The 57,671-nt window shown below is 33.3% G+C and carries 44 protein-coding genes, 1 tRNA gene and 1 pseudogene (2 of these 46 cut by a window edge); 14 read left to right on the top strand and 32 right to left on the bottom strand.

Annotation, left to right across the window (positions count from 1 at the left end; all coding sequences use genetic code 11):
- From moaA to AAFU52_RS06130, 9 genes are all read right to left on the bottom strand, one after another.
- A protein-coding gene (gene moaA, locus AAFU52_RS06170) for a GTP 3',8-cyclase MoaA (RefSeq protein WP_438425867.1) crosses the window boundary here: on the bottom strand, positions 1–903 show its 5' portion. 102 nt of this gene lie to the left of the window's left edge; the window shows 903 of its 1,005 coding nt (coding positions 1–903); its start codon is at positions 901–903; its stop codon lies beyond the left edge, outside the window.
- Positions 896–1,807, bottom strand: a complete 912-nt coding sequence (gene moaCB, locus AAFU52_RS06165) for a bifunctional molybdenum cofactor biosynthesis protein MoaC/MoaB (RefSeq protein ID WP_438425866.1) — start codon at positions 1,805–1,807, stop codon at positions 896–898. Before moaCB ends, moaA begins: the two co-directional genes overlap by 8 nt.
- A gap of 32 nt (positions 1,808–1,839) precedes the next feature.
- Complete coding sequence (locus AAFU52_RS06160; RefSeq protein ID WP_024768116.1) at positions 1,840–2,283, bottom strand: molybdenum cofactor biosynthesis protein MoaE; 444 nt, start codon at positions 2,281–2,283, stop codon at positions 1,840–1,842.
- A gap of 2 nt (positions 2,284–2,285) precedes the next feature.
- The gene (gene moeB, locus AAFU52_RS06155; protein ID WP_438425865.1) at positions 2,286–3,389 is read right to left on the bottom strand and encodes a molybdopterin-synthase adenylyltransferase MoeB; all 1,104 of its coding nucleotides are present in this window, start codon (positions 3,387–3,389) and stop codon (positions 2,286–2,288) included.
- Positions 3,390–3,412: 23 nt separating this feature from the next.
- Positions 3,413–3,649 (bottom strand): MoaD/ThiS family protein, encoded by a 237-nt coding sequence (locus AAFU52_RS06150; protein WP_024768114.1) that lies wholly within the window; start codon positions 3,647–3,649, stop codon positions 3,413–3,415.
- The gene (gene mobA / locus AAFU52_RS06145) at positions 3,633–4,217 is read right to left on the bottom strand and encodes a molybdenum cofactor guanylyltransferase (RefSeq protein WP_438425864.1); all 585 of its coding nucleotides are present in this window, start codon (positions 4,215–4,217) and stop codon (positions 3,633–3,635) included. The genes AAFU52_RS06150 and mobA overlap by 17 nt, the downstream gene beginning before the upstream one ends.
- A gap of 16 nt (positions 4,218–4,233) precedes the next feature.
- Positions 4,234–4,569, bottom strand: a complete 336-nt coding sequence (locus AAFU52_RS06140; protein ID WP_438425863.1) for a winged helix-turn-helix domain-containing protein — start codon at positions 4,567–4,569, stop codon at positions 4,234–4,236.
- A 582-nt stretch (positions 4,570–5,151) separates the two neighbouring features.
- Positions 5,152–6,327 (bottom strand): molybdopterin molybdotransferase MoeA, encoded by a 1,176-nt coding sequence (locus tag AAFU52_RS06135; protein WP_438425862.1) that lies wholly within the window; start codon positions 6,325–6,327, stop codon positions 5,152–5,154.
- Positions 6,328–6,795: 468 nt separating this feature from the next.
- Positions 6,796–7,344, bottom strand: a complete 549-nt coding sequence (locus AAFU52_RS06130) for a hypothetical protein (protein ID WP_152538420.1) — start codon at positions 7,342–7,344, stop codon at positions 6,796–6,798.
- A gap of 335 nt (positions 7,345–7,679) precedes the next feature.
- Between AAFU52_RS06130 and AAFU52_RS06125 the strand changes: the two genes are divergently transcribed.
- The 5 genes from AAFU52_RS06125 to AAFU52_RS06105 all read left to right on the top strand — a co-directional run bounded on the left by AAFU52_RS06125 (position 7,680) and on the right by AAFU52_RS06105 (position 14,829).
- Positions 7,680–7,844, top strand: coding sequence for a hypothetical protein (locus AAFU52_RS06125; protein ID WP_438425861.1), 165 nt, complete (start codon positions 7,680–7,682; stop codon positions 7,842–7,844).
- A gap of 89 nt (positions 7,845–7,933) precedes the next feature.
- On the top strand, positions 7,934–9,889 hold the full coding sequence (locus AAFU52_RS06120) for a tetratricopeptide repeat-containing sensor histidine kinase (RefSeq protein ID WP_438425860.1): 1,956 nt from the start codon (positions 7,934–7,936) through the stop codon (positions 9,887–9,889).
- A 16-nt stretch (positions 9,890–9,905) separates the two neighbouring features.
- Positions 9,906–10,574: a response regulator gene (locus AAFU52_RS06115; RefSeq protein ID WP_438425859.1), complete on the top strand. Its 669-nt coding sequence runs from the start codon at positions 9,906–9,908 to the stop codon at positions 10,572–10,574.
- Positions 10,575–12,107: 1,533 nt separating this feature from the next.
- Positions 12,108–14,192, top strand: a complete 2,085-nt coding sequence (locus AAFU52_RS06110; RefSeq protein ID WP_438425858.1) for a TonB-dependent receptor plug domain-containing protein — start codon at positions 12,108–12,110, stop codon at positions 14,190–14,192.
- Positions 14,193–14,211: 19 nt separating this feature from the next.
- On the top strand, positions 14,212–14,829 hold the full coding sequence (locus AAFU52_RS06105; RefSeq protein WP_438425857.1) for an HmuY family protein: 618 nt from the start codon (positions 14,212–14,214) through the stop codon (positions 14,827–14,829).
- 112 nt (positions 14,830–14,941) lie between these two features.
- Here the strand turns inward: AAFU52_RS06105 and AAFU52_RS06100 are convergent, their stop codons facing one another.
- The 3 genes from AAFU52_RS06100 to AAFU52_RS06090 are packed head-to-tail and all read right to left on the bottom strand — an operon-like array spanning position 14,942 to position 18,969.
- Positions 14,942–17,500 carry a TonB-dependent receptor gene (locus AAFU52_RS06100; RefSeq protein ID WP_438425856.1) on the bottom strand — a complete coding sequence of 853 codons (2,559 nt, stop codon included), beginning with the start codon at positions 17,498–17,500 and terminating at the stop codon, positions 14,942–14,944.
- Positions 17,501–18,409: a FecR family protein gene (locus tag AAFU52_RS06095; RefSeq protein WP_438425855.1), complete on the bottom strand. Its 909-nt coding sequence runs from the start codon at positions 18,407–18,409 to the stop codon at positions 17,501–17,503. It abuts the gene before it with no gap.
- A gap of 14 nt (positions 18,410–18,423) precedes the next feature.
- Positions 18,424–18,969 (bottom strand): RNA polymerase sigma factor, encoded by a 546-nt coding sequence (locus tag AAFU52_RS06090; RefSeq protein WP_241461376.1) that lies wholly within the window; start codon positions 18,967–18,969, stop codon positions 18,424–18,426.
- 241 nt (positions 18,970–19,210) lie between these two features.
- Here AAFU52_RS06090 and AAFU52_RS06085 point away from each other — a divergent pair, with 241 nt between their 5' ends.
- Both AAFU52_RS06085 and AAFU52_RS06080 read left to right on the top strand, forming a co-directional pair.
- The gene (locus tag AAFU52_RS06085; protein WP_438425854.1) at positions 19,211–20,203 is read left to right on the top strand and encodes a hypothetical protein; all 993 of its coding nucleotides are present in this window, start codon (positions 19,211–19,213) and stop codon (positions 20,201–20,203) included.
- A gap of 64 nt (positions 20,204–20,267) precedes the next feature.
- Positions 20,268–20,723 carry a DUF6438 domain-containing protein gene (locus AAFU52_RS06080; RefSeq protein WP_152538419.1) on the top strand — a complete coding sequence of 152 codons (456 nt, stop codon included), beginning with the start codon at positions 20,268–20,270 and terminating at the stop codon, positions 20,721–20,723.
- Positions 20,724–20,903: 180 nt separating this feature from the next.
- On the opposite strand, the gene AAFU52_RS06075 is transcribed toward AAFU52_RS06080, so the two are convergent.
- The 9 genes and pseudogenes from AAFU52_RS06075 to AAFU52_RS06035 form a co-directional block, all read right to left on the bottom strand.
- On the bottom strand, positions 20,904–23,105 hold the full coding sequence (locus AAFU52_RS06075; protein ID WP_438425853.1) for a PepSY domain-containing protein: 2,202 nt from the start codon (positions 23,103–23,105) through the stop codon (positions 20,904–20,906).
- Positions 23,106–23,117: 12 nt separating this feature from the next.
- Complete coding sequence (locus tag AAFU52_RS06070) at positions 23,118–23,612, bottom strand: DUF2271 domain-containing protein (protein ID WP_438425852.1); 495 nt, start codon at positions 23,610–23,612, stop codon at positions 23,118–23,120.
- A gap of 1 nt (position 23,613) precedes the next feature.
- Positions 23,614–25,107: an ankyrin repeat domain-containing protein gene (locus AAFU52_RS06065; protein WP_438425851.1), complete on the bottom strand. Its 1,494-nt coding sequence runs from the start codon at positions 25,105–25,107 to the stop codon at positions 23,614–23,616.
- Between the two features lie 10 nt (positions 25,108–25,117).
- Positions 25,118–27,571: a TonB-dependent siderophore receptor gene (locus tag AAFU52_RS06060; RefSeq protein WP_438425850.1), complete on the bottom strand. Its 2,454-nt coding sequence runs from the start codon at positions 27,569–27,571 to the stop codon at positions 25,118–25,120.
- 30 nt (positions 27,572–27,601) lie between these two features.
- The gene (locus AAFU52_RS06055; protein ID WP_024768095.1) at positions 27,602–28,507 is read right to left on the bottom strand and encodes a DUF6607 family protein; all 906 of its coding nucleotides are present in this window, start codon (positions 28,505–28,507) and stop codon (positions 27,602–27,604) included.
- Between the two features lie 702 nt (positions 28,508–29,209).
- Positions 29,210–29,557: a hypothetical protein gene (locus tag AAFU52_RS06050; RefSeq protein ID WP_024768094.1), complete on the bottom strand. Its 348-nt coding sequence runs from the start codon at positions 29,555–29,557 to the stop codon at positions 29,210–29,212.
- A 174-nt stretch (positions 29,558–29,731) separates the two neighbouring features.
- A pseudogene (locus AAFU52_RS06045) lies at positions 29,732–29,857 on the bottom strand (IS3 family transposase); the annotation flags it as partial.
- Between the two features lie 88 nt (positions 29,858–29,945).
- Positions 29,946–30,027 (bottom strand) — tRNA-Leu (locus AAFU52_RS06040).
- Between the two features lie 171 nt (positions 30,028–30,198).
- Entirely contained in the window at positions 30,199–30,891 is a 693-nt protein-coding gene (locus AAFU52_RS06035) for an aspartyl/asparaginyl beta-hydroxylase domain-containing protein (RefSeq protein WP_438425849.1), read from the bottom strand.
- Positions 30,892–30,966: 75 nt separating this feature from the next.
- Here AAFU52_RS06035 and AAFU52_RS06030 point away from each other — a divergent pair, with 75 nt between their 5' ends.
- The 3 genes from AAFU52_RS06030 to AAFU52_RS06020 all read left to right on the top strand — a co-directional run bounded on the left by AAFU52_RS06030 (position 30,967) and on the right by AAFU52_RS06020 (position 37,842).
- Positions 30,967–32,355 (top strand): dipeptidase, encoded by a 1,389-nt coding sequence (locus AAFU52_RS06030; protein ID WP_438425848.1) that lies wholly within the window; start codon positions 30,967–30,969, stop codon positions 32,353–32,355.
- Positions 32,356–32,774: 419 nt separating this feature from the next.
- A complete protein-coding gene (locus AAFU52_RS06025) occupies positions 32,775–34,421 on the top strand; it encodes a hypothetical protein (RefSeq protein WP_438425847.1) in 1,647 nt (548 codons plus the stop codon).
- A gap of 265 nt (positions 34,422–34,686) precedes the next feature.
- Positions 34,687–37,842 (top strand): M43 family zinc metalloprotease, encoded by a 3,156-nt coding sequence (locus AAFU52_RS06020; RefSeq protein WP_438425846.1) that lies wholly within the window; start codon positions 34,687–34,689, stop codon positions 37,840–37,842.
- Positions 37,843–37,932: 90 nt separating this feature from the next.
- Here the strand turns inward: AAFU52_RS06020 and AAFU52_RS06015 are convergent, their stop codons facing one another.
- The 4 genes from AAFU52_RS06015 to AAFU52_RS06000 are packed head-to-tail and all read right to left on the bottom strand — an operon-like array spanning position 37,933 to position 42,414.
- A complete protein-coding gene (locus AAFU52_RS06015) occupies positions 37,933–39,609 on the bottom strand; it encodes a 3-coathanger stack domain-containing protein (RefSeq protein WP_024772523.1) in 1,677 nt (558 codons plus the stop codon).
- 3 nt (positions 39,610–39,612) lie between these two features.
- Complete coding sequence (locus tag AAFU52_RS06010; RefSeq protein WP_438425845.1) at positions 39,613–40,536, bottom strand: hypothetical protein; 924 nt, start codon at positions 40,534–40,536, stop codon at positions 39,613–39,615.
- Positions 40,537–40,561: 25 nt separating this feature from the next.
- A complete protein-coding gene (locus tag AAFU52_RS06005) occupies positions 40,562–41,362 on the bottom strand; it encodes a hypothetical protein (protein ID WP_024772521.1) in 801 nt (266 codons plus the stop codon).
- A gap of 32 nt (positions 41,363–41,394) precedes the next feature.
- Positions 41,395–42,414, bottom strand: a complete 1,020-nt coding sequence (locus AAFU52_RS06000; protein WP_024772520.1) for a hypothetical protein — start codon at positions 42,412–42,414, stop codon at positions 41,395–41,397.
- 214 nt (positions 42,415–42,628) lie between these two features.
- On the opposite strand from AAFU52_RS06000, the gene AAFU52_RS05995 reads away from it, so the two are divergent.
- From AAFU52_RS05995 to AAFU52_RS05985, 3 genes are all read left to right on the top strand, one after another.
- Positions 42,629–43,000 carry a BlaI/MecI/CopY family transcriptional regulator gene (locus AAFU52_RS05995; RefSeq protein ID WP_024772519.1) on the top strand — a complete coding sequence of 124 codons (372 nt, stop codon included), beginning with the start codon at positions 42,629–42,631 and terminating at the stop codon, positions 42,998–43,000.
- A complete protein-coding gene (locus AAFU52_RS05990; protein ID WP_438425844.1) occupies positions 42,997–44,901 on the top strand; it encodes a M56 family metallopeptidase in 1,905 nt (634 codons plus the stop codon). Before AAFU52_RS05995 ends, AAFU52_RS05990 begins: the two co-directional genes overlap by 4 nt.
- 114 nt (positions 44,902–45,015) lie before the next feature.
- Positions 45,016–46,116, top strand: coding sequence for a DUF4407 domain-containing protein (locus AAFU52_RS05985; RefSeq protein ID WP_438426621.1), 1,101 nt, complete (start codon positions 45,016–45,018; stop codon positions 46,114–46,116).
- 242 nt (positions 46,117–46,358) lie between these two features.
- Here AAFU52_RS05985 and AAFU52_RS05980 read toward each other — a convergent pair whose 3' ends face one another.
- From AAFU52_RS05980 to AAFU52_RS05955, 6 genes are all read right to left on the bottom strand, one after another.
- Positions 46,359–48,245, bottom strand: coding sequence for a leucine-rich repeat domain-containing protein (locus AAFU52_RS05980; RefSeq protein WP_438425843.1), 1,887 nt, complete (start codon positions 48,243–48,245; stop codon positions 46,359–46,361).
- A 569-nt stretch (positions 48,246–48,814) separates the two neighbouring features.
- Positions 48,815–50,062 carry an NAD(P)/FAD-dependent oxidoreductase gene (locus AAFU52_RS05975; RefSeq protein WP_024772514.1) on the bottom strand — a complete coding sequence of 416 codons (1,248 nt, stop codon included), beginning with the start codon at positions 50,060–50,062 and terminating at the stop codon, positions 48,815–48,817.
- Positions 50,063–50,142: 80 nt separating this feature from the next.
- Positions 50,143–51,153: a 4-hydroxyproline epimerase gene (locus AAFU52_RS05970; RefSeq protein ID WP_438425842.1), complete on the bottom strand. Its 1,011-nt coding sequence runs from the start codon at positions 51,151–51,153 to the stop codon at positions 50,143–50,145.
- The gene (locus AAFU52_RS05965; RefSeq protein WP_438425841.1) at positions 51,146–52,882 is read right to left on the bottom strand and encodes a DUF885 domain-containing protein; all 1,737 of its coding nucleotides are present in this window, start codon (positions 52,880–52,882) and stop codon (positions 51,146–51,148) included. Before AAFU52_RS05965 ends, AAFU52_RS05970 begins: the two co-directional genes overlap by 8 nt.
- Positions 52,883–52,922: 40 nt before the next feature.
- On the bottom strand, positions 52,923–54,506 hold the full coding sequence (locus AAFU52_RS05960) for an aldehyde dehydrogenase (NADP(+)) (RefSeq protein ID WP_438425840.1): 1,584 nt from the start codon (positions 54,504–54,506) through the stop codon (positions 52,923–52,925).
- Positions 54,507–54,596: 90 nt separating this feature from the next.
- The gene (locus tag AAFU52_RS05955; protein ID WP_024772510.1) at positions 54,597–55,523 is read right to left on the bottom strand and encodes a dihydrodipicolinate synthase family protein; all 927 of its coding nucleotides are present in this window, start codon (positions 55,521–55,523) and stop codon (positions 54,597–54,599) included.
- 137 nt (positions 55,524–55,660) lie between these two features.
- Here AAFU52_RS05955 and AAFU52_RS05950 point away from each other — a divergent pair, with 137 nt between their 5' ends.
- Positions 55,661–56,521 (top strand): AraC family transcriptional regulator, encoded by an 861-nt coding sequence (locus AAFU52_RS05950; protein ID WP_024772509.1) that lies wholly within the window; start codon positions 55,661–55,663, stop codon positions 56,519–56,521.
- Positions 56,522–56,533: 12 nt separating this feature from the next.
- Here AAFU52_RS05950 and AAFU52_RS05945 read toward each other — a convergent pair whose 3' ends face one another.
- Positions 56,534–57,671 carry the 3' portion of a phytanoyl-CoA dioxygenase family protein gene (locus AAFU52_RS05945; protein ID WP_438425839.1) on the bottom strand. 95 nt of this gene lie beyond the right edge of the window, so 1,138 of the gene's 1,233 nt are visible here — the last part of the coding sequence; its start codon lies off the right edge, out of view; its stop codon occupies positions 56,534–56,536.

Here is a 57,671-nt window from a genome sequence, read left to right as displayed (position 1 = left end):
TACTGCTTTTTGAATGATAGGAATTATTGATTCTCCTGCTCTTAGTGTGGTTAAAAGATCTGATTCTTTTGAAGAGAATAAACAGTTTTTTATCTGCCCGTTTGCAGTTAGACGTATTCTATTACAACCATCACAAAATGGATTGGTCACAGAACTTATAATAGCAAAAGTGCCTTGATACCCTTTTATTTGATAACTTTTTGTAGTGTCATTAGGGGCGTCTTGGAGTTTTATAACCTCATTCTCTTTAAAATTAGAATGTACTTTAGTGAGAATCTCTTGTAAAGAAACGAGTCTCTCCATATTCCATTGATTCCCGTCAAAGGGCATAAATTCGATAAACCTAACATGTACAGGTAAGTTTTTACTCAAATTAATAAAATCAATGACCTCATCATCATTAAAATCTTTCATCAAAACACAATTCACTTTTACCTGAAAACCTTCTTTGACTAATAAAATGATATTCTGATATACTTTTTCGAAGTATGATCTACGGGTAATTTCTTTATTTTTTTTGGTATCCAGAGAATCCAGGCTAACATTAAGGGTTTTGATACCACATTTTTTGAAGTGATCAATAAATCTATCCACAATCACACCATTGGTAGTTAATGTTAATTGAACAGGAAGTGAGGAGAGTTTTTCCATAATAAGAGCAGCATCTTTGCGTATCAAAGGTTCTCCTCCCGTTAATCGAATTTTGGTAACTCCCATGCTTACAAATTCTTTGGCGATGGTATAAATTTCCTCATAAGTCATAAGGTGATCTTTGGGAGATAATTGAATACCATCTGCTGGCATACAGTAGGTACATCGAAGATTACATCGCTCTGTGAGTGAAATACGCAGGTAATTGTGTTTTCTGCCAAAGGTATCGGTAAGTATGTTTGACTTAGTCATGTCTCGCTCCTTTTAAAATTCTAAACACATGTAATACTTCAGGGAAAATTGCATCCATAGATTCTTTTGCTCCATTAGTAGATCCTGGTAATGCCAATACCAAGGTGTTTTTAATTGTTCCTGCTACACTTCTGGATAACATAGAGTAGGGCATACGATCTTGTCCATATTTACGTACGGCCTCTTCGATACCAGGAATGGTTCGATCTAAAAGTGGTTTTAATGCATCTGGGGTGACATCTCGTTTAGAGAGGCCGGTACCCCCGGTATAAATAATGAGATCCGCTCCTTGTTGTTGATACTGTTTTGCATTTTCCTGTATGATTTCGGTTTCATCGGGGATGATTACATAATCTAAAATATCAACTTCGCATTTTTCTAATTTTGCGATGATGGCTTTACCAGCTTTATCTTCTTTCTTTCCTTCAGAAATAGTATCAGAACAAACAATAACAGCAGCTTTAAGATCTCTTCTAAATTTATCCTTATAATCAGATTTCCCTCCTTTTTTATTCAGTAATTTAATATGATGAATCTCGACACCCTTATCGATAGGTTTCAGCATATCATACATATTTAGAGCAACAACACTTGCTCCATGCATTGCTTCTACCTCTACACCGGTTTTATAAATTGTTTTTATAGTAACCAAAACTGTAATTTCTAGTCCTTCAATGGTATACTCAATTCCGGTATATTCTATAGGTAATGGGTGGCAATCAGGTAGTAAATCGGGAGTTTTCTTCACACCAAGTAACCCTGCAGCTTTGCTCATTGCAAATACGTCCCCTTTAGGAACGATACCTTGTTCTATAGCCTCTATAGTTTCGGGTTTACTAACCTTTACAATTGCTTGGGCTGTTGCAATTCTCAGTGTAGATGTTTTATGAGTGATGTCTACCATATTTTTTTAAATAATAAATTTCAAAAACAGGACTAACTATTCTGTTTCCATTGATGTGTTTGATCTTCAAAAATCTCTTTTCCAAAAACGGGAACGTCTGCTTTAATAGCTTCAACCACATATTCCAGGGCTTTAAACACTACTTTTCTTCTTGGGGAAGACACAAACACAAAAAGACAAATCTCCCCGGCATTTACCGTTCCTAAACTATGATAAATATGCATACAGGTAAGGTCAAATTTTTCAAAAGTGGCTTCTCGTATTTCATGGAACTTTTGATTTGCCATTTCTTCATAAGCAGTATAGTCAATAGCACTTACCACCTTACCATCAATTTGATCTGCGCGAACCTGTCCCAAAAAAATGTTATGAGCTCCTATACTGGTTTTAGTTTGATGTTTTGCAATAGATGTCCCTATAAATTCTGACGAAATTGCACCTTGCACAAATACATTTTTTGGTTTCTTTTTTTCCATAGTTATTTTTTTAGATCTATTAGATCTGGTATAATTTCATGTAAAGCAATAGCCCCACCTTTTATATGAGATATGTTTTCGAATCCGTTCTGAAGTAAAATCTCTAAAGCTTTTTTACTTCGAATACCAGATTGACAAAAGACTATCGTTTCTTTTTCTTTGGGAATAGTATCTAATTCTTGTTTGAGAATACCTAATGGGATACAAATAGGATGTAAACTTTCAATTTTTGGTTGCTCATGAGTTTCACGAACATCTATAAATTGGGCATTTTTTACTAAAAAAGCTTCCTTGGCCGTAATTTCTGAAATTTGCTTCACACCACAAAAAAGGTCGTAGTCTGTAGTTTCAAAACGATTTGCAGAATCGAGTATTTTGGATACTTCAGAAGGAACTCGATTAATAGTGAAAAATGAGAATTGTGTGGTTAGGCAATTGTACATTAATAATTTTCCGTTAAGGACATCACCCAGATCTAAAATAATTTTAAGAACCTCGTTTGCTTGCATACTGCCAATAATACCTGGTAATACTCCCAGAACACCTATCTCAGAACAGGAAGGAACGCTTCCTGCTTTTGGAGGCTCAGGGAATAAGCATCGATAAGAGGGGCCGTTTTGATAATTAAATACAGATACTTGCCCTTCAAACTTAAAAATAGCACCATATACCAGAGGTTTATCGGTGATAATACAGGCATCATTAACTAGATATCGGGTAGAGAAATTGTCGGTCCCATCAACGATAATATCATACTCAGAAAAAAGAGATATGGCATTTTTTGGAGTTAGTTTTTCTGTATATGTATTAATAGTTAGTGTGGGGTTAAGATCTGTAAGACGCTGTTTTGCAGCTACAGCCTTATTTGTTCCTAAAGAATCAGTCCCATATAAAATCTGACGGTGTAAATTGGAGATATCTACGGTATCAAAATCAACAATACCAATTGTACCTACCCCTGCTGCAGTAAGATATTGTAATACAGGGCAACCCAGTCCACCTGCTCCTATAACTAATACTTTAGAGGCATCTAGTTTTTCCTGGCCAGCGGTGCCGATTTCAGGAAGAATAACTTGTCTATGGTATCTGGGATTAAAAGAATTCATTATCTATGTTTTGAATAATTAAATTATCCACCAGCAAATGGCGGCAACAAAGCTACTTCTACTTCTGAATTAATAATATGACTTTGGTCAACTAATTGTTGGTTAATAGCTACTTTAAAATCAGCATTATCTAATTTTGGATATTGATTTTTTAGCTTTTTTATTAATTGAGAAACCGAACAAACCTCAGTTTGCAAGTGTTCTTCATTAATTGTTGTGGCCTCGGCCAGCATACCAAAATATTTAATGGTCAATTGCATTTGTAATTGTTTTTAAATCCTCAACGGTATTCATATTGGTTACCAAAACAAGCTCTTTGTCAAGTACTGTAATGGTTTTTGTTTTTACTGCTGAAACGAGTTTGCGTAAACGTCGCTCTCCATTAGCAAGTAATTCCTGACACTGATCTGCACATCGTTTTTTATATAATGCGATTAGTGGAGTACTTTTTCCTTCGGCTTCAAATTGAACGATATCGTAATCTTCTTTTTTATAGTACAGTAGTTTTTTTAAAAATTCAGTTGTAATTAAAGGGACATCACAGCTTATGACCAAATTATGTTCTGTTTTACTGTGCATTAATCCAGAATGCAACCCAGCTAACGGCCCAGATTCAACAATGATATCTTCGACTCTATCCACTTCAAAAACGTCATAATCAGAATTACTACTAACGATGATTATTGTATTGACCAACGGTTGTAATGCATCAATACCATGTTGAATAAAAGGTTTGCCGTCGAGTAGGATCAATCCTTTCTCTCTTCCCATTCTAGAGCTCTTTCCTCCGGCAAGAATAATTCCTGTTATATTTTTTGGATCAATCATATAAACGTTAAAATGGTTAAAGCGAGATTTGTTTTAGCTCTTTATCCAGAAATTCCCAGCATTTTTGATTGATATTATCAAATGTTTTAATGACTTTCTCACCATATGGGGTGAGATTGGCACCACCACCACCTTTACCACCGGTAGAAGTAATCACCAAAGGTTCTTTGGTAGATTTGTTCATACTGTCTAATAAGTTCCAGGCTTTTTTATATGACATGCTTAAATCACTGGCGGCCTTGCTCAATGAGCCTGTTTGAGCGATTGCTTTTAATAATTTTACTCTTCCTTCACCCAGAAAAACACCATGCTCAGATTCTATCCAAATTCTACTTTTTATTACGTAATCCATAATACTACCGTTAGGTTTTCAAAGATACAACGATTTTTTTAGAGATGTTTTTCTTTTAGAAGATTTTAATACATAATCTGAATGAGGTTGTCTGAAAAGGTTAATTTCAATGTCAAACAGAGCCCTTTGGTAAACTTAGGACAGGCTATATCGAAGTTTTTATACTGTTGATAATCGATTAGTCTTCGACAGGCTATCATTGATTTATTTTTTGGAGTGTTGATTTTCAATAAGATAACTTTGTTTTGTGCTTAAGCTAAATAGCTTCGATTCTACCTTCTTTTCATTTTCTTTACTCGTCCAAAGAAAACGAAACAAAAGAAAAGGCACTTTTTCAAGGTATTTTTCAGTTGTACTGAAAACCAGATTAGTTTTGCTAAAATCTTTCCAAGGCTTCAAGATTTTCTAACACAAAACAAATCCTATACTGGTGAAAAAGATTTTCAAAGCTCTGCTTTGGAACGCCAATTATTCAATGTATAATTTTTTATTGACTAGCTCAGGCTTACAATTCTGTCCTAGATTTACCTTTTCAGACAGCCTTGTCCATTTTATAAATTTTTTGTTGATGTTTCTATCACTTTATGGCAAATTAATCACCTGCACTGTATCCCCAATATTAACTTCTGTTACATCTTCGGGAAGATAAACCAAGGCATTGGCCATGGCAAAAGATCTTAACATAGAAGATGCTTGTCCATCCAGGATAGTTACTTTGTTCTCTTCAGAATATGCTTTTAAAAACTCGGCTCTTTGGCCTTTTTTCGCATATTTGAGATTAGAAATAGCGGTGGTTCGTTTTAAGTTATACTCTTTATATCCTGATATTTTGAATAATGCAGGCAATACATAGATATAAAAACAACTTAGCGAAGAAGCAGGGTTACCAGGTAGTGCAAATATGGTTGTGCCTTGTTTTTTGGCAAAATAGAGAGGCTTTCCTGGCTTTTGCTTTACTTTATAAAAGATTTCATCGACATCGAGTGCTCTTAATGCTTTACCTACAAAATCATAATCTCCAACTGATATTCCTCCAGAAACTAAAACCGCATCATAATGAGCTATTGTATTTTCTAAAAGAGAAAGGGTAATATCATATTCATCTTCAACCTTAAAATAAGATATATCGGTAAACCCTACTTTGGTTAGAGCAGTTGACAGCATGATCGAATTGCTCTCATAGATTTGTCCATATTTAAGAGTTTGTCCCGGTGGTACTAATTCATTTCCTGTAGCGATGATTGCTATAGATGGTTTTTGATACACATGTACATGAGTGATTCCCAAAGATGCGAGATATCCTATGCCAGCAGCCGTAATCGTGGTTCCTTCAGGAAGTGCGATATCTTCTTTTTTTATTTGCTCACCAAGAGGACGAATATTAGCATTAGGCAGTACAGTCTCTTGTACCAGTACCTGATTATCTTGTATTTCTACTTTTTCTTGCATGATAACAGCCTTTGCTCCTGATGGTACAGGGGCGCCTGTAAAAATTCTAATCGCTTTACCTTGCTCGAGATTAGGGTCGGTATCATCTCCGGCTTTTACTTCACCAATCAGGTCAAATTTTCTTTCTTCGGTAGATCCCAAAGCGTATCCATCCATTGCAGATTGCTGAAAAGGAGGCATATTGATGGGAGACATGATATCCTTTGCCAGTACATATCCCAATGCCTTTGATATAGGTATTGTAGTGACAGCATCTGTTTTTTTGATGCTATTTTGTATTAGTTGAAGGGCTTTTTCTACAGCTATCATAGGTAGTTTCGTTATATACACAAAGATACAGCGAAATTTTATTAGTAAAACTCTATTTTGAAAAGTTTCATCTATTTATTTTTATCGGTCAGATGGAATTCATCTATAATCATTTCGGTTGGTGTTAACCGGGCTAGTATGACTCATTTTATAGGAATGCGTTTAAAATAGACAGTTGAAATAAGGTTAGTAGGATAATTATACGCATCATTAAAAAGACCTCATAGATTTACTGAATCATTTCAGTAAATCTATGAGGTCTTACACTTAGGGGTGAGTATATCCTATTCCTTGAATAAACTCTGTTAAAAAATGTTAGTCTGGGTCTTGTCAATGATTATAAAATCATGTTTTTCCAATTACATTTTGACAGACACCCTATGACTACACTGGTTATTGTTGATTTGTTCGACTTATACTAAACTTGATTTATTATAAGTTTAACGGGTCTTTTTACGGGATTCCTCATCATAAGGATACGATAGTCGTAATCCTAAGCGTGGGATTGATCTGAGAGATAATGGTAATACTCTTATCTGTTTTTTCAATCACCTTAGTCTCAGGAATAATGTCTACAACTTGGTTTTCATTTTTAAGATAGTAGGCATTTTCTTTTTTCTGAAATGACTCACTTAATGTTACTTCATTCTCAGTATTAGATTTTAAATACATAGATAAGGGTCTTGGCTTAAAATCGATAAGCCATGCAATCAATTCTAGATTGGCAGGAGTGGTTGATTTTGTTTCTCCTGTTAAAAAATTGATGATGGGTTTAAACTTATCACCGTTAACACGTTCGATAGCATATGATTTGTTTTCTCCTTCTTCAAATTGAAAAAAACGATTTAAAATACTTTCATCATACTTCTCTTTTCTACGGTTTAACAGCCATAAGCAGGCTTCTTTAATCTGTTTACGGGTTGGTTCCAGGAGATAACAGCTCATCTCTCCACCTTTTTCCCTGTTGTACTTTTCAAGAATTTCATTCTTGTACGTCATACTTGTTTTTGTTCTCATAGGCATGGGTTATTGGAATCTTTCGGATTTCAATGGAATCTTTGGAATCCTTGGAATTGTTTACGGATATAGACTTGGGGTCTTTATAAATTCGCTTCAACAATTAGTTCCAGTTTCATTTTGCTAACATAGTAAATGTATGGATTTAGATGTTACGGAAATCCGTAGCGCGATGGTAAAAGCTCAAAAGGAAAGTGGCTAAACACTACCGCATCGGATTTCAACTTTCCGAAAAAAAAGAGGGAAAATCCCCGAACTATTTGATTGCTATCCCAAATCACTGGTGTAAAACCAGGCGGCAATCCCCATGTTAAATCTTAAAAAAATTAAATATTATGAGAACTTTTTTATACCTACTTATGACCCTATTTATGACTGCAAACCTTGCATCTTGTACTGCAGATAATATTAACGATACAGAAGACATCTCTGCCGAGACAGTTGCTACTGAAGGACATGATGGAACTGTTGATACTAATGAAGATACAGGAGGGAATTAATAATTTCCTATCGAGCGATAATTATTAAATTGGGTGTATGTAGTGGATTTTATGCTACATACACCCAATATATTTAGTATTTTAGGAGGATGAAACTTTGGCGTGTCGATTCCTTCTTTATTATAACTAGTGTATTACTAATTTTATGTAATACTTTCTCTGCATTTAGTCAAACAAAAATACAAACTTCTCTATCTCAAAATAAGTTAGATAGTCTTGCCCAATACTATGACTTGAGTAAAAAAGATTCTTTATCGATATCAGAACGCTTACAGCATGTTAGTTCGTATTTAAAAGGAATATTGTTATCGCAACAGGATTCTTTGATCTATAATGGTTTGATGCAAAAAACATGGTTATTAGGTAGATCCAGACAATATGATAGTGCCATTGTATATACGCATCAATTATACGATATAGCGAAGCAAAATCAGGATACTATGTATATAGTAAATGCTCTTAATAAGTTAGGAATATACTATAAAAATAATAATCAATTGACCGAAGCTTTTAATCATTATAACAAGGCTTTTAAAATATTAAGGATTCATAAAGATACATTAAGAGCTGGGAGAATCTTACTTAGTATGTCAAATATACAGACCTATTTGGGGGATTATTCTGGAAGTAAAACAACGGCTATTGATGCAGTAAAATATTTAGAACGCACTTCAGACTTAAGAAGTCTTTCAGGTTTATATCATATCATTTCAGTAGCGAATAGGGAGCAAAAAAATTATGCAGAAGCTTTCAAGTATAATGAACAAGCCTTGACTCTTGGTAAAGATAGTATGTCAGCAAAAACTATAGGGGTCAAAAACATTTTGATTTTTAAAAATACCAAAGCCTTGATATTAGCAAATCAGAGTTATTATAAGCAAGCGATAGCTATATTAGAAAAACTGGTAACAGATCCGGTAGTTCAACAAGACAAAAGAGAATATGCCCGAGTACTCGATAATTTAGGTTATATACAATGGCTTCAAAATAAAGATAATAGAAGTTCTGAAAAATTATTGTTATCTGCATTAGAAATAAGAAAAGAAACCAATGATATTGGAGGATTGATTGCAAGTTATATTGATTTAACAAAATATTATTTTATAAAGGATAAAACCAAAGCATTAGAGTATGCAGAAGAGGCTTATCAAAATGCAAAAAAGCGCCATAGTTTGATATCAATTCTTAAAGTCTTAGGATTTATATTTGAGTTAAGAGAAGCTACGAATGAAGAAGCTAAAGAGTTTAAAGAAATCCATAATGAATTAGAGGAGGCTAACCAAAGTAACCGGGAGATCTATGCCGTAACCCGCTATGAAAATGATAAACTCACCAACGAGAACCTGATCCTAAAAGCAGAAACGGCCAGAAAAGAACGACAACAAGTTATTTATTTGTTTAGTACGTTGTTTATTTTTTTAATAGGAGGAGTAGTGTTCTATCTATATAGACAACGATTACGCCGAGAAAAAATACGAGAGGTGTATAATGCAGAAGCACGGATCTCTAAAAAACTACATGATGAGCTGGCAAATGATGTATACCAGGTGATGATGCAAATGCAAAATGATCAAAATGATCCTGGGGTGTTAGATAAATTAGAAGAAATTTACAATACCACCCGGGATATCTCTAGAGAGCATAATAGTTTTAAAACAGGCGAGGAATATGCTACCGAACTTAATGGTATGTTAAGTAGTTATAGTACTAATGGTACCAAGATTATTATCAAAGACATAGATGATATTAATTGGCAGGCGATAAATCCAGAAAAAAAGATCATTGTACATCGTACTTTACAAGAATTAATGGTAAATATGAAAAAACATAGCTATGCCGAGCTGGTAGCGATTACATTTAAGAAAACGTCCAAAGGTATAGTAATCACGTATGCTGACACCGGTGTTGGCGTAGCTGCAGAAGAAATAATATATAGTAACGGACTCCAAAATACGGAAAACCGTATAAAAACGATCGGGGGATCATTTATCTTTGATTCAGAGAAAGGAAAAGGCTTTAAAGCGAAGATAAATTTTCCAAATTAATTATAATATAGAGCTTATGTTTAAGAAAGTTTTAGTTACAGAAGATCTTGGTAGTATTAGCCATGGTATCGCACATATTCTTCGAGAAAGAACTGGGATTGATGAAATACAACAAGCACAATATTGTGATGATGCTCTCCTAAAATTTAGAAGAGCAATTAGTGATCATGCCCCTTTTGATCTGTTGATCACAGATCTTTCGTTTAAAGAGAGTCACAGAGAACGAAAATTGGCTTCAGGGATTGAACTTGTAGAAGCCATACGAGAGATCCAACCTAATGTTAAAGTTATTATATATTCTATGGAAGATAGACCCGGTAAAATTAAATCATTTTTTGCAGAACAGAGCATAGATGGCTATGTATGCAAAGGACGCTATGGACTAAACGAATTGGTAAAATCTGTTACCGATGTGTTTAACAATATTCGATATGTATCTCCACAGTTAGAAAGTGCGATGAGTAAGAATAATGTTTTCGAACTCCAGGATTATGATATTTTGTTATTAAAGCATTTATCAGATGGCCTTACCCAGGAAGAAATAGGGCATTATTTTAAGAAAAATCAAATTTCTCCTAATAGTACAAGCTCTATAGAAAAGCGACTTAATAAATTGAAATATAATTTTAAAGCTAAAAATGCCATTCACCTGGTGGCAATGACCAAAGATTTAGGCCTTTTATAGGTAGATCCCTTCGACAGTCTTGTCGAAGGGTAAGTCTCCATCTCAGCACTTTTTGTCATCCCAATATACTTTTTGTCATTCCGCCCCCTCGACTGATCTGCTCTGAGTTTATCGAAGGGCTCAGTATAAACTAATGGCTGGAACCCATAAACGAAAACGCTACTCCAAAGTAGATTCTGGATCAAGTCCAGAATGACAGGCTAATTCATATTAAAAACGCTAGATCACAACTTGTCCCGAATTTGTCTCGGGATCGAGTGTCATGCCCTGGGAGGGTGTATCGAGAAGTATTTATGAAAGTATAACCTGTTCTCAATAACTCAGCAGAGGTACTATCAAAGAACTATGTCGAAATACTTAAGCAGACAGGAAGTATTACCAGATAAAGCAATGAGATGGGTTATGTGTAAAAATCTAAAAATCAGATATTTAAATTTTAACCATACCAGATTCACATTAGTTTAACGCTTTTATTACGGAAATCCATAAGGAATTGTCGTTTATTAGCTTTAAATTTGAAGTAACACTTAAAATAATTGAAATTGTTGGCTTAAAAAAACAGCAATTAGAAATATTGATCAATCGTAAAAGGCTATTAAATAGGTAGCTATAAGACAGAAACAACCCCGCAATTGTAAAACTTTGGCGAGCCAACAAAAGCAGGGTCTGAATAACGATTGATTTAATAAATCAACCATTATAAGGATGTTTTTAGAGTAAATAGCTCAAAAAGGATATGATTTCTGAATGATTTAACCCTAAATCCTTATATATAATTTCTATTCGATAATTTGTGTCCAAAAAATATAAAACGAACTATTTTACCTTTTTTAGTAGTTCTATTTTCCTAAAGCACAATATAGTAAGAAGCTTTCAAATAATTACGGTTTCCCGTAAGATATTTCTTCTTTTTTTTTAATATTTTTCATGCTTTTTCCGTATTAAATACAATAACACTAGTATAAAAATCTAAAATACAGTGATTTATGTTGTGCGTTTTATAGTGTTGATTGTAAGAAGTTACGGTTTAGAAGTAAGTATAAAAGTCGTGTATTGAAACCTGTTTCGAAATTGGTTTCAGGACTGATTTCTCTTATCATTCCGGTGCCCTGTTTACAGTTGTACTGAGTATCTCCAAGTGCTTAGTGTAAATTTCATCTAAAATATCTATAGAAAAAAATACTATTCCAAAGTAGATTCTGGATCAAGTCCAGAATGACAGGTTAATTACCATCATATACATACCTTTTGTTATCTCATTCCTTTGACTCAATTTATGATAAACTAAAAGTTGGGGTAATTATATATTTAAATACATACACCAGCAACAAAAGAGGTTGTCTGAAATGCCCTTTTTTATCTACCTGAGCATCTACTATTGATAGTAATAGTTTTCCTAAAAAGAATATAAAATGTTGTTTTCATGATTTGTAAGTTATTTCTGTAATTTAATGACAAAAATAGTTAAGTTTATTTAGAATAAATAAAAATAAATATATATTTGCAATCTATTAAGAAACATTCTAAATAAAAATGAAGTTTGAGAGTCTGATAATCTGTGTTTTAACAGGTTTAGTTGTCGTAAATGGATATTCGCAAGAAAAAGCTATAGATACTACTTTGGTTAATGAATTACAAGAGGTAGTCCTTACAGCTACCCGAACAAAAAGACAGCTTTCTTCCCTGCCTTTACCGGTTACAATTGTTTCTCAGGAAATAATTAAACAATCGGGAACCATTAGGCTTAATGAAATTCTAAATGAGCAAACAGGAATTATTACTGTTGCTGATGAAAGTGGTTTTGAAGGGGTGCAAATTCAAGGAATTGCTTCAGATTATATTTTGATTCTTATAGATGGTGTTCCTTTGGTAGGTAGAAAAGCCGGAAATTTTGATGTAAACAGGTTAACTGTTGGGAATATAAAACAAGTCGAGGTAGTTAAAGGGCCGTCTAGTAGTCTCTATGGTTCTGATGCTTTGGGTGGTGTAATTAATATCATTACAGAGAAGCCAAAAAGCGATGTGCTATCGGGCAATGCATCATATCGTATTGGTAGTTATACCCAGCAGGATATTAACGTAGATATTAAGCAGCGTATTAAGAAGTTTGGTTATGGGGTTTTTGCAAACCGCTTTTCTAGTGAAGGCTATGATCTTAATCCAGATACAGCCGGCCAGACCGTAAACCCATTTGAGAATTATACATTTAATGGTAGGTTGTATTATGATTTTTCTGATCGATTTTCGTTATTTCTGTCTGGTCGTTTATATACGCAATATCAGGATGCGGGATTCACAGCTAATACTACGAGTCTTGAAGGAGATAGTGAGGAACAGGAATGGAACGGTCACGTACGTCTTGATCACAAATGGAGTGATCATCTAACTACCCAATACGAGTTTTATTATACTAATTATAATGCCAAAGAACAACTGGCAGATTCTGCCTCTGGCGATATAGTAAGTGATAGTGATTTTGATCAGCATTTATTACGTCCCGAGATACGAACTACCTACACATTTAAAGACAGGAGTAAACTTACTGCCGGGATAGGTGTTCAATACGATCAACTAGATCGTACTTTTTTTGATAAACAAGTAGATTTTAATTCTCAATATATGTATGCTCAATATGATGTAAACCTAATTGAGCGATTAAACATCATTGCGGGGGCACGTTTTGATAATCATTCAGAATATAGCAACCAGTTTAGCCCTAAGCTTGCATTACGGTATAAAATAACAGATGTACTGGCCGCCAAAGCCTCTATAGGATATGGTTTTAAAGCTCCGGATTTTAGACAGCTTTATTTTGACTTTACAAACTCTGCAGTGGGATATACCGTATTGGGATATAATGTAGCTTTAGAAAAATTAAATGAGCTACAGGCTCAGGGACAGATTCTTGATGTGGTCGTTCCCGAATCATCGTTACAAGATCCTCTTGAAGCAGAGAGTTCTATAGGATATAATGCAGGGTTAACCTATAAAGAAAAGCGATGGAATGCAGAACTTAATTTCTTTAAAAACGATTTTAAAAACCTTATTGATACTCGTGTTGTCGCCCGTAAAACTAATGGGCAAAATGTGTTTAGTTATTTCAATTTTGATGAAATATACACCACAGGTCTAGAGCTTAATACCAACTACAGAATAACCGATAATGTAAGATTGAGTGCTGGCTATCAGTTACTCTATGCTTTTGATAAACAAAAAGAAAAACAAGTAAAAAATGGCGAAGTATTTGCCCGTGATTCCGAAACTAATCAAACAGTTGTAGTCTCGAGATCAGAATACTTTGGACTTGTGAATCGCTCACGACATAATGCAAACTTTAAGGTTTTTTATGATATCGTTTCCGCGAAAGCGAATATAAACTTGAGGCTATTGTATAGAAGTAAATATGCCTTGTTTGATACAAACGGTAATGATCTTATAGATGATTATGATACCAGCTTTGTTGATGGATATGTAACAGCAAATATTGCTGCCAGTAAAACTTTTTATGAAAACTTTACACTACAAATAGGTGCAAATAATCTTTTTGATTATACCGAAGACAACATTCCCACTTTACCGGGGATACAATTATATGCAAAACTTAACTATCAATTTTAATATTTTAAATGTCATGACAATGAAAAAATTATCAATATTATTTTTAGTACTTAGTACAGTACTTGTTTCGTGTAGTAGCGATGATGATACAACTACTCCAATACCTGTTAAATCTGAAAAGATCTCTAACCTTGAAGCTATACAAACAGGCGGTCAGGGAACTGGAAACCCTGTAGGAGGGGTGTTTACCAAGTTTGATTTTGAAACAGGAAAAATAACAACCAGTGATACAGACTGGGATGTTGCATTTAGAGGTACTAATATAGCAGTTAACGGAGGAACAGTTACTGGTGTAGCAGAAGAACCTGCACGTAATGGTAGCGTAGGAGCAGCAGTAGTTACGGGTACCTTTGCAGGTGTAACCAGTGCAAAGGATGTAACTTTTAGTCAAGATGCAGATACAGCATTTGCTATCCCTACAGGTAGTGATAATGGCTGGTATAATTATGCTGGACCTCCAACCCACTTGATCTCTCCTATCCCTGGAAAAATACTTGTTTTTAAAACCCGTAACGGTAACTATGCCAAGGTAGAAATACTAAGTTATTATCAGGATGAGGATACTTCTAAAAAATCACAATATTATACATTTAACTATGTGTATAACCCTAATAAAGGAGAAACATCTTTTGAGTAATGCCATTAATACAAAAACTTATGAACTAGCTATTTGAACTAATTCTTTATACTCATGATAAAGACTCCTCAGAATTTGAGGAGTTTTTTGTGGTATATAGAGAAATAATGATTTAAAAACTTAGTCTAAACGTAACATTAGGAGTAATATTTAAAGAAGATTTATTGATTTCTCTTAATTCATAAGAAATATTATTTTCACTATCAGTTAATTGATAGAGAGGATAACTTCGATCTAAGATATTTTTTCTCCCATATAGATTTAATAAAGAAAAGCCCAGACGACTCTTTACTCGATCGTTTTTTGATGACCAGTTAAAATCATATACTACAGAAAAATCCAATCTATGATAATCGGGTAGAGATTTAGAGTTTATAGCACCGTATTGAACAATGGGTTGATCATCTACTATTGTAAACCCTAATGCAGGAGTATATGGGGTACCGGTACGATATTTCCATCCCAATGAAAACTGAAATTTCTTCCACTGGTAAGCATGAGACCAAGAAATAGAATGAGTGATATTATTATTTCCTTTAAAAGCTTTACCTTGATTAAGTGTGTTAAATATGAACTCGGTATCAGAAAATGAATAGCCAAGCCAAGTAGAGTACTTACCAGCTTTCTTCTTAATTAATAAATCTATTCCTTTAGAGATACTTTCTCCTTCAGACAAGTCACCAGAAGTAGATTCAAATCCTCTGGTTAGTGAAGTAAGTCCTTTTATCTTTTTATAGTAGGTATCTATCTCAATGTTCCAGTTTTTTTTATGAAAAAGAGTTCCCAGGGTATATTGCTGACTTCTCAACAATGGAATATCATCTTCTTGTGCTGCGACCCATAACTGATTTTCTAGGCCAAAATTAAAAGTGGCAAATTCAATCACCTGGCTAATGGATTGGTTTTTGACCTCTGCAGATCCTTTAACTCTAAAATACTTTCCCATTTTTCGTTCTACATAGAATCTGGGTTCGATAAAAGTAGAGTTTAAACCAGCGTAATAATTTCCTCTTAGTCCAAAACTAATCAACCACGTTTGGGGAGCACTATATTGTAATTGAGAATAAAAACTATGAGTAGGGTTCTCCTGAAAATTTCCGACTTCAGAATCATTTTCTCTTAGATAAAATGCTGTTCGGTTATAGTAGAGCTGATATCCATTAGAAAAAGTGAAATGAGGATTAATATTCCATTCAGAATGAAATAACAGACCATATTCTTCGATAGCATTTTCTTTTTCGATAGTTAGATCTTGATTAACAAAGAGATTCCTTCCCTGGTATTCGAGTACATATTCAGAATATGAAAATTGTGTTTTTGTAGAGAATCGAGAACCCCATTTACTATTCCAGGAAATATTGGTTCCAAAATTTTTAATAGCGAGTTTATCCTGAGACATATCTGCGAATTGAGAATCTTGAAAAGAATAGTCAAGTTTATTTTGAGTAAACAAATTAGAAATAGAGATGTCGTGTTTTTTAGAAAGGTTGGCAATTAATTTTAAGGTTGCATCGGTAAAATAAAATAACTCTTTACTTTCTGAAGATTCGGGATCAAAAATAGACCTGTTATCGGTAATACTTGTATTCTGAAAGGCTCGGTTAGAGTAAGTATTAATTGTTGGAGTATCAATAATGTCGGTAATAGATCTTCTGGCTGATACTAAAACAGCTATTTTTTTAGAAATAGGAAGTTTCAGATATCCATCGGCATGAGTCATATTGATTCCTATACCTCCTTGTGTTTTATCGGGTACAGTTTGATCTGTTTTGATATCAATAACTCCCGAAACGCGATCTCCATAAATGGGTTGAGTTCCACTCTTATATATTGTAATATCTTTGGTGATATAGGGATTAAAAGCAGAAATAAGCCCAAAAAAGTGATCAGAATTGTACATTTTAATACCGTCCCATAGAATTAGGTTTTGATCAGGAGTGCCGCCTCTTATATAAATCCCAGAAGCGGTTTCGAGCGGACTTTCTATCCCAGGAAGCAGTTGAATATTTTGCAGAATATCGGGCTCAGATAATCCCGAAATTATGTTTAAATTATTAGGTTGAATTTTAACCGAACCATCTCTGGTTTTTACGATCCCCGAGGTTAAATATTCCTTTATGATTACTTCATTTAACACAAAATCTTCGGGAGATAGGATATACGTATCACATTTTTTATCAACTACTTTTTTAAGAGGAATAGAAATAGTTTTATATCCAAGGTATGAAATCGTCAAAGTATCTGATAAGTTGTTGTCTTTTAAAGAGAAAAATCCTTTTTCATCAGATGAGGCCCCTGTTTTTTTGACTTCGTTAAGTATAGTAGCTCCCTCAATAGGAGTATGGGTTTCATCTGTTAGATATCCACAAAAAGAAGTTGTTTTAATAAGTTTAACAACATAGTACCGCTCATCGACTTGTGTAAAATGTATAGGGTATTGATCGGATACAATAGCTATAATTTCGTTTAATGATATATCATTTTTATCTATCGTGATCACTATATCTGTGAATGACGAAGTGTTATAAGAAAATTTCACATCAAACAGCCCTTCCATTTCGGTTAGAAAACCGTCTAATGAGAGGTCAAGGTAATGTATGTCTTTCTTTTTTTCTTGAGCATTTGCAGTTAGAGAAAAAAGAAAAATAAGCAATAAAAAGTGGTATTTCATTTATTCTTTAGACAATTCTATAGTATTCTTGTCTATAAAAATAAACTTAATATCCATTGCATCAAAAATAGTATGCAAAGCATTTTGTAAATTATCATGAGCAAACCCGCCACTGTATCGTTGATCGATACCAATATGCTCACTTTTAATAGTAATCTTAAATTGTTTTTCGAGAGCAGATATTACCTGTTGTAGTGGGGTGTTGACAAAACTACTTTCCCCTACTGTCCATGAGGGAGTAGTATCATTTAGTTCCCATTCTTCGAATGATGAATCGACACTTCTTACCGCTTGTCCTTTGGTAATAATTTTTGAAGAAGTACCATTTTCTACTTTAACCTTACCTTCATAACAAATCACTTCAAAAAAATCAGAGGAAGCATTAACGTTAAATTGTGTACCTAATACCGAAACAGCATTGTTATCAGATTTTACGGTAAATGTATTTCCTTTTTTCACCTTGAAAAAGGCTTCTCCATCTAAAAATACGATTCGATCAGTATTTTCCCAGCTTCCTTTTTTATAATACAGCTTGGACTTGGCATTTAAAATAGCTTCAGAACCATCGGGAAGTGTTATTGCTAGCCGTTCTCCAAATCCGGATTGATGCGTAATGTTTTGATTAAAAAATAGAGTATACCCAAGGATTAGTGCAATACTTGCAGCGATTGCATATGCCCATCCAGGAATCAAGGAGACCACTTTTTTCTCTTTAGAGACATCTTCTTGAATACGATCAAAAAGTTTTTCTCTGTCTACTGTAGGGACTTCAAGTAACTTTGTTCCTTCGAGAATAGTTTCGTATAAAGTATAATCCTTAGATTTTTTGAAAGCATTGATTTCCTCTTCGGATAATTCACCGCTGGCCCATTTGGCTAAAAAAACATCTATGTTATCTGACTTTTCCATTTTTTTGCTTTTTGTTAGACCGTGCGCCCTAATTTTTCTCTTAATTCTAATAATGCCAAATGCATTCTTCGCTCTACCGCTTTTTGCGTTAACCCAATAATCTCTGCAATTTCTTTATAGGTTTTCTTGTCTTTTCTACTTAATAGAAAGACTTCTCGTTGTTTTGCCGGGAGTTCAGAAATACTACGTTGTAATTTTACCATAAACTCTTTTTCCTCCATTAAAAACTCCGGGCTATAATCATATTGAATAGAAGAAAAGCTTTGCTGATTATATTTTAAGATTACTTTTTCGTGATTTAATTCATTAAAAAAAGCATTTTGAGCTACTTTCATTAAAAATGACTTTGCTTTAGCAAAAAGTACTTTTTTACAATTTTTCCAAAGTTTTACAAAAGCGTCCTGTGTTATATCTTCTGCCTGTTTCATATCTCCGCATTTATAATAAATGAAATTCAGGATCACTTCAGAATGATTATCAAAAATCATTCTAAAGTTTTTTTCATCACAAACAGACTTTTGTTTTTCTGACATCTTAGAAATACTTAGCTTTTTTTTCAAAACTACGGTATTTAAAGAAAAAGTATAGAAAGATGTTCTTTTTTCTTTCTACTAATGCCTTCTACTTAAGCTTTTATTGTAATGATATCTCCATATACTATAACAACAGTATGTTTTGCTTTTACCCTATTTCTAAAAAATAATATGGAGGATTTGAAAAAAGTAGATAAAAAAAATAGGGTGTTTTAAAAGTTCACTGTTGTGTAAGAAAGGACGTTTAATTTTTAACCCAAAATAAACTATGAAAAACGTAAAAAAATGGAATTGTATACTGGTCATTTTTCTGAGTATTGTAACAATTTCTATCCAATCCTGCAGTAAAGATGATGATGCAGCAGGTCCACAGCCGAATTCGAATACAAATACCGAAGGTAATACAGGTGGTAATACAGGAACTGATAGTGGAACTGAAGGTGATGGAGGAAGTATAACTCTTTATAAAGTTGAAGGTGATAAAATAGTAAAAGAAAAGGATTATAAAGTAACCGGGAAATTATTAGAGTTTCAAAAGGATACTAAAAAGCATGAGGAAATATGGAATTTAGTAAAAAAGATAGTTCCGCCAGATTATAGATCAAGAATGAGTGAGTTTGTAATTTTTGCTGGTGAAAATGATGGAACCGCAGGATATGTAGTAGAAAGAACACAAGATCTCTCAAAATGGCAGATGGGTATTGCGATAGATTTTGCATATCAAGGAGGGTTTAATGCAAGAGGAGAACTGGCATATACTATAGTGCACGAATTTGGGCATATCATTACTTTGGATAAAGTGCAGGTCGATTCTTCTGTATCTCAAGGCGACTGCAAAAATTTCTTTACCGGAGAAGGATGTTCTAGGGGTAATTCTAATATTAATAAACTATATCAAAGTCATTGGGCTGATATCTGGGAAGAATTTGGAAAGGTGAATAATCAGAGTGATGCACAAAAATTTTATGATAAATATAAAGAGCGTTATGTAACTCAGTACGCTTCTACCAATCCTGGAGAAGATATTGCAGAGGTCTTTGCTACGTTTGTGACCAGAGCTGGAGGAGTAAATGGAAACAGTAGAGCAGAAAAAAAGGTACAGATGATGTATGATAATGCCGAAATGATAAAGCTGCGAAATTATATAAGAGGAAATATTGCAAAAAGCAGTAGAAGCTTCCTACCTCTTCCGGGATCATGGAAAAATGCAAATACTTTCGGTAATAAGAATAAAACACACTGTAGTATTCACAAGCATTAAAATGATAAAAATGGTATTAATGGTGTGATTATCCGAACCACTAGTACTTAAAAAAAGATAGCGTATGAAATATGTAATGATAGTATTGATAATGGTGAATTTTTCTTGCCAATCTACCAAGAATACCTCTACAGATACTTCAAAAGATGAAGCACTGGTATATTATTCAAAAGGGTCTTGTATGGGAAAATGCCCGGTGTATGATGTGTGGATATATGAAGACGGTTCGGTTTCTTATTCGGGAATACAACACGTTTCTGCAAAAGGAAATATAAAAACAAAATTAAAAGAACAGGAGTTTAGAGCGTTAAAAACAATATTGAATAAAGGTTTAAATGAAGATTTGGCATTTAAAAAAGTGAGAGATTGGCCAATTACTACATTGCGTTTTAATGGTAAAGAGTATAAATATTATTCTTCCAAGATTGATGGTGCCCTAAAAGAAATTGATATCAAATTAAAAAATGCAATAGATAGTATCACACTGGGTTACGAAGGTGATGAACATAAAGAAGGATAGTTTTTGGGTAGGCCTTGAACTAGATGTCTTTAAAAATAGAAGTAATTAAGGGGTAAATAATAAGTAGTAATGATTTGATTTGTAAAGGTTGCCCTTAATTTAGTGTCTATTTATAAACCTGATGAGTTTAACTTGTCAGGTTTTTTTTGTTTGATTAGAATATGATAAGAGCTTTAAAAGTTAGTAACAGTCCATTTTAAGTTGTCCTTTATTTTGATAATAACTTATTGGCTTATTATTGACTTCTCTGCAAATTTCGTCTAGCACATTGATAACCTCTTTTTGCATAATAATAGATCCACAAATTAGTACAACTCCGTTTTTGTCTAATATTTTTGTAATTGGGTTACTATTTCTTTTTAGCAAATGCTGTACATATATTTTTTCTGGCTGGGCTCTTGAATATGCAGGATAAAAAGTAGTTAAATTATTGTTTTTTAAACTGTCTTGAATTACTGCATTATACAATTCAATAGATTGTTTATTTCTTCCTCCCCAAAATAGATGTGTTTTTATTTTCTTATGATTTTCACTAATCATTCCTAAAAAAGGAGCTATTCCTGTTCCGTTTGCAATCATAACGACCTCTTTTGCGTGAGTTGGAAAATTAAAATGAGGATTTCGTTTTATTGATGCCTTAATGCTATCGTTTTGACTAAGCTTACTAAAATAGGTTGAACATATTCCGAATTCATGCTTTTTAATACTCAAAATAATATCGTCATCAATTTTACCAATAGAGTACAAACGTTCTACAGAATCGTTTTCTGGGTAAAAGGATAACAAGTCTCCTGATTGAAATCTTATTTTTTCTTTTGGATGTAAACGCAGTAAAAATGTGTTGTCAATGTTTAGTGGAGATCTATAAACAACCGAAAATAGCTTGTTTTTTTTAGTTTTTATTGCCTTCTGTGGCTGTTTTAAAGGTATTGATAAATCAACATTTTTGCCCCATTGCGATGACCAATCTTTAAAGGTTTCGAAAGATTGATTGTTAATTTTATGCAGTTCTAGAATTGGTTTAAACATTGAATGTGAACGTAACATGTTATCAATATCTATTGCATATTCACAAAAATCTGGATATGCTAAAGAGCCAAAACCCACAACGGAAAAACAAACTTCTTTTTTTTGATTGATTTTCTTAAAAGATTGCTCAAAACTTTTTGCATTTGTAGGAGGTTCCCCTTTACCATAAGTTGCTGTAAATACAATTAAATGCTCTGCTTTTTTATAGGATGAATATTTGTTTAATTCTGAAATAAAGACCGTTTTTCCCAAATCAATCAAAGCATTATAGAAAAGTTTTGCATAATCAAATGTATTTCCGGTTTCTGAGCCAACCAAAATAATGTATTCAGATTTGTCTTTATGATAAACATTTTTTAGGACTAGACTTTTCTTTCTTCGTTTGAAAGCCATTAAAAAACCTGAATACATAAAGAACAGAATAGAACAGCTAGAAATAAGTAAGACAATAGACCATAAGATGCTTCCTTGCCCTGTATGTAATACCAAGCTCCAATGTGATATTAGTGTATTAAAAGGGTATTTTATTTCACTTAATATTTCGCCTGTAAATTGATTAATATTCAACTCCTTATCAGATAGTTTTATGTGGAAATAATCTTCGCGATCATCAGAAAAAGGGAATTCTACTTTTCTAACATTTTTAAGTTGTGTTTGATTAAAAACTTTAAAATCTTTGATTTGCTGTTTGGGAGCTTCTTTTATATTCTCAAAATCAATTTGATGTTTAATTATATTGGATGGTAATAGTGAAAATTTTTCTAATGACAAATACACACCTGTTAGAGCTATTATGATAATAGGAATCAATGTTAACCTACCTATTTGTATGTGGTAATATTGCTCAAAATTCTCTTTTATAACTTTAGAAAAAAAACGGTGTATACCCTGTTGTCTTTTAATAATTAAAAGGATTCCGGTAGTTGCAATTAAAAATAATATGAAAGAAACTAATCCTACAAAAAAACGACCGGTACTTTTTAGGAATAAAGAACGATGTAGGTTGGTAGCAAACTTAAAAACGGGAGCTTTTTCAATAATGTCACCTACCTTTTTACCAGTTAGAGGATCGACATAAAAAGTTTTATTTTTTCCTTCTTTGGTAATTACCGAGGTTGATACAAAATCATTATTATCGATTTCAATTTCAATTATTTCATCATAATTTTTTTGTAGTACTGTTATCGTTTGCGCAAGAGTAATGTTTTTTACGTTGTATGTAGCATAAGGCTCTAGCTGATTCGATATAGGTTCGAATGCTAAAACAATCCCTGTTAAGGAGGCTATAAGTATAAAAGCAAATGAAGATATAGCCAAAGCAAGGTGGCTATATCTCCAAATTGAAATCGTCATTTAGTCGTATTGTTATTGTGGCATCATACGAATATATCGTATAAACCCTTTTCCTTCAACTTTACTTTTTGTGGTCTCAGATGTTAACTCAAACTCTACATCATCTTTATAATACTCTTGATCTTCTACAGCGGTTTCAAAACGTATTTTATAACCAGAGTCAATCTTATTACTTTCAATTTCAATAATATTGATAGATCGTCCACCACCACTTACAGTTGCTCCTGTAATAGCGTCAATATCTTGACGTTTTTTTCCATAAAATTTCCACCAATCGGTAATATCATGATACCATTCTTCATCATCACCTTGTACAAAAAGTGTTTTTTCGTAGTTCCCATTTGGATCTAGTAAAGAAATAACTATATATGCACCTTCTCCTGTATAATTTGTCATTTGTATCATGCATTTATAGGTATTACTTTCTGTAGTACTTTTAAACCCAAATACAGTAAAAATTGCAAGTGCTATTATTGGAAACACTTTAAATGTTACTATTTTTTTCATTCTATTTTAAAAAATTTATATCTACGTTGTTTGTCTTTAATACTTCATTTTCACTTGCCAGATCAAATACAGATTCTTCAAAATCAGTTTTAATGGCCTTATTAGCTCCTATAGATAATAAATATGCTAAGATTTTATTGTTCTTGGCGGTCATTGCTGCTTTATGTAAGACTGTAATTCCTTCTTTATTCTTAGCATTGATATCGATATTATAATCAGGAATCATTTTTAATAACTCTAGATCGTTTTTCTCTATTGCCAAATGATACAATGTATTTCCATTTTTTTGAGGCTTGGTAATATCAAGTCCTTTTTTAGTCAAGGCGTCTATTTTCTTTTTGAATTGATCTACCTTATTTGGATTATACGATTTTAGTGTGTAGTATCCTAGATCATTCCCTTTAGAATCGATTACATTTACATTGGCTTTTTGACTAATTAAAAAATCAACCACGTCTATTGTATTATTTTTTACTGCATTGGTTAATGCAGAATGTCCTTCTTTATTAGTGATATTTATATCATTTGTATTTTTTGCAAATAATTTTATAACCTCTAATGTATTACTATGAGATGCATTTAGCAATGGAGTATTACCTTTATCATCTTTTTGATTAGTATTAACCCCTTTATTTAAAAAATAATTTAAGACTTTAAAATCGTTATTTCTATACGCTAGATTGTGTAGAGGAGTTACTCCATTTTTGTTTGTAATATTTGGTTCAATACCTAAGTTTTCTAAGTATTGAAAGAAGTCTAAAGAATTATAACCTGTTCTGGTGCCTCTACTGGCAAAAATCATTGCATTGTCACCTTTATCATTAAGTTCTTTATAAGAAACACCTTTTTTGATTAATTGGTCTAGCATTTCTATGTTTCCAGTACGTGCAGTGTAATTAAAAACTCCATTTCCATCATCATCTTTGTCATGAATGTCTAAACCTTTTGAAGTAAAATAATCGATAAGAGTAAAATCTTTTAGGGAAGGAGTTACTAACAATAAAGCGTTTGCTCCGTGTTCATCTTTGTCAGTTTGTACATCAATCCCGTTTTTAATGCATAAGTCATAAATTTCTGTATTTGTTTGGCCGGCCGCTGCTGCAAAAGTCAATACCGAAAAGTAATGAGAATCTTTTAAATCCATCCTTGTTTTTTGAGCAATAAGATGTTTCATTAATTCTACATTATTTTTATAAGCTGCCCAAAACACATAGGTTCTTTTATCATGGGTTAGCTTATTAACATCATTCCCTTTTTTAGAAAGTAAGTGTTTTATTATAGCATTATCTGCGTTTTCCAAAATAGCATATACTACAGCATCAAATCCATTTTTATTTAATGCTATTGCATTATTACCTTCTGTTATTTTCTGATCTATAACTTCTATTGAAGGGTTAGTTTCCCAGAATTCTCTTTCTAAAAAAACATTTTTTGTCTGAGCCTGTAAAATATTTACAAACAAAATAAATGCGGCTAATAATTTTATTGTTTTCATTTTTTTTAATTTAAAATTTATATCGCAATACCGTTCCAAAACTAGCAGGTTGAATCCTGTTAAGATATACTGTACGATATGCATTATATCCAATTTCATTAAAAACATTATTTCCGAAAACATCTAAACTTAATTTACTATTAAATTTGTATGATGCTTGTACGTTTACCGTGGTATATGCTTTTAAATCAAATGGCCTAACCCCAGGAACTACTCCAGTATGTGTGTAATTTCTGGACCATACATTATGAGGACGTTCTCCTAAATAATAAGCTCCTGCACCTAAAGACAATCCTTTTACATATTTTTTGAAGTTATAACGTACCCAAAAATTAGCCGTATGTCTAGGTGTATTTAATGGACTAGAATTAAAATAATATGATGCATGGTCTTTATATTTGGCATCTAAATAAGAATAACCTCCAATTATTTCTAAATTAGGCAATACTCTACCTATTAATTCTATTTCAACACCACTTCTGGTATCTTCTCCTCCTTTTAAATAATATCCTAAGAAATTACCTGCTGGGTCGATTGCTTGTAAGTTTAAATTTTTGCTGTAGGTCGAAAAATATGTTATGTTAAAGCGTAAGGCTTTATTTAACCATACCGATTTAATACCTGTTTCAAATTGATCCCAACGTTCTGTACCTAACTCTTTGCCATTAATGTCTCGGTAAAAAGAAGTCATAGGGTTAGAGCTACTGGCATAAGAGCCAAAAATAATAATATTTTCTGTAGGTTTGATATTTAATCCTATTAAAGGATTAAAGGCATCGTCGCGTTTTGCTCCGGTCAAACTTCTTCCTATAAAATTACCTTTGGTTCTTTCTAAGGAGGTATATCGCAATCCTAAAAAGAGATCTACCCATTTTGTAACAGAAATTTTATCTTGAATGGTAAATCCATATGATTTTGTTTTTGATCCTGTAGCTCTTGCAGGATTTGGTGTTACAGTAACACCATTAGGTAAAATATTATTGATAGGTTGAGTGACATCAATGATATCTATATAAGTAGGAGGATCATTATCGGGGTCATTATCAATATCTGGATAGTTAGCCGTATAAGCAGTATTGTCAAAAGTGGTATTTCTATAATCTATTCCTGCCTGAAATGTATGTGTTAAGAACCCTGTTTTTATATCCTTTCCTACCAAATCTATTTGTAAAACACTATTTTTATCACTTCTTCCCTGTGCGTAGTACTCTCGATATCTTTGTGTATTTAATAACTCTGGTAATCCAGATCTTCCACCTCCCTGAAAAGCATAAGAAGTCTCTGCATAGGTCTCTAAATCAGAAGCAAAATACCCAGCTTTTATACTTAGGTCATCATTTATTTCTCGCTCAAAACGTATTGCATACGTAGTATTTACAGAATTATTTCTATCAGATTCGAAGCCTAAAAATTTATCATTTGGTAATTTAAAAATAGTGTTGGTTGCATAATCTCCAAAATTAATGGTTCCTTGGTCTGGAGTTCTACTATCATCCATATAGTCCATTTCCAAAACGATAGACGTTTTTTCATTTGGTTTCCATGCGAGGGAAGGGTTTATGTAAAAACGCTCTGAGTTTACTTTCACTCTATAACTATCTGCTCTATCATATGAACCTGCTACTCTAAAAGCAATGGTTTCCTTTTTGTTTAAAGGGCCATAAAAATCAAATGTGGGACGTACTTTGCCAAAACTACCAACTCTTAAACTTACTTCACCTCCATTGTAAAATTTAGGAGTTTTGGTTACAACATTAATAACTCCTCCTACAGAACCTAAATCACCTCCTAAACCTTGACTGATTGCAGAAATTCCTTTTAATACCTGGATATTGTCGACCCCTGCCATATCAGTAATGACACCAGTCCCTCTAAAATCTGAATTGATTCTAACTCCATTTTTTAATAAAGGAATACCTCTGTACCCTCTTAAAGACATACTTTCTCTTATATTCCCGTATGTAGCAAACGTATAAACACCAGCAACATTTTTGGTAACGTCACTTAGTGTTAAAGCATTTTGTTGATCGATAAGTTTATGTGACAGTACAGAAATACTCTGTAACTGTTCGTTGGGCTGTAAAGGTAATCTGGTAAGTGTTTCTAATTTTTCTGCTCTTTTATTTCTAGAACCAAAGAGCTCAACTTCTTCTAGCTGAGTATCATTTTGTAATACAAAAACAAGACCTGATATATCTCCCGATATAGCCGTCTTTTGACTAAGTTCGTTATATCCAACAGCACTAGCTACTATCTCATAGGTAGCAAAAGGAACATTGTTAATAGTAAAAGTACCATCTTCTTGTGCTTGTGCACCTAGACTGGTTCCTTGGATGAATACATTTGCATAAGGAATCGCCTCATCAGATTCGCTTTTTACAACACCTTGTATAGTGGCTTGACTATACATCAAATTCAAGCCACATAGAAGTAGCAATAGGGGTAATTTTTTAAAGACAGACATGATTGTAATATTTATTGGTTGTGGTTGTGGTTATTGAATTACAAAAGATTCGATGACTTTATTGATATCTTGTTCTTTTATGTATTCGTCAGAAAATAGATGCTTATATAGTGGTTTGTTATCAACTTTTGCTTCTAGTACTAAATTGGCATTTCTTCCAAAAACTTTTTCCCATTTATTGCGAACTAAAGCCCATTTTTGATTGTTTTCTTTCCACCAGTTTGCGGCTACTTTACATTTACTATCGTCTACTTTTACATATGTATTGTATCCTTTTTCCTTAGCCAAAATAACATCAGCTTTACCCGCTTCACGTATTACTTTATCATTATTTTGATCGTGAATCCAACCATTTTTAGTAATCTCATGTCTGTTTCCTCTAACGGTTACATTGTAATCACTTCTTTTAGTATATTCTCGTCTTGGTAGTGGAGCATCTGTTCTGTTTTCCCAAAAACTTTTTCCATCTACATGTACCCAGGTTGCAGAACCTTCATAACGAGGGCTATCGTCTACCTGATATACTTTTTGAGTCCATTGGCCTTTTACATCAGATTTAGATTTACTTTCATAGTTCCAGGAATTATTACCGTTGAACATATAGAAATCTGTGTTTTGAAATATCCAATCTTGTCTCCAATGTTTTACAATATGAGGTTTTGAAGGATCACCTACTTGTAATAAATGCTGAATAGAAATCTTGTTTTTATCCTCCTCAACCAATTGAGCCCATTCTAACCCTTTGGCAATTTTTTGTTTTGAAGGCTTATAAAGAGAATCATTGCTATATTGAAAAGTTTCTGCAAAATTGAAGGTTACTTCATAGCAGCCACACATTTTTTTTATAGCATTTTTATCCTGCTTTTTTTTATCCTGTGCAGTTATCGTAAATACTGCAACTAATAGTAAAAGTGATGAAAGTGTTAATCGTTTCATTTTTGAATATTTTAAAAATTACTAATCCTTATTTAGATTGAATTAAAATAATTATATATTTGTTGCAAATTTATTAAGAATGAATCTAAATAGAAATGAATTTTTGTTTTATTTTTTATTTTTTTGATTCAATTTAATATTCGAGCAAAAAAGAGGGTAGATATTACATCGTAAAGGATATTCAAAGAATTATTATAAACCTTATTTTTTCAAGGTTGTCAATGAGAGTATTGAAAGAGGAAACCAGAAATTAAAGTATACTTTATTAAAATAATAAAGCGTGTTTTTTGTTTTATAACCATAGTGTTAATATAAACTCTCCATATCCTTTGATATGGAGAGTTTTTTTATCCCTAAGACACAAATAGCGGTAAAAACTTAAGCTATGGCACTTATGTAGAGGTAATTATCGCTCTTTTATCAAAAAAGAGCGATTTAGTTATCAATAAACCATATTGTCTGAGTTTTAACTTAATTTTTATGCCATCATTCTCTTACAAACCGTACACTAGTAATTAGCCCGTTTTTTACTTCATAAATGGATAAGTGTAATTATTCATAATCAAAAAAAACCTATAAAGTGTGATAATGATATAGATGAAAGATTTGGGTAAAAAATAAGAAACCTGTAAATCAATTATTTACAGGTTTTATTTGTTTTGTGCAGACAGAAAGATTCAAACTCTCTTACCTAAGATTTTGTTAGTTATTAACTACTTCGCTCTCTGCCATCCTTATATCGATAAGAATTAAACGTTTCTTGTATTGTTTCACTTGCGTATCCTTGCTTGCAATTTCTATGTTATCAATTTCATAAGTAATTATAAACTCTTTTCCTGTAAGTTGTTTTGTACTTAAATCATACTTAGAGATCGCTTTTTTACTTACAAAAGTAAATTCGAGTACCTTTCCCGTATCCTTATTAGTAAAATAATACGCTTTATCAGATTGTCCGCTATAAGTTACCTGTGCTTCTACGATATCATTATTATCTATAGAGGTAAAACTAGCTGTTAATACTACTGCTAAAATTAAAAGAATCTTTTTCATTTTATAATATGATTTTGTTGTTATATATATTGAGACACCAAAAGATAAACAAAGTCACTAATAATTCCAACAAAAAACTCTTTAAGAGTAGACGTAAAATATGTTCTAATCTTTTTTTGTTTAATGAGAAGCCATTATAACTTTGAAAAGTGTGATTTAACAATCAATAAATCAGAAAGCCTTCTGGGCTTGTTTATAGGTCATCTCGCCTTTTTCTACTTGGGATACCACTCCCAATTTAAAGCCTAAATTGTAATCGCGTTGAGTACGCTTCTTGTTAGTGTTTCCTGAATCTTTCATAAATAAGTCAATTTTGTATCCACTTATTTCAGGACGAGACACACCTTAAATAAAAAAAGCCGACTCATAAAGTCGGCTTTTTTTGCTGTGCGGGCGGAGAGACTCGAACTCTCACACCTCGCGGCACTAGATCCTAAGTCTAGCGTGTCTACCAATTCCACCACGCCCGCATTAATACTTTTACAATACTTAGGACTTTCTGTAAAAGTGAGTGCAAATATACATATTCCTTATAAATCTCAAAGAACTTAAATTATTTTTTTTGAAGAATATGAAAAGTAATACATAACAATTTAAGAAACGAAGATATTTTCTTTAGGATCCCTTCGTTTTTTTGGTAGCTACAATCCTGATTTTAGTTGATTAATCAATGCTTTTGATGCTTCGGTATTCATTGCTTTTAGTTCTTTTATCATTTTCAATTTGGTTTCCTCGGTATATTGAAATGGCTTGTTTTCGGCTGTAAAATCATAACCAATTTTTGCAAAGAGGTGATCCGACCATTCATTACGGATGCAATCTATAATTAAATGAATACGATCAGTTGTCCCATTGTTTTCTACTCTATGAAGCAAATTAAAGTTTCCGTACCAACATTCTCCAACACCCATAATCACTTCTTTGTTATTTATGTAAAAATGAACATCCTGATTTGTTGTGATCGGAATATGAATTCTAAAACTTCCATCCTCATATCCCAGATTATGATCTGTATGTTCTTTTATGCTACTATTAGGAGAAAGGTTGAGTAAACGAATAGATTCTTTTTCGCATTCAAAAAGTGCAATTATTTCCTTAAAATAAAGGCAATACTCCAGTAGAGAAGTATTCTTGTAATTATGAGCACCAGATGAGTGCGCATAGATTTGATCGATAGCTCCATTAAGAGATCTAAGTGCAATAGATTTCCAATCTCCAGAATAATCACTTGTATTAAAATGAGAAATAAATGGGTGAGATTTGCAATATGCTAAGTCTTGTAATAGCCGATTTTCAGAAAATGAAAAAGGAAGTTTTAAAAATGCATTCTTCATCGATGGATAACTTGAATAGATAACAGCCAAATTACTTCATTTTTACTACTTTTAGGCGAAAATAAACTCAGATTCATGCAAAACATACAATCTTACGTTCAGGAACATAAAGATCGATTTATAAATGAGCTTTTCGAACTGCTTAAAATTCCATCTGTAAGTGCCGATACGGCATTTAAAGATGATGTAATCAGGACAGCACAAGAGATTAGTAATAGTCTTAAAGAATCGGGATGTGATACTGTAGAAATCTGTGAGACTCCCGGATATCCAATTGTATATGGAGAAAAAATTATTGATAAAAATCTTCCAACAGTGTTGGTTTATGGACATTATGATGTGCAACCAGCAGACCCAATAGAGTTATGGGATAGTCCTCCTTTTGAACCCGTAATTAAAAAGACAGAGATTCATCCCGAAGGAGCCATTTTTGCCAGAGGATCATGTGATGATAAAGGGCAGATGTATATGCACGTAAAGGCGTTAGAAATTATGACCAAGACTAACCAGTTACCGTGTAATGTAAAATTTATGATCGAAGGAGAAGAAGAAGTCGGAAGTAAAAGTTTAAGCTGGTTCGTAGAGCGTAATCAGGATAAGCTGTCAAATGATGTGATTTTAATTAGTGATACAGGTATGATCGCTCAGGATGTTCCTTCTATTACTACCGGGTTAAGAGGATTAAGTTATGTTGAGGTCGAAGTAACGGGACCTAATAGAGATTTACATAGTGGTTTGTATGGCGGTGCGGTTGCAAACCCCATCAATATATTGACTAAGATGATTGCTTCTTTACACGATGAAAATAATCATATTACTATTCCGGGTTTTTATGATAAAGTCGAAAACCTTTCTACAGAAGAAAGAGCTGAAATGGCAAAAGCACCTTTCTCTCTTGATGCATATAAAAAATCACTGGATATCAATGCAGTGTATGGAGAAAAAGGATATACAACCAATGAGCGCAATTCTATTCGACCTACATTAGATGTGAACGGAATCTGGGGAGGCTATACAGGAGAAGGGGCTAAAACAGTTATTACCAGTAAGGCTTATGCCAAAATTTCTATGCGTTTGGTTCCTAATCAAGATTGGGAAGAAATCACAGAATTATTCAAAAATCATTTTGAAAACATTGCACCAGACGCAGTAACGGTAAAAGTAACTCCGCATCATGGTGGGCAAGGCTATGTAACTCCAATAGATAATATTGGATATAAAGCAGCTAGTAAAGCATATCAGGATACCTTTGGTAAAACACCAATCCCACAACGCAGTGGGGGTAGTATTCCTATTGTTTCTTTATTCGAAAAAGAATTAAAAAGTAAAACAATCTTAATGGGATTTGGCTTAGATAGTGATGCAATACACTCTCCTAATGAACATTTTGGAGTTTGGAACTACTTAAAAGGAATAGAAACGATTCCTTTCTTTTATAAATATTTTACAGAATTGAGTAAGTAAGATTCTTACATAAATTAAAATAATAATGGCGTTACCCTGATTTTTAATCAGGGTCGGGCTATTCGCTATATCTTTTTTGTACCAGTCAAACATTTCTTTCAGAGATTTAGGGGTGCCAAAAAAGGATGCCACTACTATCCCTAACGCATAAGAAACCTGATTAAATTCGAATTATAGATGAGATGATTTTTTTGTTTTATCTATTAGTTTTGCATAATGAGTGAAACAACCTACATGAAAATTGTAGTCCATACTTTTTGTCGAAAATGCAAAATATATTGCTTTTTTACCTTTTTTTAATCGTATTTTTAAAAGAGTAAAATTCCCCCTAATTTCTATTTCTTCAAAACTCTATAGTAAACATTATTTGGATCAATGTGCATTTAAAAAATCAATTTTTAATAGTAATAAACATTCCAATGAAAAAAACAGTATTAGGGTTTTCGGCTTTATTAAGTGTGGCATTTACTTTTGCCCAGACTAATGTTACAGATATCAACCAAACCGGAAAAGGAAATGAGACAGAAATTTCTCAGAAAGGAGCAAACAACACGTTAACGATTGTTCAGGAAGGTAATGTTAACAAAGCAAAAGTAGAGCAGGGAATAGAAGGATCTACAAAAGGAAATGGTATGATTAGCCAAATCCAGACTGGAGATCAAAATGATGTATATGTTATGCAACAAGGAGATTTTAATGTAGTATATCAAAATCAGCTAGGAGCATCAAATAGTGCAGAAGCTACTCAGTATTCAGATATTTTAGAAAGTAAAATCAAACAAACTCAAATAGGAAATAATAACAAAGCAGCGGCAATACAGGGTGAAGGTTCAATATTTGCAGTAAATGTTAAAAATAATATTGATCAAACACAAAGAGGAAATTTTAATACGGCAAAGGCAAGTCAATCTAACAATGATTCTAATCTTAGAATCATTACACAAAATCAAGAAGGAGAATTTAATCAAGCTATTGCAGATCAGAGTTCGATTTCGGGATATAGTTTTAATATTGAGCAAGAGCAATCTGGAGAATACAATAGTGCCGTAGCAACCCAATATGGGGGAAGCTTTAGTCTAAGTAGTATTGTTCAGGATCAAAAAGGATCAGGAAATACTGTAGACGCTAGTCAGCTATCACAACCACATGGTTTTGGAGATAATTTCATTACTCAATCACAAAACGGAAATTATAATGTGGCTACTGCGATCCAGAATAATGGACATGCTATTACACAAACTCAAATAGGAGATTTTAATCAAGCCTTTGCTCAACAGGAACCAAGAGAATTTTCTGTAATTGATCAATACCAGGAAGGAATAAGAAATATAGCATATGCCTCTAAAGATAAAATAGATCAGTTTGGTACACGACCTTCTTATATTTCTCAAAACCAGGTAGGAGAAGATAATCAAGCTTCAGTTAATCTGGGAGGTAGAGGTTTTGTGACTCAGAAACAAGAAGGGATAAGAAATGATGCTTCTTCAACACATGTTTATGCCTTTAACGTTGGAACCTATCAAAAGCAGGTAGGTGAAGACAATAAAGCTGTTATAAGTAGTTCATTTAGCTCTTCTTCTCAGAGCTCAGAAGTCATGATAGAGCAAAATCAAGTAGGAAGTTATAATGAAGCCACGGCCATTCTACAAGAGGGAATTGATAGTAGGATTACACAAACCCAGGAAGGAGAAAGAAATACAGTAGTAGCTCAAAGTATTGGAGATGGAAATCAAATAATGAGTATACAAAAAGGATTATCTAATGCCATTGAACAAACTCAAATGGAAGGAGGGACCAATACTATGGAAGCTACACAAAATAATATAAGCCTTAGTGGAGAAGAGAACCTTTTATCTCAGTTGCAACATGGAAATAAGAATATGATGATTTCTGCTCAGAATGGATCATTTAATAGTACTGATGTCACTCAAGTAGGAGATTTCAATACTCTTACTACACAACAAATTGGTAATGCTAATAGTTTAGCTGTTTCTCAAGAAGGGACCTCATTATCGGTAACGATAGTTCAAGAAGGAAATGGTAATAGTTCGATTATTTCTCAATAATTTAATTAAATATTAGATGTAGCTTATCAATAGCTAACAGAGCAATAAAAACAAATAAACACCCTTAATCTAGGGTGCTTATTTGCCTTCTTTTTTATTGAAAAGAAACAGTAATTATGTCTTAGTCTTATTTTATTAGTAGTATAAATGTTAAAATAATGTGAAACAGATAACATAGTATGGTGTTTGGTTATAATAGTATAACCCTAAATGCTTCAATAGTTTTAATTTTCATAATTAACTATAACACAAAATCAATACGGTTATGAAAACTAAAACTATTATTTTAGCAGCTATGCTATTTACTTATGTTTCGTCTCTTCTGGGGCAACAACAAGTAGACGCAAAAAGATGTGAGGCAAGTAATGCCAATGCGTATATTTTTTCGGCAAATCCCAAAGCAAAAGCCGAATATGAAAACTTTAATAAGTTTACCAAAAATTATGTTCAGAGTAAAGCTTTTTCTCAAAAAGCAGCAGAAACGTATACCATACCTGTAGTAGTTCATGTATATGGTACTACACAACACGGGAAGACCGTTGATTATGATAAGATAAAAGGAGCTCTTGATGCGTTAAATAAAGATTTTAACGGACTTAACGATGATTTTAATTCAATTGATCCCGTTTTTGATGGTCGTAAATCAACATTAAGTGTACGATTCGCATTGGCTAAAATTGATCCTAATGGCGGTAGTACTAATGGGGTAATTATCCATCCAGTAGCTTCTGGAATGGGAAATTATAGTAGCCCTGTTGTTGCTTCAGACGGATGGGACAATTATAAATATATGAATGTGTATATCACGGGTGATTTGTATGGTGATGGAGTTTCAAACAATTCTGGAGTAGCATGGTATCCAAACACAACAATGTCGGATGCGAATATTGCAAGAGTAGTTTATAACGGACAATATTTACACGGTAATACCAATAAAGAATTTGCATCTGTATTTACACATGAGTTTGGGCATTGGCTTAATTTAATACATACTTTTGAAGGTGGGTGTGATGATCCTAACGGAGATGAAGTTGCTGATACTCCAAAAGAAGATTCTAACTCGGGAGATAAAGGATGTACAGTAGGAGCTAGTGAGTGTGGGAATTTGATTAACTATGAAAATTATATGGGATATGATTCTGCTGCAGGGTGCGCAAAAATGTATACTCAGGGGCAGGTAAATAGAATGCTTGCAGCATTACAACACCCAACAAGAAAACCATTATGGCAACCAGCTAACCTGACAGCTACAGGGGTAAATCTTACAGGAGCCTCACTAGTAGCAAATAATAATACTGTTGAAGAATCTTTATCTAATAATGGAACCTTAGTAGATGATTCTTATGATATAGATATACAAGGAGGTACTTATTCATTAAGCTCTGGAGCATTAACACAAGGAACGCATTTCACTTCAAGCCTTCCTCAAGGATTTTCTCCTACAATTACCGTAATTAGTAATACAAAAATAAGAGTAAAATTTAGTGGAAGCACTAATAACCATGGTGCTGCTGATAATGCTTCAGGTACAATCACTCTTAAAAATGCTATTATTTCAGGTGGGACAAGTACATTAAATTCTGATAAAGTACTGTTTAATTTCTCATTTTATGATCCTTTTAAAGTGGTTTATGTAGATAATAGTGATCTTACAGTTGATGCTACTACAACATGGAAGCCATTTACCGATGCAAATATTCCATCTTTAGGAGGAGGAACAAATTACGGAGGATTATTTTACAATGCTTCTGGGCATCCAAGTGGTCAGCCTGCATTACAATTCGAAAACTATAAAGCTGCAATGATTACTGTAGGAAGTACAAAAAGGGTTGCAAATCTACCAGTAGATACACCAATTAGTACTACTAGTAATTGGGTAGATGGAGGAGCATATCCTGATTTACATGAGATTAGAACAAATTCATATACCAATTGGGATGGACAAACAGGGTATGCAGGATTTAGATTTATTAAAAATGCAAAAGAATATCACGGTTGGCTTCGATTTCAGGTAAATGCTAGTGGAAATTCGTACACATTATTAGATTATGCATATAGTACAGAACCTTATGGTACTATTAAAGCAGGAAGTAAAGAATTAGGGGCAACTCCTACTTGTAATGATGGGATCCAGAATGGGGATGAAACAGGAGTAGACTGTGGAGGATCGTGTACACCATGCAGTACACCAATAACATACTGTGATTCTAATGGAAAAAGTGTATCAGACGAATATATCGGTAGAGTGCAGTTAGGAACAATTGATAATACATCTACCGGTTCTACTGGAGGGTATGGAGATTACACTTCTGTATCTACTACATTATCTAAAGGGTCTTCTCAGACCATTACTATTACTCCAACTTGGTCAGGAACAGTATACTCAGAAGGGTATAGTGTATGGATTGATTATAATCAAGATGGGGATTTTGCTGATGCAGACGAGCAGGTATGGAGTAAAGCAGCTTCAAAAGATACCCCAGTAAGTGGTAGTTTTACTGTTCCATCTGGTGCCATAAATGGAAACACCAGAATGAGAGTATCTATGAAATACAATGGTATCCCAACGGCATGCGAATCTTTTAGCTACGGAGAGGTAGAAGACTACACAGTAACCATAGGAACAGGAGGATCTAATCCTACCTGTACAGATGGTATTCAGAACGGAGATGAAACAGGAGTAGATTGTGGTGGATCGTGTACCCCTTGTGCTACTAACGATGGAGTTATCTATGTAAATAATGAAGATATCGCTGTAAACTCATCAAGTACCTGGAATTTCTTCAGAATAGAAGTAGGAGACGATAATGGGTTTGGTGCATGGTTTTCTAGTAATTCGGTACGATTGGTAACTTATAATAAAGATGTAGTATGCGAAGGTAGTAGCAGAAATGTAACCATGATTGGTGAAGGAGTACAAGTAGGAGCTTCTAGTAATTTTGTTGCAGAATCTAATAGTTATGTAGTAAGCTCTTCTTCATATACGAGTTGGAATGGTAAATCAGGCTACATAGGATTTACTTTTAAAATTAGCGGCAATACACATTATGGATGGTTTTATGCTACTGTAGCAAATGATGGGTTATCGTATACTATATTGGATTATGCATATAACACTAATGCAGGTCAAGGACTTACAACCAAAAGGCCAGCAGCAGCAGGTCCAGAAAAAGCAGAGAATTTGGTTAAGGTATACCCTAATTCATTTACCGAGACTACAAATATTGACCTGACAAAATTAGGTAAAGAAAGGTTTACTATGAGTGTATATGATCTTTTAGGAAGACGTATTTACCATAAAAACTATGACAGAAATCCTGGAGTACTTCCTTTTGGAGGAGCAATAACCGAAAAAGGAAATTATTTCGTAAAAATAACATCAAAAGGAGCTTCAGAAATACACACAATTGTAAAAAAATAACCTAATAAACCTGGTTATAGATTAGACAGTATGAAGCGGGTGACAGTTACTTATACTGCACACCCGCTTTTTTATTTAGAAATAAATTTGTTATCGTTTGATCAGTAATTTTTTAGAAATCGAAATTCCGTTATTAGTCGATATAATAATATAATACAAACCTTCTTTAAGAGTTTGAACATTTACATTGTTTTTGGTAGATGAGATATCTTGCTTTAGTTTTATAGCTCCCAAAATGTCATAAACTTTAATAGATGCATTATCTAGATTTTTTAGAGAGTATGTAGAAATAGTGAACTCATGATTTGTAGGATTTGGGTGTATTACAAAATCCTCAAATTCAGGTTTGTCTATGGCAGAAACACTTTTATTTTCTTCTATTGATGTGGATTCTACTTCTCTAGAAGTTGTACAATTTTGAATTTTTGCAGTAAATTTTGACCCACTTGAAGCTTTGAAACCAGTTGAGAGTGTCACTTTTTGACCAGCAGTATATGTTGCAATACCACCATTTGAGATGGTATTATTTGCTGTTAACATATTTGCGGCTTCTTGATTATCAGTGGTTCCTGACGGAACATTTTGAGTCACAGTCAAATTATCAGGACATCCATTTGATGGGAGAGCATTTGGAGGTAAGTCATTACCCAAATTCTGAATAATTTCTTCAATAGGTACTCCTCTGTTTGGGCAATTGGCGCAATGGTGTAAAGCAACTACAAGATCATCACCATATCCCAAAACAGGAGATCCAGAAGATCCACCTTGGGTATCGGCAAAATATCCTATATCATTACCACTTCCACCACAACGAGGTCGAGTTAAAGAAAATATACGGGCTACACCTCCTTGATCATTTGTATTTGTAGAAAGTAATGCAATTCGTTTACCCCAAGCTCGTGGATGTTGAGGGATATAGATACGTTCGTTTATAACCGCACCAGTATTTCTTAATTGTAGAAACCCATAGTTTTGCGGTAAATTAGTAGTCGTGTTTAATTGTAAAAGAGCATAATCTAATGGTGCATTTGCACGAATAAGATTTGCAGATGTAGCCTCAACGGTACCTGAACAGGCAAGCCAAGAATCACAATTTGAATTACAATTTGCACCTTGTGCCATGAATTCTACAGTCACATTATTAGCATCAGCTTGGTTTTGGATACAATGTTCATTGGTCATTAATTGACCATTATCTCCGATTAACCAACCTGTACAAGCAGATGTTCCGTTAATTAGTAATCTGGCTACTGCGCGTGAACGATTATAGGCATTAGGCTCGTTATTTGAATAACAAATAGCATTTCTAGAGTCATCAGCTCCACAAAGAGCTTCATCCTGTTCAGCTCGTATTGATTCTAAAGGATATCCTTTTGCAACTATATCAATAATATACCCAAATCCTCCTTTAGAATTACTACTAAATATCTCAATGATCATTTTATCATCATAAATAGGAATACTCCAAAAACTATTACCTCTTTTCTGAATTGTATTATCAGAGTATTTCCAGGATCTAGTATTGTTTACATCTCTTACAACGATATAGTCATTTGCTGCTAATTGTATTTTACTGAAATGTACCGCCACATAACCTGCATCTTTTTGAGATACTTCTTGACTCCAGACCATCTTATGTACACTGGTCATGTTACCCTGATAAGGATGCGGACTTTGGTGAGTGCTAGTAACTTCTTCTCCTACTTTGGTCTGCGCTTGAATACTACAAGCAATTAATAAACAGATACCGTATAAATATTTTTTCATCGTTTAGTTTTGATTTTTTAATTGTAAGTTTTCCTTTTCTAATTCATCGACCCTTTTATTTATTTCGATAATGTATAGAGTTAACTCTTCAATTTTTTGAAGAAGTTTTGCATCCATTTCTCCTAAGAAAATTCCATTTTCTTGCACTTCTGATGCACTGGGAATATCTTTTAAATGTCTATTTTCTTTAATATGATTTTCAACTTCTTTTAGAGTAGGTAATTTGTAATCGTCATAGAAAACAAAATCAGACCAAGTCCCTGCTTCTACAACCATCTCTCTTGCACCTATGGATCCTTCGACAGCTAACCTATGAGAACCGGTATTTGTTGTTCCTATTCCGACTTTACCACCACTTTTTATGGTCATCCATTCTTTGGCTATTTGATCGGTTGGAGTATATCCTCTAAAAACAAATCCTCCATCGGTCGCTCCGTTTGAAGAATTACTATCTTGCATTTCAAAGATGATAGCATCGAGGTATTGTCCAAAGTATTCAGTATCTCCGAATAATCTGAATCCTTCACCAATATTCATTTTTAGGTCACCATTTACATGTAGTTTTGATACTGGGTCAGAAGTTCCTATTCCAACTTTACCGCCGCTTTTTATGGTCATCCATTCTTTGGCTATTTGATCGGTTGGAGTATATCCTCTAAAAACAAACCCTCCATCGGTTGCTCCGTTAGAAGAATTGCCATCCTGCATTTCAAAAATGATAGCATCAAGATATTGTCCAAAGTATTCGGTGTCTCCGAATAATCTAAATCCTTCTCCAATATTCATTTTCACATCTCCATTTACATGTAACTTAGAAGATGGAGTTGTAGTCCCAATACCAACATTTCCATTGGGAGCCTCGGTGATCTGTGCTTTTGTAGCTAGTCCTGTACAAACAAGAGTTAAAATAAAAATCCAGTTTTTCATAATTTTACTAAGTTTAATTAGATTTTTATTTTTTAGATTCTATTAGCTTTTCAAGCTGATCTAATCTTTCCTCAATAGATTTTAATCTTTTGATTTCTTTTTCTTGTTGAATGGTGTAAAGCGTTAATTCTTCTACTTTCTGAAGAAGTTTAGCATTCATTTCTCCTATCGAAATTCCTTTTTTTAATACTTCTTTTTCTGAAGGAATGTTTTTTAGGTGCCCGTTAGTTTTTATATGCTGTTCAACCTCTTCTAAACTCGGTAGTATATAATCAGATTCGAATACGAAATCTGACCAAACATTAGGCTTTACTATGACTTCTTTGGTTTTTGTGGTTCCGTCAATGGCTAAATTCCCTCCAGAAACACCAAGAGTATTATTATCTCTTAAGATTAGCCTCATATCATAGTCAGTTGTAGGATCATTAGAGAAATCAAAATAAGGAACTCCATTACCTCTTAGTTCAATAGAAGCACCTTGATCGGTATTTATTATAGCTCCGGTATTTCCCCAACTAATACTCTGGCCTGTAGATAGCTTATTACTCATTTTAACATCGCCGCCTTCAAAAGAAAGTAAGTTATCATTCCTAAGGATTAATCTCATATCATAGTCGGTAGTAGGGTCATTAGAGAAATCGAAATAAGGAACTCCATCGCCTCTTAGTTCAACAGAAGCACCCTGGTCTGTATTTATAATGGCTCCTGTGCTTCCCCATTTGATTTGTTTAGTCACAGTAAGTTTGCCATTAATAATTTGATCTTGAGCCGTAAGGTTAAGTACAGCTATAAAAAAACATAGAATTAAACTTGATAATTTTTTCATCGTTTTGGTTTTAAGAGTTATCGAATGAATTTTTATTTGCTAAGATTTTCGACTTTATTTTGAAGAGTAGATATCGTTTTTCTTAAAGTTTTAAGCTCTTCGTCCTGTTGAATTGTATAGAGCATTAACTCCTCTATCTTTTCGAGTAATTTTGCTTGCATATTCCCTACTTGAATACCGTTCTCTAACACTTCTTTTTCACTCGGTATATTGGGAAGATGTCCTTGAGTTTTAATGTGTTTTTTGACCTCATTTAAAGAAGGTAATTTGTAATCAGAGCGAAATACATAATCAGGCCACGGTGAAGCTTCTACTACAATCTCTTTGGCTCTAATATTACCATTTACGGCAAGTTTATAACCTCTGGTATTGGTAGTTCCTATACCAACAGTTCCATCAGTATCGATAATCCTTAAGCGTTCGACTCCTTTGGTTTTTAAGATTAGATCATTATTGTAAGAAGAAAATGCATTTGTAGTTGTGTATACATCTTTGTTAAAAATAAACTTTGGCATATCGGTATAGATATGTGCCCAACTACTGTTAAGAGGTCCAACATCTATATATCCAAAAGTTCCATTAACTCGTAATGCTCCTCCTGCAAGATTTCCTCTAATACTTCCATTAATATGGAGTTTAGTTTGAGGATTAGAAATACCGATTCCCATATATCCATTTTCGTCTTTAATCCTTAAACGTTCAGTTCCTTTGGTTTTTAAGATTAGATCATTGTTGTAAGAAGAAAATGCATTTGTAGTTGTGTATACATCTTTGTTAAAAATAAACTTTGGCATATCGGTATAGATATGCGCCCATCCGCTGTTAAGGGGGCCAACATCAATGTACCCATAGGTTCCGTTAATACGCAGTGCTCCTCCTGCTAGGTTTCCTCTGATGTCTCCGTTGATATGTAGTTTGGTTGCTGGATTAGTCACTCCAACTCCTACATTACCACTTAGACTGTAAATAGTGTTCTGATTGTCGTAATTGTGTTGTGCAGACAATCCTATAGCGCTCAAGAGAGTCACTATTGATAAAATAATTTTTTTCATTGTGTAATAAATTTATTGGTTAAATCTTATTTCTAAAGGTACAAATTCCCTATTTCTATTCTTTTTTTTTAAATGTAAAGTATATGTTAAATAATTGATTATTAATATGTTGTATATGGTTTTTCCATAAAAATAGTAATGTAATCACAAATAAGTTTTGTATGTAAAATATTTTATTCTACATTTGTAGAGTTAATTCTAATAACGTAGAGCAATGCAATTATCAAAAACCGAAGAACAACTAATGCAATATCTCTGGAAATTAGATAAAGCCTTTATGAAGGATTTATTAGACTCTTTTCCAGAACCTAAACCTGCAACTACTACCGTAGCTACGCTATTGAAAAGAATGATTGATAAAGGTTTTGTAAATTATACGTTATATGGAAAATCAAGAGAATATTATCCATTAGTAAAAAAGACAGATTATTTTTCTAAACATGTAAATGGATTGATCAAGAATTTTTTTAATGATTCGGCATCGCAGTTTGCATCATTTTTTACATCAGAAACAAACTTATCTACTACAGAATTAGAAGAGCTTAAAAAGATAGTAGATAAACAAATCCAAAAACAAAAGCAATGATTATATATATAATAAAATCATCTCTTTGTTTAGTTCTATTATGGTCATTTTACAGGCTGTTTTTGGAACGAGAAAATATGCATCATTTTAAAAGATTTTATCTTCTTTTTAGTTTGATTTTTGCATATACGATCCCTTTAATTACTATTACTTATGAAACAGATATAGTACATAATCAAGAAAACTTACAACAATCTGTAGATCATTTGATTATAACTGACAATCCACAGGTAGAAGCTACATCATCAAACTATCTTTCGGTAATAGTATGGATCATTTATGGGGTAGGTGTTTTGATTTTTGCAGTTAGGTTTATAAAAAATATGTATCATTTGATTAAGAAGGTAAGAAGAAATGAGAATCTGAAAGAGTTCTCACACATTAATGTACTTCTTGCAAATTCTATTATTCCGCACACATTTTTACATTACATATTTGTTCCTAAAAAAGAATTTCAGAAAAAAGCTATACCACAAGAAGTATTATTACATGAGAAAACTCATGTTCGACAAAAGCATACTCTAGATATTCTGTTTGTAGAGATTTTTCAGATGATTTTTTGGTTCAATCCAATATGGTTTTGGGTAAAAAAATCAATTAAATTAAATCATGAATTTCTTGCTGATCAAAAAGTATTGAAGCAACAGTTTTCAATACATCAATATATGGACCTACTCGTTAATTATCCAAACAGTACTCATCAAGCTGCATTAGCGAGCCCTATCAATTATTCATTAACCAAAAAACGAATCGTTATGATGTCACAACAATTTTCTAAAACAAAGGCTGCAACTCGGTTGCTGCTATTTTTACCAATTCTTTTTGCATGTATTCTTTTATTTAACAATAAGATGGTAGCCCAACAAAAAAGTACAATCGCCAATACTGTAGCACCAACTCATCCAGATAAAAAAATCAAGATTAGAGTTAGTGGAGAACAAATTAATATTAATGGGATTACCACTGATTTATCTGGTGTGGCTGCCGTTATTGATAATGCTACAAAACAGTGGAAAAACCATGAGTTAACAGAGTTTCAATTTAGTGTCAAATTAGAAAACACAAATGATAAATTTATTAAAAAACTCAATAAGATATACCGAAAAACAAGGTTATATAAAGCTAATCCAGATGGGCATGATCTTATTCCGCCTTCACCTCCGGCACCACCAAAAATGAGAGCAAATGTCGTTCCTGGGCCTCCTCCTTCTCTTAAAGCACATAAAAAATTAAAAGCTCCAAAGCCTCCAAAACCGCTTAAGGCACCAAAAGTGTCAAAGCTTCCTAAAGCACCTTCTTATTCTCATGCAGAATATGAAGAAATTGAAAGTGAAGAAATTGAAAGTGAAGCAGAGCTTGCTATGCAAGAAGTTGAGGTTGCAATGGAAGTAGCAGAAAGAGAAAGGGAAACCTTGATCGAACAAGTAGAAGTAGAAAGAGCCTTGGCAATGGAACGGGCAGAAGCATCAAGATATAAAGCAGAAGAAGTAAGAGAAATGGCGATGGAACAGGCTGAGAAAGCCAGAGTAGTTGCTATGGAAGAATCAAATAGAGCCCGGGAGCAATCCTATAAGATAAGGGAAGAAGCAATGAGAAATGCTGAAAGAGCAAGATTTGAGGCTGAAAAACAGGTAATGGGCCATACTAAAATAGCTCGGGAAGAAGCTAGACTGGCTATGCAACAAGCCGAGAAAGCGAGAGCGATGGCGAGAGATAATGTTGAGAAATCAAGAAGACAGTCAGAACAAGCTCGTAGAAAAGCTATGGACGAAGCTAAAAGAGCTCGTGATGTAGTAAGAAAAGAGGCTATCAAAGAGAGAAAAGAAGCACGTAAGCGTATACAAGAAGCCAGAAAAGCACAACAAAGAGCTAGGGAAAAAGCACAAAAAGAGAATAATTAGCAGATCAATTTTCTGATAATTTTAAGAACGAAAACTCCCCTTAGGGAGTTTTTTTGTGCAACATATCGCTATAAATCAGCGTTATACTTATAATCAATCAAAAACCCTTAGATGATGTTAAAACGTTTTTTTATTTTATGCTCCGGCGCAGATGCCGATATATTAGCAGATAGTTCTGATGGAGAACAGAATAAATATGCTGGTATCGGAGCAACAGTTTTCTTTACTGCAGTAATGGCTTTTATTGCAGCTAGTTATGCCTTATATACCGTATTTGATACTTATTTTGCAGCCATCTTCTTTGGCTTAATCTGGGGACTATTGATCTTTAATCTGGATCGATTTATTGTATCTACTATTAAGAAGAAGGATAATTTTATGGATGAACTCTTACAAGCTTCACCTAGAATTATTCTGGCCGTTATAATAGCTGTTGTAATTTCTAAACCATTAGAACTAAAGATTTTTGAAAAAGAAATTGATCGTGTTTTGCTTGAACAGAAGAATGATTTCACTTTAGCTAATCAAGAGCAAATTGCAACCCAATATACTCCGGCTATTGCTGCAATTGATTCTGAAATTAGTACACTTAAACAGGAAATAACAACCAAAGAAACCGAGGTTAACGATCTTTATGAGACCTATATTGCAGAAGCAGAAGGAAGAAAAGGAACTGAGATTATCGGAAAAGGACCTGTATATAAAGAAAAACGTGAGAAACATGATGCAGCCTTAACAGAATTAGCCGAATTGAAAAAAACGAATGCAGAGAAAGTTACTGCTTTAGAAATTCAAAAAACAGAATTGGCCGCCGAATATGATACTCAAGTGGCTGTATCACAACCCGTTATTGATAATTTTGATGGATTGATGGCTCGAGTGAGTGCTTTAAATGAATTACCCTGGTTGCCTTCATTCTTTATCTTTTTATTATTTCTAGCAATAGAAACCTCACCTATCTTTGCAAAATTATTTTCACCCAAAGGAGAGTATGATTTTAAATTAGAAGATGTAGAAAGTGAAATAAAAACATGGGTTGCGCAAAAAGAAGATCAGCGAAAAGTTCTATTAGAAACAGATCATACTATTAATGATAGAGTATATAGTGATCTTACAGAAGAAGAAGAACTATATGCATATAAGAAAAAAATTGCACGAGAAATGATGAAAAAGCAACAAGATGCTTTTTATAAACGACAGACAGGAATTTTATAGTTTGTCCAGGTTAGATAAAAAAAAACAGACCTCACGGCTTATATTATTGCTCGTGAGGTCTGTTCGTTTAACATTGCTCTATAAAAAAATGATTAATCTATACTATCTGTAGAAAAAAAGGTTGTGAATATATATTCTTCATTTTATGACAGGTGTTTTATACTTCTAACTCAACCTATTTCCCTGGCCATTTACAAATAATAACTAATAACACAACCTCTTTTCTTTAAAATAGTATCGATTTATTTTTTAATAAACTTAGTGGTTAATAGTCCTTTACTAGATTGAAGATGAAGAATGTACTGACCAACAGGTAATCCAGTAACATCTATCAAAACAGAATTAGGGCCAATTAACATATTATTTGGAGTTCTTGGACTTGGAGTACCAAATGGATCTTCTCTTATAAGTTCTTCTCTAGGATCTACGGCAAATTTAACGACTATTTTTTTTACAATTTCTCCAGAAAGTCTTAGTATAGTTACAGCAGCATTACCACTGGTCAAGGGATCTTTAGGAGTTATTACTAAATAGTTACTTGCCGGGTTTGGCGAAAGTACAAAGTGATTATCAAAAGCACTTGTAGTGGTCGGGGTGCAATCATCACTCACTGTACAGTTTAAATAGCCTAATGTAAATTTTATATAATTTCTTATATCATTTAAAAAAGAGACAGGGTTAACACATACAAAATTTAACTTGTAGCAATTTCTCAAATTAAGATGATTAATATTATTAACTATGGTGTGAAAATGCTCATAACTTTGATAAAACTCATGATTTCCGGTTAAATATGCCTCTGTTAAGTTAGGGTTATTACTCACATTTAATGATTTTATAGAAGTACAATTCCTAACGTCAATTTTATTAATTAGGTTATTACTTAAATCTAATTGTGATAGTTTTGCATTATTAGTTGTTATTTCAAGTTCGGTTAATCTATTATTTTGAATTTGTATAGATTCTAAATCAGAGTTAGTACTTATGTCTAAATGATTTATTTGGTTATTCCAGATTTGTATAACTACTAATGAAGAACAATTATTAATGTTTAAAGAAGTCAATACATTGTCAACAGCAACTAGAGTATGTAAATTTATATTGTCACTTAAATCTAATTGAGATAGTTTATTATTGCCAATAAATAATGTAGTTAATTTTTTATTCTTACTAAGATCTATTTGAGTTAGTTGATTAAATCCTATTGTTAAATAATGTAAGCTTGGATTATTTTTAAGATTTATGTTTATTAATTGATTGTTATCAATATTTAAATGATTTAGTTTAGAATTTTTGCTAAAATCGGCAGAAGTTAACTTGTTAAAACTAGCATTAAGCACTTCCAGGTTAATTAAATATTCAATTCCAGTTATGTCTGTAATGTTTTTATTTTCAATATTTAAATGAGTTACTTTTTTTGCTTCGTCTACACAGATTTCTCCATCTCCATCTGTATCTATAGCGGGAGATTGTGCTAATAATGCTTGTTTAAAATTAGGATCTGGGAAATTGATGATTTCACAAGTAGGAGCTAAACTACAATTACTACTTACTCTATAATTAGGATGGATATTATGCCCAGCAGCTCTGTCTTGAGCAGATTGTACATAGGGCTGGTCTACACAAACAAATTGTAAATTTGGGCAATTTTCATAATGTACCTTAGTAAAATCACCATAATAATGATTACCCAGTTTTACCATTCCAAAGTTCTGCCCTGTTAACAAGGCCGTTTTTATATATTGATTATTTAAGAAAACCAATTTTTCCAAAGAGCAGTTTCTTACATCTAAACTGGTTAGATTATTATTATTTAAATTTAATTCTTTCAACTTAGTGTTTTTACTTAAATCAATAGAAGTCAAATTATGATGAGGGATAATTAGTTTTTGTAAGTTGATAAACTTTTCAATTCCGGTAAGATTAGATATTTTATTTGTACCGGAAGAACCATCAATAGTTATATTGATAGTATTTTGTGCTTCTTGCTCACTTATAGTAGAATCATTATTGGTATTTATTGATGATGCTAGTAAAGCTTGTTTGAAAACTGGATCAGGAATATTAATTTGTGCATAAGAGGTTAGGGTAAGACATAGTAGTATCCCCAGAAAGATAATTTTCTTCATAGTATGAATGGGTTAGTTTTAATTTGATGAATTGTTAAAGAATTTGTTTTTTAGACTTTGTATTTAGGATGTTTTTGATTGTTTATCTCAAATTTTGTGTAGGTCTATAGTAGGTTTTAATTTAAGACAAAGATAAAGGCGAAAACTACACTATGACAAGAGGAGTAACTTAAGATTTATAAATCTTGATAAGTATATTTATAAATCTTAACCATTGTTTTTAATTTCAAAATGCTTTTTATCAGGGAGTTTGTTTCTTTAAGAAGGTTTTATGATTTGTTATTAAAATCATACTCTATTTATATGGTTATCCCTTATATTGTTAACAATTTTTAACTAGGCATTTTGAATATAAGAATGAAGAGTATCTATCGTATTTTTTAATTTTTATAAGCTTACCCATTTAAATAGTTCAGAAGTAAAAGGAGGAAACAAAAAAGGTACACTTTGTGGCAATATAGGAAGTATACTATCTTTACCTAATGAAGCTACAGATGACCTTTGTAAGTTATAAATCTTAATACTACAGAATAAAGTAAGAAACAGGGAAATATTCTATTATTTTTTGATTAAAACTTACGATCGGGATGATAAGCTTCTAAACTCAAAGAAGGTTTTTGATCAGAAATAATTTCTGAAACCAGTTTTCCTGTAGAGGTTCCCATGGTCCAACCCATCATAGCATGCCCTGTAGCAATAGTAAGGTTGTTACAAGTATTAGATTTACCAATGTATGGTAAGCCATCTGGAGAAACAGGCCTAAGGCCAGATGTAGTCGCCTCTTTTTCTGCATTAGAAAGTTTAATATCAGGATAATACTGCTGTGTGGCATTTGCGATAGCCTCGACCCTTACTTTATTAATTGTGTGATTGATGCCTGCTATTTCCATAGTACCGGCAAACCTGGTAAATCCCTGCATAGGAGTTACAGCAATTTTAGCCTCTGTTAGTATAGCCGGCATAGTTATCCCTAAATCTCTTTCAGAATTTATACGGTATCCTTTTCCTGCTTCTAGTAACAATTTAATCCCTAGTTTTTTGCTTAATAAATTTGACCATGATCCTGCCGCTAATACAAACTCATCTGCTGTGTATGATTTATTTTTAGTATGTATCGAAGTAATTTTATTGTTCTGTATACTAATATCCTCTACCTTTTCATTTTTATGAATTGTTACTCCCGAGTTTTCAAGAAAAGCTTTCATTTCATCCATAAAGGTCTGTGGGGTAGTATGCCAATCACATTCATATAAGACTGCTCCTTTTGCTTGCAATTGTACATTGGGTTCCATTTGTTTCAATTCGTCAAAAGAAAGCTCTTTTACTGGTAATCCTTCTTTGGTAGCAATCTTACCAACATGAAGTTCTTCTTCGAGCATTTTTTCGGTTTGGCAGATCATTAAAAGACCTTTTTTTTCTAATTGAAAAGCAAAATTTTCATCAGATCTGATTTCAGAATACAAATCTCTACCTAATACTGCAATATCTTTAATGGCAGAAATCCCTCGATTTACATTTTTCACCGAGCAAGATTTGTTAAATGCCCATGTCCAACGTAAGAAATCCGAATTGAGACGAGGTTTTATAAATAATGGGCTAGTGGGGTTAAACATCCATTTTAATCCTTTTTTCATTACACCAGGTGCTGCAAGAGGGATAATATGACTTGGAGAAAGATATCCTGCATTAACGTAAGAAGCACCAGAATCCATTGCAGATTGATCTATTATAGTAACATGATGTCCTTCTTTATGTAAATAATATGCAGAACATAATCCTATGATTCCGCCTCCTATGATAATAACTTCTTTACTCATAATTGTATACACTTAGACAAGCTTAGTGTGGTATTCTGTTATGTTTACTTAGTTCTTTATTATGTCTTATTTAGCCTTGACTAAATAACCTGAAACCCATGTGCATAGGGATCATCTTCATCATCAATAATGATAGTGTTGTATCCATAAACTTTTGCCCATCCTTGAATACTTGGAATAATGGCTTTTATGTTACCTAATTCTGTTTCTTCTTCGACTCTACCTATGAATGTGCTTCCAATAAAACTTTCATGAACGAATTCTTCTCCTTGTTGTAGTTTTCCTTTAGCATATAATTGTGCTATTCTTGCAGAGGTTCCTGTTCCGCAAGGAGAGCGGTCGATAGCTTTATCTCCATAAAAAACAGCATTTCTACCCGACGAATCTGGGTTGATAGGGTCTCCTGTCCAAAGCATATGACTAACATCTCTGATCGTATTATTTTCTGGGTGGATAAATGCGTCAGGATATTTTTTGTTAATACGTTCTCGTACCACTTGAGAATACTGGATTAGCTTACTTGCAGTAAAATCATGAACCCCGCTAAAGTTTTTTTGAGGATCTACAATAGCATAAAAATTTCCACCATAGGCAACATCAAAAACGAGTTCTCCTAATTCTGGGCATTCTATAGTTAAACCTTCTGCTGCCAGATACGATTTTACATTTTTGAGTTTTACCCAATCTACTTTTTTATCTGTTTGCTGGTATTCTATTTCTACGAGTCCAGCTGGAGCTTCCATTCTAATTTTTCCTGGGGTTTTGGGTTGTATTAACCCTTCTTCTATGGCTATGGTGATGGTTCCAATAGTACCATGGCCACACATAGGTAGACATCCAGACGTCTCTATAAATAGAATAGAAAAATCATTATCGGGGTGGTGTGGTTCGAATAAAAAACTACCACTCATCATATCGTGTCCTCGAGGCTCATACATTAATCCTTTTCTTATCCAATCATATGTTGTAAGAAAATGTTGACGTTTTTCGCTCATCGTTTTTCCAATTAGATCAGGTCTGCCCGTCGTAACAACCCTCACTGGGTTTCCGCAAGTATGAGCATCGATACATTTGAAAGTGGTTCTAGCCATTTTTTGTTTTTTCGATATAAGTGTTAATTCTGTTTTCTAAAATTGAAAGCGTAACTGTACCTTGCTCAAGGACTATTTCATGAAATTCGCGAATATCAAATTTACTTCCCAATACAGTTTCAGCTTTTTTACGCAGTTCTCTAATTTTTAATTCACCAATTTTATAAGACAAAGCCTGACCTGGCCATGAAATATATCGATCGGTTTCTGTATGTATTTCATGTAATGATAATGCTGTATTCGAAGACATAAAATCGATGACTTGTTCACGTGTCCATCCTTTGGCATGAATCCCTGTGTCTACTACCAAGCGACATGCACGCCACATTTCATAGGTTAGTTTTCCAAATTGCTCATAAGGTGTAGTATACATCCCCATTTCCTCTGCCAGAAACTCAGAATATAATCCCCAGCCTTCTCCATATGCAGATAGATATAAATCTTTTCTAAACTGTGGGATACTATCCCCTAATTCATTGTTTAAACTGCCTTGCAAATGATGCCCGGGTACAGCTTCATGTACGGTAAGCGATGGTAGTGTGTATAATGTTCTGCTAGGCAAATCATACGTGTTTACCCAATAATACCCTGGATCTGTACTATTAGCTTCTGTACCTACGTATCGACCACTGGTGTATTTTGGAGCAATTGCATCTGGTACTGGGGCTACTCCATATGGTTTTCTGGGTAATGTCTTAAAAAAACGAGGCAACTGTTCATCTGCTCGCTTAGCCATATCTCGGGCAATCATAAGCAGCTCTTCAGGCGTTTTTGCATAGAATTGCTCATCGGTACGAAGAAATTTAAAAAAATCTGCAAAACTACCCTGGAAATTAAGCTCTTTTATGATGATCTCCATTTGAGCTTTTATTCTGGCTACTTCTTTTAATCCGATATTATGAATCTCGTCTGCAGTATATGTAGTACTCGTGGTATAAAAATTTATCTTGTTTTGATAGTATGCCTTGCCTTTTGGAGTTTGGGATACACCAATGGCTGTTCTTGTCTTGGGTAAATATTCGGTTTCGAAGAATGTTTTTATTCTTTTAAACTGAGGAATAACCTTGTTTTTAATTGTTTCTTTCGCAGCATTACGTACCGAATCCTTTTGAGTTTGGGTTAAAATCTCTGGTAAACTTTTAAAAGGAGAATAAAAATAACTGTTTTTAACACTATCAACGATATGATCATTATATGTTGATTCATATCCTTTAAAAATGACTCTTGGTTGAGAGACTCCTTTTTCAAGACCTTCTCGTAAGTTTATAAAATGCTGATCTACGAATTCGGGGATTGCATTAAGTTTGTTCAGATATTTTTTGACCTGCTTGTAATTGGCCAATGGCCTAACCATATAATTGAGATTACTATGAAATCCAGAGTCGGATAATAAAGGATTAAGATACCCCTCGAACTCATAAAAATCAACAGTTCTCTGCAAAGTAAATTTTAATAACTCAAGAGATATTTTATCAGTCTCCTTGAGTAGTGCAGCATCAATACCATTTAGTTCTTCTATCTTTTTTTGTGCAAAATCAGCTTCTTTTTTGAAATACTCTTTGGTAAAGAGACCTAGAGGATATTCATCTTCATCATAGCCTTTTCTTTCTTCAATTTCTGCAATAATTTGATGTAATGGAACCGATGGGTCTTTCTCTTTCTCTTTTTGTTCATTACAACTAAAACAGAAAAGCAATATTAGAATTGCTATGATTTTAAAAAATTTCATTCTAAACAAGTATTAATTTTTTTAGTATTGATTATAAAAATCAGATTTTAGAATCTGTATGCTTACCATCAACCAATCTTGAAATCCCTAAAGGGTTTTCATTCTTAAGTTCGTTTGGTAATAAATTATTCGGCCAACTTTGATAGCTAAATGGGCGTACCCAACGTTTAATAGAGTGAATACCAACTGCTGTAAATCTACTATCTGTAGAGGCAGGATATGGACCACCATGTAACATAGAAGGGCATACTTCTACTCCTGTAGGAACACCATTAAAGATGATTCTTCCTACCCTGTTTTGTAATGCATCAATAACTGTATTGTATTGTAGCGCTTCTTCTTTTTCTGCTATAATAGTTCCTGTAAGTTGTCCTTCTAAAGTATTGATTATAGTTTCTAATTGTTCAACATCTTTACATTGCACAACCATAGAGAATGGCCCAAATACTTCTTGATGTAGGGCTGTATTTTCTAAAAATGTTTTTCCTTCTACTGTGGTAACTGTTTGTCTTGCATAATTCACGGCAATATCACTATCAAGCTCTGCTGTGACAGATAATCCATTTTGTTGCAATGCATTTGTTTTGTTTCTTTCAAAATTTCCAATAATATTGGGATGCAACATACATGAAGGTTCGATTTTTACAATTTCTTCAGAAAGTACTGTTATAAAATTGGTTAAGGCTTCTCCCTTAATACCGATAAGCAAACCAGGGTTTGTGCAAAACTGTCCGGCTCCTACTGTTATTGATTTTGCATAGGTTTTAGCTAAATCGACTCCTTTGGTAATTGTTGCTTCAGGTAATAGGACTACAGGGTTTATACTTCCCATTTCTGCAAATACCGGGATTGGTTCTGGTCGTTTTGAAGCCAAATCAAATAGTGCTCTACCTCCTCTAATACTACCTGTAAAACCAACTGCTTTTACTGCGGGATGTTCTACTAATTGAACACCTACTTCAATTCCTGAACTATTAAGGTTAGAGAATACTCCATTTGGCATCCCTGTTTTTATAGCAGCTTTGATAATTGCAGCAGATATTAATTCTCCGGTTCCTGCATGCATAGGGTGTGATTTTACAATCACAGGGCATCCTGCAGCAAATGCGGCAGCAGTATCACCTCCAGCTGTAGAATAGGCTAATGGGAAATTACTTGCTCCAAAAACAACAACGGGCCCTAAAGGGACCAGCATTTTACGAATATCTTGTTTAGGGATAGGACTGCGATCTAAATCAGCAGTGTCTATAGAAGCTTCTACCCACGAGCCCTCGGCTACCAGATCAGCAAAAGTTCTTAATTGTCCTATAGTTCTACCTCGTTCCCCTTTTGCTCTTCCTTCTGGCAAACCAGTTTCTGATCTATATGTTTCTATTAGAAGATCATCTAAAGCCAGAATCTCATCGGCAATTGCATTTAGAAATTCTGCCTTTTTAGCACCAGAAACCTTTCTGAAAATTTCAAAAGCTTCTGAAGCTAATGATACGGCTTTTTCGATTTCTTCTTCTGAGGCTTCAAAAAATGTATGTTCATTTTCAATATTTAGCTTAGGATTAAAAGTTGTGTAGGTTTTATTTCCTATAGCCGAGAGCTGATTTCCTATATAGTTTTTGCCTGTTATCATAATTCTAAATGATTTAATGTGTAAATAGATTAATTTCTAATGAAAGAATGATGTCATCTCTATTATTTTTTGATTACATCATTTTAGGGATTAATCTATTAATTCAATGTTTTTGTATTCGGGTAATTGTGGCCTTGTTTTTAAACCAGTTTCAATAATTTCCAATACTTTTTTACGTTCATCTCCAACAAGTGGTAACCTGGGAGGACGTACATGTTCTGTGCCGATTCCGGTAGCTACTTCTGCCAGTTTTATATTTTGCACTAATTTAGGGTTTATGTCTAACTCCAACAAGGGTAAAAACCAACGATAAATAGCAATAGCTTCTTTAATTCGACCTGCTTTTTGAAGTTCATAAATAGCTACAGTTTCTTCTGGAAAAGCATCTACTAATCCAGCAACCCAACCATCAGCACCCATTAGTAAACTTTCGAGAGCTAATGTGTCTACTCCACTCAGAATTTTTAACCTGTCGCCAAAGCGATTTTTAATTCGTGTTATATTAGAAATATCTCTTGTAGATTCTTTTACTGCCTGTATATTATCCAGTGCTAATAGCTCTTCGAACATATCCAAAGAGACTTCTATCTTATAATCAACAGGATTGTTGTAAATCATTATAGGTAGATCTGTACTTTTAGCTATCTCTTTAAAGTAAACTACAGTTTCTCGATCTCCTGCTTTATATCGCATTGGTGGGAGCATCATCAAGCCACTAGCTCCATCTTCTTTTGCTTTTTTTGCAGCTTCGATAGCACCTTTTGTAGTTTGTTCTGCAATATTAATGATAACTGGAACTTTGTTTTTAACGATATCAACTGTGGTTCTAACCAAAATTCTTTTTTCGTCATCACTCAATGTACTTGCCTCACCCAAAGTCCCGCCTAGTATAATTCCATGTACTCCAGCTTCAAGTTGTGCATTGATATTAATTTCAAACATTTTTAAGTCTAGTGTATCCTCTTTGGTGAATTTTGTAGTCACTGCAGGCATTACACCTTTCCAATCTATTACCATATTTAAAATTTTATTCAAAGATATTATGAAACCGATGAAAGATACATTGAGAAATTATCTATATGTGATACTATATTACCTTTTATTGTTAATATATGCATAATTATGATTAATATTGATTCATAGATGAATTAGAAATGAAAGCATTACCTTTTAAAATACCAAAATCCTCGACCGACACTTTAATTGTACAGGAGGATAAGGAAGTTGTTTTTTATGATAAATTTCATCAACATGAGGAGATACAAATATCAATTATAATATCGGGAGAAGGGAGTTTAATTGTTGGAGATACTATAACTGATTATAAGGCTAATGATATTTTGATTTTTGGGAGTAACGTTCCTCATGTATTAAAGAGCGCTTCTTCTGCGGTAAAATCTTATATGATCTCACTTTTTTTTACCAAAGAATCTTTTGGGAATCTATTTTTTAAACTTCCTGAGTTTAATGATTTGTCAGGATTTTTTAGAAATTCGGTATATGGGATTAAAGTATTCTCTAAAAAGGAAAAATTAAAAAAACAGTTTCTAAAAATTGTTGAGAAGAAAGAAAAACTAGATCGTTTTACCATTTTTTTGAAGGTTTTAAAAATACTGAAAACATCAAAAACTGAAACCATATCATCTTTCATTTCAAAAAGAGCATATACTGATAATGAAGGAAAGAGAATGGCCAAAGTTTTTCAGGTGGTGATGAATGAGTTTAATAGAGATTTTTCTCTAAAAGAAGTTGCTGATTTGGCTAATATGACACCTAATGCTTTTTGTCGATATTTTAAGCAACGAACCAATAAAACGTTCTTTCAGTTTTTGATCGAGGTACGAATTGAGAATGCGTGTAGATTAATATCCAGAGAATCGGATATCACCATTTCTGAAGTTTCTTATCGTAGTGGTTTTAAAAACCTCTCTAACTTCAATAGAAAATTTAAGGAAATTAAAGGAATGACTCCTTCAGATTATAAAAAAAGATTACATGAACCAAGTTTTGGTTAATCATGACTTCTTTTAGGATATAGGGTATTCTGCTATATTATTATTGGTCTTTGGATGTTTAGGACTACCACACACGGGAATAGAAGGTTCTTTATACACATTATATGGGATACCACCACTTTTGGTTGGTAATACAGAAATTGATTCATGTTTAAATATATGAACATCAGATCGGGTATATCTTCCTGCCAAAGCCAAGCGCACACGATCATCAGAAGTATTTGCATAAGATGCATGAGTGTTTAAAGAAGTAAAAATGATTGCTTCGCCTGCTTTCATTTCCAGATCTCTAATGATAACATTCTCAAAAAGAGAGGGGACCTTTTTTTTTATCTTTTCGAATACTAATTGTGCTTTTTTGAAATTGCCTGTAGTATACCAAATAGTTTTTAAGGTCTTGGCAATTTCTGAGTAGGGCAGGGACATTAAATAACCAGATAAATCATCCTGAATATTAGTTACAATTCTTTCAAAACGGCCATCTCGAAACGAGCCTTCTATCATGCGTAGGCATCCTGTCTCTTTATTGGTATCTCTTAGAGCAATCCATACAGATAATTGTGCAATAGCAGGATGTGTAAGACGAGAGGGTTCTAATTTTGGCTTTTCATCAGATTCTCGAAAAGTGCCAGTTTGATGCCAAAATGTACCTTCCTGTCCTGGTTTTTTTTCAAAAAACTGGGATCTCCAACATAATAAATCATCACCTAAAATACTTTGAAGAGGCTGTGATAATTTGGGATGTTTTAATACATCCCAAAGCCTTCTGTATTTTGATCCCTGAAAAAAACCTAGATAATTAATAGAGTAATCACCAGATGCTTTTAGCGAATTCAAAATATCTTTACCAAATATAGTAGTTTTATGAAAGTGTTTTTTAAATAGATCATCGCTTTCATTTGCAAGGTTTTCGGCTTCTATAGTGTCTAATACACGAAATGGCCCATGAATACCACTATTTATAAACTTATCTATTTCTGGTTGTGTAAGGTAATGTTGTCCAAACTCTTCTTTTCTTTTACTTCCTAATATGTCGAATTCTCCTAAATCTTCATCAATATTTGCAAGTAAATTAAAGCTTTTACCAAATAAGAACCTGATAGGTTTAATGATAAATTTGAATATGGTAATTAAAATAGCAGCAGTATGT

This window comes from Aquimarina macrocephali, from assembly GCF_051627225.1.
GTDB classification, from domain to species: domain Bacteria; phylum Bacteroidota; class Bacteroidia; order Flavobacteriales; family Flavobacteriaceae; genus Aquimarina; species Aquimarina macrocephali.
The sequence above is the reverse complement of the archived record's forward strand: the minus strand, read 5'-3'. Positions and strand labels throughout refer to the sequence as shown.

Coding starts and splice junctions, on each gene's coding strand:
- moaCB (WP_438425866.1), bottom strand. CDS start 1,807: ATGGTAGACATCACTCATAAAACATCTACACTGAGAATTGCAACAGCC.
- AAFU52_RS06160 (WP_024768116.1), bottom strand. CDS start 2,283: ATGGAAAAAAAGAAACCAAAAAATGTATTTGTGCAAGGTGCAATTTCG.
- moeB (WP_438425865.1), bottom strand. CDS start 3,389: ATGAATTCTTTTAATCCCAGATACCATAGACAAGTTATTCTTCCTGAA.
- AAFU52_RS06150 (WP_024768114.1), bottom strand. CDS start 3,649: ATGCAATTGACCATTAAATATTTTGGTATGCTGGCCGAGGCCACAACA.
- mobA (WP_438425864.1), bottom strand. CDS start 4,217: ATGATTGATCCAAAAAATATAACAGGAATTATTCTTGCCGGAGGAAAG.
- AAFU52_RS06140 (WP_438425863.1), bottom strand. CDS start 4,569: ATGGATTACGTAATAAAAAGTAGAATTTGGATAGAATCTGAGCATGGT.
- AAFU52_RS06135 (WP_438425862.1), bottom strand. CDS start 6,327: ATGATAGCTGTAGAAAAAGCCCTTCAACTAATACAAAATAGCATCAAA.
- AAFU52_RS06130 (WP_152538420.1), bottom strand. CDS start 7,344: ATGAGAACAAAAACAAGTATGACGTACAAGAATGAAATTCTTGAAAAG.
- AAFU52_RS06125 (WP_438425861.1), top strand. CDS start 7,680: ATGAGAACTTTTTTATACCTACTTATGACCCTATTTATGACTGCAAAC.
- AAFU52_RS06120 (WP_438425860.1), top strand. CDS start 7,934: ATGAAACTTTGGCGTGTCGATTCCTTCTTTATTATAACTAGTGTATTA.
- AAFU52_RS06115 (WP_438425859.1), top strand. CDS start 9,906: ATGTTTAAGAAAGTTTTAGTTACAGAAGATCTTGGTAGTATTAGCCAT.
- AAFU52_RS06110 (WP_438425858.1), top strand. CDS start 12,108: ATGAAGTTTGAGAGTCTGATAATCTGTGTTTTAACAGGTTTAGTTGTC.
- AAFU52_RS06105 (WP_438425857.1), top strand. CDS start 14,212: ATGAAAAAATTATCAATATTATTTTTAGTACTTAGTACAGTACTTGTT.
- AAFU52_RS06100 (WP_438425856.1), bottom strand. CDS start 17,500: ATGAAATACCACTTTTTATTGCTTATTTTTCTTTTTTCTCTAACTGCA.
- AAFU52_RS06095 (WP_438425855.1), bottom strand. CDS start 18,409: ATGGAAAAGTCAGATAACATAGATGTTTTTTTAGCCAAATGGGCCAGC.
- AAFU52_RS06085 (WP_438425854.1), top strand. CDS start 19,211: ATGAAAAACGTAAAAAAATGGAATTGTATACTGGTCATTTTTCTGAGT.
- AAFU52_RS06080 (WP_152538419.1), top strand. CDS start 20,268: ATGAAATATGTAATGATAGTATTGATAATGGTGAATTTTTCTTGCCAA.
- AAFU52_RS06075 (WP_438425853.1), bottom strand. CDS start 23,105: ATGACGATTTCAATTTGGAGATATAGCCACCTTGCTTTGGCTATATCT.
- AAFU52_RS06070 (WP_438425852.1), bottom strand. CDS start 23,612: ATGAAAAAAATAGTAACATTTAAAGTGTTTCCAATAATAGCACTTGCA.
- AAFU52_RS06065 (WP_438425851.1), bottom strand. CDS start 25,107: ATGAAAACAATAAAATTATTAGCCGCATTTATTTTGTTTGTAAATATT.
- AAFU52_RS06060 (WP_438425850.1), bottom strand. CDS start 27,571: ATGTCTGTCTTTAAAAAATTACCCCTATTGCTACTTCTATGTGGCTTG.
- AAFU52_RS06055 (WP_024768095.1), bottom strand. CDS start 28,507: ATGAAACGATTAACACTTTCATCACTTTTACTATTAGTTGCAGTATTT.
- AAFU52_RS06050 (WP_024768094.1), bottom strand. CDS start 29,557: ATGAAAAAGATTCTTTTAATTTTAGCAGTAGTATTAACAGCTAGTTTT.
- AAFU52_RS06035 (WP_438425849.1), bottom strand. CDS start 30,891: ATGAAGAATGCATTTTTAAAACTTCCTTTTTCATTTTCTGAAAATCGG.
- AAFU52_RS06030 (WP_438425848.1), top strand. CDS start 30,967: ATGCAAAACATACAATCTTACGTTCAGGAACATAAAGATCGATTTATA.
- AAFU52_RS06025 (WP_438425847.1), top strand. CDS start 32,775: ATGAAAAAAACAGTATTAGGGTTTTCGGCTTTATTAAGTGTGGCATTT.
- AAFU52_RS06020 (WP_438425846.1), top strand. CDS start 34,687: ATGAAAACTAAAACTATTATTTTAGCAGCTATGCTATTTACTTATGTT.
- AAFU52_RS06015 (WP_024772523.1), bottom strand. CDS start 39,609: ATGAAAAAATATTTATACGGTATCTGTTTATTAATTGCTTGTAGTATT.
- AAFU52_RS06010 (WP_438425845.1), bottom strand. CDS start 40,536: ATGAAAAACTGGATTTTTATTTTAACTCTTGTTTGTACAGGACTAGCT.
- AAFU52_RS06005 (WP_024772521.1), bottom strand. CDS start 41,362: ATGAAAAAATTATCAAGTTTAATTCTATGTTTTTTTATAGCTGTACTT.
- AAFU52_RS06000 (WP_024772520.1), bottom strand. CDS start 42,414: ATGAAAAAAATTATTTTATCAATAGTGACTCTCTTGAGCGCTATAGGA.
- AAFU52_RS05995 (WP_024772519.1), top strand. CDS start 42,629: ATGCAATTATCAAAAACCGAAGAACAACTAATGCAATATCTCTGGAAA.
- AAFU52_RS05990 (WP_438425844.1), top strand. CDS start 42,997: ATGATTATATATATAATAAAATCATCTCTTTGTTTAGTTCTATTATGG.
- AAFU52_RS05985 (WP_438426621.1), top strand. CDS start 45,016: ATGTTAAAACGTTTTTTTATTTTATGCTCCGGCGCAGATGCCGATATA.
- AAFU52_RS05980 (WP_438425843.1), bottom strand. CDS start 48,245: ATGAAGAAAATTATCTTTCTGGGGATACTACTATGTCTTACCCTAACC.
- AAFU52_RS05975 (WP_024772514.1), bottom strand. CDS start 50,062: ATGAGTAAAGAAGTTATTATCATAGGAGGCGGAATCATAGGATTATGT.
- AAFU52_RS05970 (WP_438425842.1), bottom strand. CDS start 51,153: ATGGCTAGAACCACTTTCAAATGTATCGATGCTCATACTTGCGGAAAC.
- AAFU52_RS05965 (WP_438425841.1), bottom strand. CDS start 52,882: ATGAAATTTTTTAAAATCATAGCAATTCTAATATTGCTTTTCTGTTTT.
- AAFU52_RS05960 (WP_438425840.1), bottom strand. CDS start 54,506: ATGATAACAGGCAAAAACTATATAGGAAATCAGCTCTCGGCTATAGGA.
- AAFU52_RS05955 (WP_024772510.1), bottom strand. CDS start 55,523: ATGGTAATAGATTGGAAAGGTGTAATGCCTGCAGTGACTACAAAATTC.
- AAFU52_RS05950 (WP_024772509.1), top strand. CDS start 55,661: ATGAAAGCATTACCTTTTAAAATACCAAAATCCTCGACCGACACTTTA.